Origin of the sequence: Halobacterium hubeiense (assembly GCF_001488575.1) — an archaeon.
In the GTDB taxonomy this organism is placed as follows: Archaea; Halobacteriota; Halobacteria; order Halobacteriales; family Halobacteriaceae; genus Halobacterium; species Halobacterium hubeiense.
In genome coordinates this window covers 227,120-284,790 of sequence record NZ_LN831303.1, presented here as the reverse complement: position 1 = coordinate 284,790, position 57,671 = coordinate 227,120, and the positions used below count along the sequence as shown (strand labels likewise).

Here is a 57,671-nt window from a genome sequence, read left to right as displayed (position 1 = left end):
CGCCGAACCACTCAAAATCCAGGGGCATGACAAGGAGACCATCGACCGTCGGGTCCGCCAAACCGTCTCCGATGTCGGCCTCAACCCACCCGAAAAATACCTCGACCAAGTCCCGGCCCAGCTATCTGGCGGGGAGCGCCAGCGCGTCGCCATCGCGCAGGCGCTCGTGTTAGAACCGAAGCTGCTCATCTGTGACGAGCCCGCATCGATGCTGGACGTGTCGCTGAAAGCGAACATCCTCAACATCCTGCGGGACATGGCCGACGAGCGCGACATCGGCATCGTCTACATCTCGCATGACCTCGCCAGCCTCACCCAGATCGCCAACCGGCTGGCGGTGATGTACCTCGGCCGCGTCATCGAGATTGGCGACACCCGCGAAGTCGTCAAGAACCCGAAACACCCCTACGCTGCGTCGCTGCTGGCCGCGTCACCGAAAACGGACCCCAGCACCAATCGCCAGCGGGTGTTGTTACCGGGTGAACCACCAAACCCGGTCAACCTTCCCGGGGGCTGTAATTTCGCGCCACGGTGTCCGAAAGCCAGCGCGGAGTGTCGCTCAACGAACCCCGAACGGGACGCGTTCAAAGACGGCGACCACGAGGCAGCCTGCCACTTCCCGGTCGAGGACGTCGACAGCGAACTGCTGGCGCAGTACGCTCGCGAACGCGCCGGGACAGAGGCCCAGACTGCCGATGGAGAGCCGGTCACGGAGTCGGTCGAGGAGGCGTAATCGATGCACGACCCCGCGATGGACGCATCGTTGATGGAGGTGGCGCCGCTGGCGGTCCGCGTCAGTGGCGTCACCGTCCCCAATAGTGCCATCGCTATAGGTGGGGTCATCCTTATCGGCTCCCTGATCGCGCTCTCCGCGTTCTTCTCCTCGTCGGAGATCGCGATGTTCTCGCTGGCTGACCACCGGGTCGAGGTTCTGACCAACGACGGGGTGCCTGGCTCGCAGACACTGAAAGCGTTGAAGTCCGACCCCCACCGGCTGCTCGTGACGATCCTCGTGGGTAACAACCTCGTCAATATCGCGATGTCCTCACTCGCGACCGGCCTACTGGTGATGCTCGGATTCGGACAGGGGCAATCGGTGGCTTTCGCGACCTTCGGTATCACTGCCCTGGTCTTGCTGTTCGGGGAGAGCGCTCCGAAATCCTACGCGGTCGAGAACACGGAATCATGGGCACTCCGCATCGCCAGACCCCTCAAGTTCGCCGAGTACCTCTTGCTCCCACTGATCGTCGTCTTCGACTACCTGACGCGTGTGATAAACAGAGTCACTGGCGGGCGGTCGACTATCGAGACCTCCTACGTCACCCGCGAAGAGATCCAGCAGATGATCGAGACGGGCGAACGAGAGGGGGTTCTCGATAAGGAAGAACGCGAGATGTTCCAACGCATCTTCCGGTTCGACGACACCATCGCCAAGGAGGTGATGACGCCGCGACTCGACGTCACAGCGGTCGATCGAGACGACGATATCGACGAAGCAATCGCCACGTGCATCCGGAGTGGGCACCAGCGCCTGCCAGTCTACGAGGGCAGTCTGGACAACGTCATCGGCGTTGTGACGCTCTCGGACTTGGTGCGGGAGTGGCGGTACGGGGAAAGCGACCTCGAATCTCTCGACCACTTCGTCGAAGAGCCACTCCAAGTGCCGGAAAGCAAGAACGTGGCTGACCTGTTCGAGGAGATGCGCCGTGAGCCGGTCGAGATGGCTATCGTTATCGACGAGTTCGGCACGACCGAGGGAATCATCACGACCGAAGACCTCGTCGAGGAAATCGTCGGCGAGCTCCTCGGTGCCGAAGAGGAAGAGAAGATCACGGTCATCGACGAGACCAGTGTTAGCGCGCGTGGCGATGTGAACATCGAAGCGGTCAACAACGCGCTCGATATCGACCTCCCGGAGGGCGAGGAGTTTGAGACGATTGCCGGCTTCATCTTCAACCGGGCCGGCCGGTTAGTCGAGGAAGGCGAGTCGTTCGACCACGGCGCCGTCGAGTTCAGTGTCGAACGGGTCGATGACAGCCGTATCAAGCGAGTTCGAATAACTGAACAGCACGATCAATTAGCAGCGGGCCGGTCGGCGGAGTCAGTAAGTTGACGCTGCCGATTGTCCCACAGCAACCCATCCACGGAGAACACACATGACGATACTCACAGCGGTCGGCCAAGAACTGGAATCGAACGAAATCCTCGAACTCGGGTACGAGCTCGCGACAGCGTACGACGAGCAGCTGCGTGTCCTCCACGTCATCCCAAAAGAGGATTTCAACGAACACAAAGCAGCACTCGAGGGAACGCCGGCGTCCGAGAGCTTCACCATCAGCCGTGAAGAGCAAAGCGCGGCCGAAATCGCCCGGCAGGCCGTCCACGAATCCCTCGACGAGTACGACTCCGACCGGGTCGAAACGCAGGGACGCATCGGCGACCCGACAGACAAAATCCTCGCAGAAGTCGACCGAACCGACCCTCGGTATCTCGTAATCGGCGGGAAAGGAAAATCACCCGTCGGGAAAGTCATCTTCGGGAGCACAGCACAGAGCGTATTGCTGAACGCCTCGTGCCCCGTTGTTCTAGCAAGCAGGTAATCAGAACACCCTTACAGAGAATCGAGGAGAAAGTCCCACCCTTCGGGGCGAGGGAAGTTCTCACGCGACCCGATTTCGGAGGGGATTGCCTGATTGGTACTGGTCGAATATTTCTTCCACCAACTCAGCAAGGTCGTGGTGGTAGCGGTTCGTCGTCGACCCCTCGTGAGGAGAGATGATGACTTCCTCAAAGTCCCACAGTGGGGACGACTCCGGGAGCGGCTCAGTTTCGAATACGTCCAATCCAGCGCCAGCGATAACGTCATCCTCCAAGGCGTCGACGAGAGCGTGCTGGTCGACGACTGGCCCTCGCGCGACGTTGATTAAATAGGCGTCGTCGCGCATTTGCTCGAACTCCGCTGTCGAGAACATTCCTTCCGTCTCCGGTGTTTTTGGAACCGCCGCGACGACGAATCGAGCCTCGTCGATGGCCTCGTCCAAGTCCGCCGGCGAATAAATTGTTGAGACATGGCGTACATCCTCATCCGAACGGCGAACACCGATCACGTCCATCCCCATGCCGTCGGCATACTCTGCGACTCCCCGGCCAATAGTTCCGAGCCCAACGACACACACTGTTTCACCAGCGACAGTGAACGGCTGCTCGTACGGTGGGTCATACCACTGTCGTTGGTTCTGCTGGTCGCGATACACGTGCATTCGACGCGCGAACATGAGCATGTAGCTGGCCACGAGTTCGCCGACCGTCGTCCCATGAATGCCCGTACTATTCGTCAACGGCGTTCCAGTACTCTCGTACGCGTCTGTATCGAATTCATCGTACCCAGCCCGGAGACAGTGAACCCAACCAGCATCGGGAAACCACTCCCGAGGACGGTAAGAAGCGACAGCATCCGTCTCGTCGAGCTCTGGATCGTCATCGCCAATCACTTCCACAGGAACCGGGAGGTCGTTTAGCGCATCGATAAACGAGTCGATAGGGACCTTCTCGTCGATACTCTCATGGACACAGAGTCGTTCCAACGGCTCGGTCTCGGACATAGTGGCCGCACACCATGTCGGGTATTCAATCTTGCCACGCGACCGATGCGAAACCACCACAGCTTGCACCTGCTCATCGACCGCACGTCTACACATCTATCCTCCATCAATCCCAAAACCCCTCTCCTTGCTGTCGTCAAGGCGTATCGGTCCCGGGAAGGGCTCCGGTGGAGACAGTTCATAGTGGTACAGCGCGGAAACCCACCCCTTTAGGGGTGGGAGGAAGCGCGTACGCTCCGTGTATCCAACCACCGACTACGGCAGGGCCGACTCCCCAATACTTTTTAATCACCAAGATTACATATGATGTATGGAGAAGCGGCGTACTGTCCCCATTGCACTCAACGTGGACAGCCACAGCGCCGCACTCCTCGAAGACACCGTCGACGAATTTCTGTGGGCCGCCAACTACGTGACACGCCACGCGTTCGACGGTGAATACGTCACCACGAGCAAGACCACGCTCCATGACGACACCTACGAGGACGTGCGCGACGAGACAGCGTTACACAGCAACCACGTCCAAGCCGCCCGCAACAAGGCCGCCGAAGCCTGCAAGAGCGTGGTCGAGAAGTGGAAACAGGGCAAGAAGGGATCGATGCCTCACTTCACTAGCCCTCACCTCGTCTACGACCACCGCACCGCCACCTTCCACGACGAGTACGTGTCGCTAGCAACAGTTGACGGTCGCATCGAAGCCGATTACGTCCTTCCAGACGAGGAGCGAGACACGCCCCACGCCGAGTATTTCTTTTCCGACGAGTACGAAACCACAGGGGCAGAACTGCACTACAGTAACGGCAACTGGATGCTCCACATCCACTGCAAGACGGATGTGGAGTCTGATACGCCGGAACAAGCTACCGAGAACGGAACGGTTCTTGGGGTCGACCTCGGCGTGACGAATCTTGCAGTTACCTCAACTGGCTCGTTCTGGACTGGTGACGAGTTCGACCACTGGCGGCGCGAATACGAGACCCGTCGTGGGTCGCTCCAACAGTGCGGGACACGGTGGGCGCACGAGAACATCCAATCGGTCGGACGCAAAGAGGAAGGTCGGTTCACGATCACGCTCCACCGTATCTCGAACGATTTGGTGGCTGAAGCCCGCACCCACGGCTGTTCGGTGATTGCGTTCGAGAACTTGACCGATATTCGTGAGCGAACCGGCGCATCGTGGGGGCACAAATGGGCGTTCAACCGCCTGTACGAGTACGTCGAATACAAAGCCGCAGAGTACGGTATCAACGTAGCACAGGTTGACCCGGAGAACACGTCACGGCGATGTTCGACATGTGGGTTCACACACCCGGACAACCGCGACAGAGAGGACTTCGAGTGCCTGAAGTGCAGCTACGAGAACCACGCCGACTACAACGCCGCCAAGAACATCGGCTTGCGGTATCTCCGCCGGAACCAAACTGGCTCCGGTGGAGGCGCACCCGTAGGCGTGCGCTTGAACAGCGGGACGCTGAACGCGAACGGAGCGTATGACCCTCCTGCCGAAGATTCGGCCAGAGCGGGAGTCCACGCTGAAAGCCCACCCCTTTAGGGGTGGGTTAGCTTACGCTTGAGTGGTAACTGGTAAGTATTCTACCTCGTTAAGTCCGATAATAAGCAGATGGCATCGGATGGGATAAACTCACGTTGGGACTCTCAAGACGCCCACGATGGACGGTATCCTCCGGACTGGGATGCACGTCGACAAGCGGTCTACGAACGCGACAATTGGACGTGCCAGAACTGTGACGCTGAGAGTGGCCCCCACGCTGGCGATGATGGCGTCCCCCTCCACGCTCATCATATCGTCCCGCGATCACGTGGTGGCACAAACCAACTCTCGAATCTCACAACCCTCTGCGAAGCCTGCCATAACAACGCTCACGCCCACGATATTACAGGTGATGCAGCGAGTCAAAGCACACCATCGATTGGTTCCACGCAATCCACAGCTGGGCGCACAGCAGCGACCGCTTCCTCACAGTCGACATCGTCTGCTTCCAGTACCCGGTCATCATCCGACGGGGATGTACCTGAAGGCGAAGACAAGATTGGACCTGGGTTTCAAGCTACTTGGTACTGGGTTGGAAATCTGGTCGTGTCGATTGTCCTCGTCATCGGTGTTGATCTTGTGGGGGTGCTTGAGGGAGTTAACGGGACGATCGTATGGAGTGGTATCTATGTGGCGTTAACCGCGTTTAGCGTGTATAGTAGTCCATATGATGGTGTGTGGGAGCGTGATCGGGATGAGGATACGTCGCGGTCGGGCTGGACGACTGTAGCGACAGTTATCGGCAGTAGTGTCGTTGCGTGTGCGATCTCGTGGGTGGCGATTCAAGAAGGCGCACCAAGCGGCGGCTTTGGGTTTATTGTTGGTGTCCTTGCCTCCTTTACAGGGATACTAATCGCGTCCTGTCTTCTCTGTGGGGTTCTCGGGGCTGTCGTCGCCGGTGGACCCGGCGGTAAAATCGGGCTTGTCGGTGGTGTTCTCGTCGGAATCTACTGGGCGCTCACGAATGCCAGCACTTGGAATGATGTTCCCGACCCAGCCTGGGTGAGTTCGACTGTCAACTATAGCTTAGTATTGAACATCGCCATCGGCTGTGTGTTGTTGGTGGCTGTGCTCGCTGGGTGGCTTACCGCTCTTGACTGGCTCTTCTACCAGCCCGTCCGTGACCGCATCAACCACGGCTACCGCACGCTCCCCGCACTCTGGCCACCCGCGTTCATCCTCTTCGCATACGCTGCTGGCGAGTTAATTCTCCAAACACAGCTCACCCCACTTCTCGCGTTCTCCATCCCCACAATCGCAGTCCTCAGCTACGAAGCCCGGATTGCTTTGTCGAGGAAGTTCTCCTCGCAAGACCCCCGGAAAGCCGGCCTCGACGCCTCCCAAGTCACACTCAAAGAATACGAAGACACATAGCGTCTCATGCTGTCGCAGAACTCGCGTAGTCCGGCGAGTACCGCACGGACGTATTCCGATAACAGTTGTTGGCCGGGCGCCTCATCTGTTAACCAACACTCGTAGTTCATGGCGACATTCTGTTGGTTAACACAACCACCAAATCCTCCCCCTACGCGCAGAACACGATTCGTGTGGCCAAAGCTACCAATCCAAAATACTACCCATAGTTCCGCACAGCGCAGCCGAGATAGAATATTTACATTTGGAATATATTACTGAATTGTATGGAAGATTCTAACCCGAGGTACAAGGTTCCCAGTCAGTGCCCGGAATGTGGCACGGATATTAAACAGGTTTACGATAGTTCTGATTCGAGAACATTATATTGCGGCCAGTGTGACGAAGTCATCGGCGTTGTGAGTGGTGATGAGCCCTTTGAACTACCTTCTGGTGTGGAGCTTGTTGGCGAGGTATTTACCGGGGGTAAAGAAGATATCTGTGGCGGGTTTTCCCCCGAAAATCACGAACCAGACTATGAATTTCAACCAGGGGATACAGCTCCTGGAGTCCTACTTCCGTTCCAGAGTGGAGCAGAGGTCCTATTCCGGAACCAAACTCTGCTTTGGAAGCATAGTGACACAAAGTGGAAGCACTACCACATCTGGTCTCCGAATGATAGCACAAAAGCAGTCTTAGGTGGGACCGCTACACAAGACGACCCGTTAATTAGATGGGCACATCCAGTACTCCTTCACGGATTTGACGCCGTACACGATTTAGAAGACTGAATACCTAGGTAAACCCGCTCGTGTGTATGAGCGCGACAAACCCATGTCGGTGGCGTCTCGTTACTCAAGTATAGTATTGAAATAGATGGTTATAGGAGTTGATTCTATAAGTTTTCAGTTGATGCATCACGATATGGGCGAATCGGATGAGGAGGACGGGACTCGTCCCGACTCTTCGACGAATTTAGACGGCGAGAGTCTCGAGTTGCTAAAAGAGAAGTACATGGTTCTCCGTGAAGAGACCCATTTACGTATTGAGCTACAGCAAAAGCGGCTAACCGGGGGCGTAACTGTTATTGGTGCAATTATTGGATACGGGCTTCTATCGGGAAATCACGCGGTGATTGCAGTCACACCATTTATTCTGGGTTTGCTCTATATCGAATCTGCCCGAACATATCGCCAAATCGGAGCGCTCGCACGGCATCTCTATGCAATCGAGGAAGACCTCAAAACAGTAAATAGCAAATTTAACTGGGAACACGAATACGGCGGGTTCTTCGGTGTCGGAAATGGCTTGATAGATCGATCTTTGTACCGCGTCCCAACCTATGCCTTGATAACTGTAGCAGCCGCCGCGTACATCGCTCTCGCCATAATCTCTCTCCGATTCTGGCCTCCGGAATTCGGAACTTGGCCAGGGAGGATCACATTGATTACCGGTATAGCTCTGTGGACCGCGGTTATCCTAGTGGCGTGGTATTCTGCCCACAAATACATTGGACAACTACCAGAGACTACCTCTGAATGAAGGCGTAGGACGCCACACCACCACAATAATTCGCTCGCCTTCGTGCGGGGTCCTGATTATACGAGTGTGAAGTATGCACCCCTCGCCTACATACTGGGGATGCGCGCCTGCGTTCACATTGGATGTCGTACCCTTTGGCGTCGGTCGCCGATTAGGAGGAGTTCAAGCCTGAAGGGTTTTTCACATGGGTATCGTCGGCGCGGTACTGCGTGTCAACGTCACTGCTCTCGCTGGCAGGCGTCCTTTAACCGCACCAGCGTTCTGCTGTAACTACTACTCACTGGCTGGTGTGGCTAAATCCACCAATACAAAACACGCCGCACACCTCAGCCCGACTTAGCCGAAGTTGTCCCTTATACAAATAGCTACACACCGCCTCTGATTAGGATAGTGCCCCAAAGACGACTAATTAAGAAGAAATTCCCTCAACCAACTTAAACCGATTCGCATACACTTTAGTGCTTGACGAGATATAACCTGACAACGCGTAATCGAAGTCCTCCAAATAGTATGACACAACCAGATAGCTCAGGCGGCAACACGTACGATTTGGGAGCCTCTGAGTATCTAGTATACCGTGTTTTGATGGAACGGCGGGAACAGGACAATCAGGAGACTGGTCGAACGAAGTTTTTCAAACTATCCTGTCTCACGGACCGCCGGCTGATAGAGAAAGAAGGCGTCAATATTGGATTTCCTCGCCACTGGTACAAATATGGCGAGGTAGTTGAAGAACACTCGATAAACCCCGCAGTTATCTTCGCGCCTAGTGCTAATCACCAAGAAGGGCAGGCGTACTATCCAGCTAATCAGGTTAGTGAGGCTGACTTCTCTCTTGAGGAAGACCTGAAAAACGCCATATTCAGAACTGCAAATTCTGTTGTTCAGGAGCATGGCACGAAAAACCGGAAGCAGCTAGAGCAACTCCAGTATCGTGAATACGCTCACGATGAGTTCATCAGAACATATAGCGACCTTAGATGGCATCTCTCTGCTGAATCGCAGGCTCATGAGGAAGGACTGAAATCGTTAGACCACTTCTCCTCCGAACTCTCACAAACCGAAGAACTGCTAAATGAGATGTTCCGTACGTATCCTGAGGAGGAGTATGAGGAAGTCTATCACTACTTCTTGACGTGGGAAGATACGATGCGGATGCTCGTTGAAGAGAATGCGCACCCTGGGAGACAATTAGCATTCTTGGAGTTTTTCATCGAGAAGCTAAGTCAGATCACTCTTCGGTTCCTCTATCGACAGAATATCCCAGAAAGACGCTTAGAGTCTTGGCTAGAGGAGAAGCCAAAACACATCGAAGAGTTAGATACAAGGCTAGAATCTGTTCGTGAAGGATTGATCGAAGAGCGCCCGACAAGCGAGATATTTTACGAACTCTCAGACAGTTACGACCAAGTTATCTTGACTGAATCCCACCAATAACAATGTCGGATAATGCTTTTCTTGATAAGGGAATTGTTCTAGGTTTTTGTTTTCCTGTTGACCTCCATCATCAGAAATGCAGAACCTATCTCAATGGAGGGAAGGATTTCTACCTTACTGAACATATTGACTCAATATACGAGGCAAAACGGAAAGAGAAAATCAAACAACACCGGAGTGCCGTCCTGAAACACGCTAGATATATCGACCAGAACTACGATTCAGAGATAGGCCCCATGGAATTGAGGGATGTTCGTCGCCACCTTGATAGAAAGGATAGTGGAGCCGCAGAGTATCTAAAGGCGTACTACGAGGGGAAGCAATTTGCTAACGCACGTGACGTAGTCGAGGAACTTCGAGACTTCGCTCGTGGGATGGAGTCCCATGTGAGCGACCGTAAAAAGGAATTTGATAGATTGGTTGTCCAGTGGAACCGAGAAGAGGATTATCCAGACTTACACGATGCTCTCAAAGATATTCGAGAGGATAAAGAAGAGGACTACTGGGTTTGTGTTGATGCCCACGATTTAGCGAAGAGAACATCTGGGAGCACCGAGCTTGCGACGACGGATATTGACGATTTAGCAAATGATGGACGTGAGTCGTTAATAGTGAATGAGACAGAGATTGATTCGGTAAGTGGAGTGGCTATCACTGGTAGTTGAAGGTGTAGGGTATTGAACTCGCTCCTCAGGCTTGACGCCGAGAGAACTGATTTTCGAGATATACACACGAGATCGAGAATCCCGTGTGAACGGGTATTCGGAAAGATTCTGGGGCTTACGTGGTTTGGCGCGGATTCTCTGAGGAGTTGGGTTGCGAGCGTCCTAGTGTTCACACGGTCCGGCAGTTGCGGGTAGCTTAGGTTGGCTCAGTCAATATCGTCTTAACCAACTGCGAATAGGGTTGTTGACTCAAGGAAATCGTTGAGGGACAAACTGGAAGAATCACTGGAAGATGGGCCACCTGACGACGACTGGCTAAGAGAGGCTTCTACTGATTTGACGCTCACCGACTACCTACAATTACCACCAGAAACAGAGGACAGTAAGTAACCAGACAGAGCGAATCTAATCGCTGTCGTATTCAACTTGTAGCCCTATTAAGCGGCTATTGCACCGGACACACTGGTGAAGAGAAAGCGCACCAGAAAATAACCTTCCGCGCACTATATCTTCGGTATTTCTCCAATAAGCGCCGGTGATACGGGTGGTATCGTTTTCTGTGAGTCTACTAGTAGTTACGGTATATGGAACGCCGCTCCTTGAAAAATCCCTCTGTGAGTTTGGCTACTCCACATCAAACTTCTACTAGCAGCTCCTCACTGCACCGAAACTCTGTATTTTCAGTAAATGAGCTAGACTAGCTACCATCGAAGCTAGCCAGTAGCTTCACGATGTATGCCAAAACACGAGCAGAAACGTATCCACGCGAACACTCGGTTCGATACCTACCAAATACAGCGAAGAGCGCCCGTCGACGGTTTCTTAGAGTTTCCCTGACTGCCGGAGGTCCGACATCTGAGATTCAGTGAGAATTGTCGTCCCACAGTCCGGACACGTCACGTCCCGAACGTTGTGCGGGGACAAGTCGGTGTCTCGGCTTCGGAACTCGCAGTCCGGGCACTCGACGCCGGTCGCTTTCCCACCGAAGAAGACGACACGCTCACGAAGCACGTCATCTAGAGGCACCTTGGACAGTACGTACGCCCTCGGAAAATGAATTGTGTTCCCGGAACGGGTACGGGATTCTAGTACGTGTCTCCCGGAGTTCTGCCCGTTAGTCGTCTTTGATGTCTTTGAGCTGGTTGACGAGGTCGTCCGTCGAAGCGTCCGTCTCGAAGTGAACGTCGCCCTCGTGGTCGTTCTCGTGGACGTTGACTCCCTTGTCCTCGTCCGCCTCGACGTTCTGGTCTTGTTGTTCGGACTCGTCGTAGCTACCGAAACCCATACGACTACGTTCGTCGGACTGAGGCAAAAGGTGTACGATGTGTTCTTCTATCCCGGTGAGTTCGATATTATCAAATTCCAGCTAGCTGGTGGCCGCCGTCACCTCGAGGATGAACGAAACAGACGCTCACTCGATGGTGAACGAGTCGGCTCCTTCCTTCCACTCAACTTCCACCTCGATGCTGGTTTCCGTTTGGCCGCCAGACGACGGAATTTCCTGCTCGACTTCGACCTCGAATCGGGGTTCGTCCGGCACGGTCACCGTCGTTGACTCGTCATCAGTTGACAACGTAACGTCTTCACCCGTTTCAAGTTTCTCCGCAAGCGTGCGGAGTGAGTCGGCGATATCGTCCTGCGTGCGTCGCGATGAGACGCGGAAAATCGTTTCTTCGGGCATTCCGTGCGGAAAGACGACACGAACTAAGGAAAAACAACTGGCCGCTATGTCGAGGGCTGTGCAGGGGACTCGTTCCCGAGGTATTTACGTGGCGGGCACCTACAGTGAGGTAACCGAAACACGCGTCGTCCCCGAGTCGGGTGTCTACGCTGGCTGAATACGGTCATCGGCCGTCACACGCCGTTGTCCGCTGTTGTTGCTAGCGTTTGTTTCCCTACTCTCCTCTTCCGGGCGTCCTCCTGACGGAGTACTGGGACTACTCTGATCGGACCTACTATGGAAATCGAAATTGCGACAATCGGCGGCTACGAGGAAGTCGGTCGGCAGATGACTGCGGTCCGTGCCGGGGACGACATCGTCGTCTTCGACATGGGGCTGAACCTCTCGAAGGTACTGATTCACGACAACATCGAGACCGAGGGCATGCACTCGCTGGACCTCATCGATATGGGCGCTATCCCCGACGACCGCATCATGAACGACCTCGAGGGCGACGTGCAGGCAATCGTGCCGACGCACGGCCACCTCGACCACATCGGCGCAATCAGCAAGCTCGCGCACCGCTACGACGCGCCCATCGTCGCCTCGCCGTTCACGCTCGAACTCGTGAAAGGCCAAATCGAGGGCGAGCAGAAGTTCGGCGTCGACAACGACCTCGTGGAGATGGAGGCCGGCGAGACGATGGATATCGGCGACGACGTCGAACTCGAATTCGTCAACGTCACCCACTCCGTCATCGGCGCTATCAACCCCGTTCTCCATACGCCGGAGGGCGCGGTCGTCTACGGCCTCGACAAACGCATGGACCACGACCCGGTCATCGGCGACCCCATCGACATGGAGCGCTTCCGCGAAATCGGCCGCGAAGGCGAGGGCGTCCTCTGCTACGTCGAGGACTGCACCAACGCCAACCGAAAAGGCCGTACGCCCAGCGAGTCCGTCGCGCGCAGCGAACTCAAGGATGTCATGCAGAGCATGGAGGACTACGACGGCGGCATCGTCGCCACGACGTTCGCGAGCCACATCGCGCGCGTGAAGAGCCTCGTCGAGTTCGCTCGAGACATCGGCCGGGAGCCGATTCTGCTCGGCCGCTCGATGGAACAGTACTCCGGCGCGGCTGAACGCATCGGCGCTGTCTCGTTCACGAACGACCTTGGGATGTTCGGGCACCGCAAGAGCGTCGACCGCGCGTTCGAGCGCATCATGAACGAGGGCAAGGAGAACTTCCTGCCTATCGTCACCGGCCATCAAGGCGAGCCGCGCGCGATGCTCACCCGCATGGGTCGTGGCGAAACTGCATACGACCTCGAAGAGGGCGACAAGGTCATATTCTCGGCGGGTATCATCCCGGAGCCGACCAACGAGGGCCAGCGCTACCAGAGCGAGCAACTGCTGCGGATGCAGGGCGCGCGTATCTACGATGATGTCCACGTCTCCGGCCACCTCCGGCAAGAGGGACACTACCAGATGCTGGACACCCTCCAGCCCGATCACCTCATCCCCGCCCACCAGAACATGGAAGGATTCTCTGGGTACGTCAGCCTCGCGGAGAGTCAGGGCTACGAGGTCGGCCACGACCTCCACGTCACCTCAAACGGCAATACCATCCAAATCGTCGAATAACACCGCCGAGAGTGCAGAAGTCGTATCCACGCTCTCGGGTGTTCTCGCGTCGCGTACTACAAGAGCCGGCCGATGGTTCGACGGAGCGACTGGAGAACAGACTCTTCTCTGAACGACTTGATCGTCCGTTGGACTGCGTCGATGCTCGGGTCGGACGCGGAGAGTTTGTCTCTCCGGATTTGCCGCGTGAGGTGCGGGATGAACGACTCGGCTGCCGACGTGACTGTCTGACACGAGTCGTACCGGTCCACGAGATAGTCGTGGCGGACGTTCGTCGGTGTTTCCGTCGAGAGTCGGAGACTATAGCCGTCGCCGTCGGGGACATCCGGGACGATTGTGACGATGAACGTGGTGCCGGTCGATGTCCGATAGTAGCACTTCGTGGGCGAGCGTAGCTGGTCGGCGGGCTGCTGGACGCGCCATTCTGCGGGAACGTCGATGTCGGAGTGTGTCATAGCTGGTGGGTCGTCGGTTCGTACTCGAAGGCGGGTTGGTCGGCAGCTCGCTCTCGAACCCAGAGGACACCGTCAACGTGTTCAGAGAGCGCAGCGAGCGTCGCTTCGTCGTAGTTCGTGTAGTCGAAGCCGAACAGACAGAGTCCAGAGGACGACCGGTATGCGCGGATTCGTTCGAGGACGGTCGTGATGCGCTTGACGGGATTGGCTTCGAGTAGCAGCGAGAGCGAGCGAACGACGAGATGGCGGCGAGCTGGCGACCGAACCGAGGATTCTGTGAGGTCGGCGAGCGCGACGAGGAGGCGTTCAAGGTCGTCCGGGCCAGTCGTGGAGAGAATCGGAATTTCGTCGTATGGTGCGCCGTACGCAGGACGGGTTCCTGTTGCATCGACCAGTTTGAGAGCTGGGCGTTCGCTGACGCCGGTCCGTGCAGCGAATGCTTCGATGGTTTCCGTCGCGGGCGTCGCCGTCGTAACGACGATAGCCGTATCCAACCCGGTTCCGAAGGTTGCGAGCGCTTCAAGGTCGATGTCGTAGTCAGCTGGTGACCCGGCTGTGGCGACGAGAACTGTCGCGCCAGTCTCGAAGATAGCAGGGAACTGACTGCCGTACCCGTCGTCAGTGTGTGCGCAGCTGCTGTCCATTCGGCTTACCGGTCTCCGTGGCGTGCTGGGTCGGCCGGTGTTCCTGCGAGGGTGGTGAGTGTCTGCTCTGGATAGTAGCGGGCCTCACAGGACGGGCAGATGGCGACCTGAATTGGTTGTTCCGTCTCTACTGGGAGTGGGAGGTCCGTCGCGGGAATCGTTCGTTCGGTGAGGGCGCTCCCACAGTCCGAACAGGGGAGGTCTGTTTCGTTCATGAGTGAATGCGGCCGGGTTACGTCCCGTCGGGGGCACCCACAGACGAGCCGGAACGAGGATGACGCAGTTGGGAGGCGGCGAGTATGACTCCCATGGTACGGCGGACCGATTGGGGGCGAAGAAAGGACGGGACGAACCCGAGTTAGTTCAAGAATGTCGTACTGGCACTAAATAGGTTTCGTTGAATCTGCACGAGTATTGATAAACAACTGGGAGAGTTACAAAACCACAACAGATAACAGTAAGGGGACTCTCAGATTGAATCGAGAGACACCACCCAGTTACGCGATTGGGTAGTTGGAGCGTCCGATGACGCCATCGGTGGCTGAGGACATTGCCATGTGTAACCCGACGAACGTAGCCGTCCACGGACGCCATACGTGGACTTGCCTTTCTGTTGGTCCCGGTCGGGCGTCTGCTCCCCGACGTGGACCTTCAATCGCGTGGTCCGGTGACCGTTTGAACGACCGTCTGCAACCACCAAACACAGTTCTTGCCTAATTCAAATAACTCAGTACAGCCAGCACGAGCAGTTGCCTGAAATCCACGACGGATTAGAAATTAACACATATATTCGACAACCGTGTACCCCCACGATATATGAACTTCTGTGATAGGTGTAGTTCGATGATGCGCACGGAGGGCGACACGTGGGTGTGTCGCTCCTGTGGGAACGAGGAGCCGCGTGACTCGCAAGCCGAAGCCGCGATGACGACCCAGGATGGACAGCGCGACGACGGGGCACCCGCCGTCGCCGACGCGACCCAGGACGCCACCGAGACGATGCAGGAGCCCTGTCCGGCCGACGACTGCGACAGCGACCGGGCCAACTACGAGATGATACCGAAGCCCGGCGGCTCCTACGAGGTCCGGCTGTTCACTTGTGTCGAGTGTGGCCACAAGTGGCGCGACTCTTGACGGTGCATCTCTACGTATCGGATATTCTACTCGGTACCTCGGTGTGTAGAAAGCAAATCCAGAGCTGGTGAATCACACACAAAATTTCCAGTATATAGCCCTGAAACCGCGAAAACTCGGCATATCTTGCCTGCTACAAATCTACTAGTAGTTACTGTATTTGGAACGCCCGCTCCCTGAACGTCCCTCAGAGGATGCGGCCGACCCACACCGCGTTTATACTGGTATGACGCTATTTCCCTAGAACCGGTCTATCGCTAAGTACACCCTCTGTACTTAGCTATTCATAGGATACCCCGAAAGCGGATTTCCGCGTGAACCTACGGGGTTACGCGTTAAGAGAACTGGTTTCCGAGATGTACACACGAGATCGGGAATCCCGTATGAACGGGGATTTGGGAGAATTCGGGGACTTACCTAATTTGGCACGGATTCTCTGAGAGACTGGGTCGTGAGCGTGTTAATGTTCACACGGTCCGGCAGTTGCGAGTAGCTTAGTCTCCTCAATCAATACCGTCTTAACCAACATTCCAGAGTATTCGCAGTTACTGTTGGTTAAGACTGAATGCGAGAGTACCACCGTTCTGACGAGGGAATCTGCGGACCCATCGCTACGCGGTGGTTCAACGTGAGAAGTCGCTGTCCCGTCATTGCGAGCAGTCCGAACAGCCACCTAACGAACGTAGTGTGCATATAGCGCCGACAAGCAACACCCAATTAGTTCCGATGATGACTGCCCGATCTGGCTAACCAACACTCGCTGGCAGAAAGGCCGGTTGTTGGTTAGCAAAAGCACTCGAACAGAACGCGGAGCGTGTGGCTAAGGCCACCAATCCAAAACACTCCCCACCGTTCTGCAGCCGCACTCGCAACCGGCTCCACAGAGGTATGCAAAATCATTCTTTGCCCACTTTTTTGTTTCACTGCACCTCACTAATCATATGGCTGACCGCTATCAGGACTCAGATGACAGTACCCGTCTCAGAATGCGGGTTTCTCATCTGGAAGAAGATTGGGAATCGATACTTGATGAATGGGATGACTGGGGAAATATTGGAAGTGTAAAAGATGAATTATTCCAGCTAATAATCCAAACACACGCAGTAATAGAGGATCTTTCAACGCATCTGATTCTGGTGTTTGTAATAAAGGAAGAGTTCCAGAATGGCGCATTTGATTACTTGTATTCGGGTATGAGTCAGGGCCACAGAGAACAGCTTCTTGTTAACTGTGGTATTTTATCTAAGCAGACTCAAGGAAGGTTAGCGAATTTTAGGGGACTACGTAACGAAGTCGCCCACGGGACGCACTTTCATTTGGACTGGTGGAGAGATGATGTGCCTGAACGGATGAATATCGCGTTCGAGATATTGGATAGAATGACAGATGCATTTACCGACCGTGAACTCATTGACGACATCTATGCAGGAGAGGACGCTATCTAAAGCCGGGAATTCTACTGCTTCAGCACCTCTTCCAGATAATGAGTCAAGGATAAAGCACTCACAGAGGTCGATTGACCTGAGCAAGTTGTAAGAGGGTTCAACTAATCGCTTCCGATAATGGACAAGCAGGAGCAGAATATTGAGGTCAATATAGATGGAGAGTCACCCCGACTTAGACGCCTAAGGCGACAACACGAGGATATTCGGCATACTCTTGACCACCACTTAGGTGACTTCGAGGAACAGGCTGAACGAGCAAACAGAATCGCCCGATTCGATGGAATTATACTTACAATATTTGTCGGTCTTCTCTCCTCTACAGGCGTCGACATTCCCCTCAATCTGTTTGTGATTATGTCTTCTGGAGCAGTATTGCTACTGGCTGCAGTTATTCTTGGTCTATGGGAACAACGTGGAAGGGAGGTCGATGGTGGTCCCAAAGAATCAACAATAGATGTGGCAAACGCCCACGATATGGGGGAGGAAAAGTATTTAGAATGGATTCTCACTACTGGATACTCTGATTGGGTCAAAAATGCCAGAGGTAAAGCAGGTGAACGGGCCAAGGATGTTGAGACAATTGCTCGTCTATCGATAATAGGCCTAACACTCCTACTTGGGGGAACTCTTTTAGTTCCAGTCGTGTAAGACAATAACATGAGCGATGACGAGGAGATCCCGGAGGCTGAAGGAAGTACGATGCAAAAAGGTTCGACCGACGCCCTGAGTGCAAATCAGGGCAGCGAACCCGAGGATGATGATGAATAGCTGGTAGCATTCCAATAGGTCACTGGATTTCCGTCCTTTCTCCCGACCTAGCCGGACACCCACGGGGTTACGCGTTAAGAGAACTGGTTTCCGAGAGATACACACGAGATCGGGAATTCCGTGTGAACGGATATTTGGCGGCTTGCGTGGTTTGGCGTGGGTTCTCTGAGAGGCTGGGTTGAGAGTGGGTTAATGTTCACTTGGTCCGGCAGTTGCGGGTAGCTTAGGTTGGCTCAGTCAATATCGTCTTAACCAACAGACCAGAGTATTCGTAGCTATTGTTGGTTAAGACTGAATGCAAGAGTACTACCGTTTTGACTCGGACCTGTGAACCCATTGGCGGCGTTTTGCTACACTTCTACCATCGTCAACGGAAGAGCAAAATTAACAGCTACGAATTTTCGAGGTCGGTAGCAAAGTCGGCGTCTGTGTCTTCGAGGAATCGCTGTCCAGCATCAGTGAGCCACCATGCTTTGGCATTTCCAATCTTACGTGAGTCGAGAACCTTCTCTTGTTCAAGAGTGGTGAGTCTGCTCAGGGTCCCTTGAAGACTGTATGAGAGCTGATCAGCTATATCCGAGGTTGAAAGAACAGGATCGTCAGCGTCTCGAAAGAGAACCAAGATTTCTCGGTCAGTTGTGTCAGGAGGTCGGCCACCCATACTGGCTTTCTCTGTGGCCCGGCCATAAATTATCAGGTGTCTGTTATTTGCTTCAGTGGTTGAGCTAGTTTCAGCAAAACAAATAAGTGGATTACTACAAATAACTGAATTAACGAGGCAATCTGCGGACTCGTCGCTACGCGGTGGGTCCACGTGAGAAGTCGCGGACCCCGCTGCTCGGACAGCGGGCCCGCATGGAGCCTCGTAACCCGGTACGAAGCTCATGTACGATTCGATTGCACGCGCACAAGAGCGTTCCGACGCACAACTCTACAACTGCCCCCGCTGCAACACCCCACTCAACTCCATCTCACGCCGGCCGTCGGGCGAAACGAGTGCAGAGCCGTGTGGGTGCGCACTCGAAGATATCCCACTGAAGGCGTTCGCGGAACCCCAACCCGTGACGGATGGTGGCCAGCCAACCACCCAGCAGGATGGTGAAGCGACGAACTACACGGAGTTGAGCGGGTTCCAGCGGGACGCGCTCGCCGCTGCCTACGAACTCAACGGCCGGCCGGATGAGACAGCGTACGGGCTGGCAATCCGGGAGCGACTCGAAGCGACCGGCTACAACCAAATCACTCGTGGCCGCCTGTACAAGAACCTTGATCAACTCGTCGAAGCCGGCGCTCTCGAAAAAACCACCGACGAAAGGGACGGCCGCAGTAACCACTACACGCCGACGAAACGCGGGCTCGAATTCCTCGAAGCGTACGTAAGAACCCTCACCACGCAACTGGATATCCACGCCGAAATCACCCTCACCCAGAGCAACACAACTCACCCAGAACACCGAGACGACCGGGGGGTGCGTCGGTAATGCCAGCCACACACCCGACCTCCCCCGACCAGCGGGTTCTGCGTGGGCCGCGAGCCCTCACGCGGTCGGAGGTTGCGTTGGGGATGGAGACGAGTGCGTCGCCGCGGTTGTTTGCAGTGCGGCGAGCCGACAGCGTGGGCGAGCAGCCACGCATTCACGTCCAATACGTCTCCCGTGACGGAGAAAGCCAAACGATGCGAACATACCAGGGGCGGGCGGTCCGGGATGGCGTTGATTGGCACGCCTACAAGGGTGGGTTTCACGCGACGATCCCCGCCCAACCATCAACCCCAAGCCCAGAGACCGCAATCCCAAGACTCCGCGAGTTAGTGGCGCGCCTCCATGGGGGTGGCGTGTAAGATGCCAGTGACGCATTTGGAGTGCGGGCACTGTCATCGCCGCGACTTCGCGAACCCAGAGGACCTCCGCACGCATGTCCGGGAGGACTGCCCGCAAAACCCCCATACCCTCAAGAGTGAGCCTCAGGAGACGCGGACGTGCCGGGACTGTGGCGAAGTCCGGCTCCGGAAGAACCTCACACCCACGCCCGAGGGGTATCTCGTCTGCCCGAGCTGTCGCGCAGTCGTCGAGGCCTACACCGGGATTGACCTCACCGATCCTAGCGCGTACGTACTGCGGTTGCGGACGAATCGAAGCAACCACCACACCGTCCACTTACCCAGCGATGACAGTCCAGTCCACCCACGCTGTACTCCACCCCAGATTGACGCGCCAACGTACCAGCCGATAGCTCGCAAACACGTCCCCGACCACTACCACGTCTGCCGGAACTGCCAACCCAACACCACCACAACCAACTCCAAGACGACTCCCGACTCCAAGCCGACTCCCGAGTCCGAGCGTGAGACTGGGGCAGCATCGACGCGCGTGTGGTTTGGACAGGACGGCGATGCCTACCACGCCGATCTCGGTGGAATTCCCGCCTGCCCGGAAGTGCTGCCGTTCGTCGACGAACACACGCTCGCAGACGCACGCGACCACGACAAACGACCATGCGGGTCCTGTGAGCCACCACAGTACCCACCACGGCAAGCGGAACCCACGGCCAACAGGGGTGATCATGCGTGAGTACGAGTGACCAGCCAGATGCAATTACGGACGCCCGCGAGCAGTTCCAGAACGGGAATCCCGAAGCCGCCTTCGAGACCCTCACCGGGGAAGTCCAACGCCTCCACGACCGCGTCCGCGACCTCAATCGCGACTACGAGCACGCGGTTGCGAAGACGGAACAACTACAAGACGACGTTACCGACCTCGAAGCGAACCTGGAGGCGAAAGACGAGACCATCGAAGCCCTCCAAACGGAGACCGAGCAGCGCAAAGCCGCGAACGAACGCCTCCAGGACCGCATAACTGAGCTAGAAGCTGACAACGACGCCCTGCACGCGGAAAATGACCGCCTCCAGGACCGAGTAAGTCGTCTTGAAGACGAACTTGACCGGCGGCCCCATATTGAGTGGGCTGGCCCCGACCCAACGGAATTAGCTATTACGTCCTCGGAGGCAGGCAACACGGTCAAACCGTACCAAGCGATTCGCGACCGCGTCGAGGCCGATACGCACGAGCTGCTTGAAGAACGCGTCCAACGCCTCGAAGACGGCGAAGCCAACGTCGTCGTTCGCGGTGAGTTCGACGGCGACGAACTTCCTATCGAGCGCAAGATTGCCATGCGGAAAGCCGGCGGAGACCTCTCCGCGAACAAAGCCCGCGCTACGCTCGTCTTCCCGAAGTTTGGCGGCCACGCAGACACGAGAGGAGGCTCGCAGCTCGTCCTCTCCTCCAGTGACGTGCGAGCGATCCTCCGGGAGACGACCGATCGGAGTGAGTGGCCGAATGAGACGATTAAGCGGACGATGCAGTGGACGGCGAAGCTCACCTCCCATCGCGACGAGAAACACGACTGGGGCGCGCGTGACGACGAGAACCTGCTAACGCTCCGGCGTGGCCGGGATGGTGAGTTGGAGTTAGTTGCGGACATCGACGAGTATCGTGAATACTATGCGGAGTTGGAGGAGGCCCAGAAACACGAGTAGGCGTAGGAACGACCGGGCCGGCGTCACTGTGTTGTGACGCCGGCTCAGCGGCCGGGTGTGATGACGACGATCGACTCGAACTGAGCCGATCCGAATCACACCACACGACCCACTGTATTCCGCATCTGGCTACCGGTAGGTGTACTCACAGCCCGTACTCACAGCCCTTGTTTTGGCGGGATTTCGCGGCGATTCGTTTCGTCGCTGGTGTCACACCCATCCCGGCCTCCGGCGTCACAACACTGTGACGCCGGCAGTCCCCCAGACGCCAGCCCACATTACCCAACAAACTCGAATCCCACCACCGAATGTTGGTTAAGGAGAGTCAACACCTGGAATGGCGTCCGCCGCAATCTGTCCAGCCGAAACGGCCGTCTACTGATTCACAGGCTGCACGTCAGTCGATACCAGATTGTCACAGGCACTCTCGACATCTCCGTTTGGGAGGGTTCCCCTCTCGATGGAATTCGTTGAAGGAGCGCTCAACAGCGAATATCGGAGCTTTGCAGGATTGCCGGGCCGCTTTCGGTGTTGTACCGGAAGACCATGCGAGGGCAGATCTCAGTCCGGTCCGTTCCATCAATATCGAGTATTTCTCCCCGTGTCGTCTGGTCGTCGACAATCCCGTGGATGACCACGGAATCGTACTTAGCGTCTGGCTCTCTCTCGACAACCTCGCGCGTTTCTGGCGGGATCTCACGTGAGGCCCACTGTCCGAGCCCATCGCCCGTTTCAACGGCAACATGGAATACGTGGGCGTCCTCCGTGGCATTCTCGATCGCTATTTCGAGTGTCGGAACCATGGGCGTATCAGCGTTCCAGCCAGCACAGCCAGCCAGTAGCGCAAGTCCCCCGAGACTGCTCGTCTGCACCAGAAAGCGGCGTCGTGTGGAGGGCACGTCGCACAGATACCAGGAACACCCGTATGAATATTGTCGTTCCTACCACGAGGGCGGCTTTAGCTGAAATTATAACCCTCCCGTCCCTGAATTCGAGCTCTCACCCGAATAATCCGTTATTTGGGCTTTGTTTAGCGGGTGCTGCTGGAGTTATTTTGCGTCTCGGTCCAGTGTTGGATTGCCGTCGTCCAGAGCTGTGCTGTGGCTGGGGTTGTCGCGGAGAAACTGGTCGAAGTCATCGTAGCGACCCTGCTCATCCTTCCAGACCTCTTCAATTACTGAGCTATCTTCTACCACCGCATACTGAGGGTTCTCCGTGCCGCCATAGATTACGTGGTTGTTTTCTTCATCTCTGAAGAGCTTGTCCAGTATCTTGGACTGGTTGTATAGTTCCTGGAAGTCCGCATCGTTCTGATTATATGTACGCAATTTTTCAGTAAAGTCCTGGAGGTATTCTGTAGTCATTCCTAAGGAATTCTGGTCTCTGGCTGCTATACCCGCAGCGTCCTCGGGATGGAGCGAGGATGCGATGTTTCTTACGGTGACTGATGCTTTTCTTTTCTCTTCTTCAAAGTTCCATCTTTGGCTGTTGCTGTAGCCGTCCCATCCGAATCTGAGTGGGTGCCAGTATTTGTTGAATTCTTCATGATCCGGGTTGAGGTAGTTCGAATCCTCGACTAAGGGATGTCTTTGTTCGTGTATGGTTTGTGGAGTACTTGTTACTGGATTGGCGACGGTTTCCATTACTCGGAGTTCGTCACTGCCATCGGGGTTCTTCCCGTAGATTAGGCCGTTTCCGTGTGAGTCGAGGTCGAAGTCCCACCCGTGTGCTTCTAAATTGTTGTTATTTTTCTGTTCGATCGCTTGTTCGAGTGTCGGTGCATAGATGAAGTCCTCATCACTCCTTGGACCGATATCGGTTTTGATGGCCTGCCAGTTGAATAGGTAGGTGTGTAGTCCATCAAGCGCCTCACCTACTGTTTCTGCGTTCGCGAACGTTTCGTAGTCAAAACTACCACCATCTCTGGTTTGAGAGTTCCACTCCCCGTTTGGATAAGTGGTTACACCTTTTTCTCCGTTCTTTATCGCCTGTATCTCCGGGTCGCCTGTATCTGTGCCTATGCTTTGGATAAATTGTGTTGTTTCTATATTAGGGTCTGTTTTTGGGTCTGGAGAAAGTTCTTCGTAGTCGTTGTCGTGTCGCCATTCGAGTGCGACGAGATCGACGCCGAGTTTGTCGAACCCTACGTGTTCGTGGCTGCTGTAAGAGCTGAAGACTGGGTCGTCTTCGGTGAATCCGCCGCGGTCGTCGAGATAATTTGCTTCGTCGCTGTTGGTCTGGATTGTCTGTCGGAGTGCTTCGTTTCGTTCCGGAACTACATCGAGTTTGTAGTTGCCCGGCACCGGTTTCCTTGCGGTCGCCGTATCCGCTACTGTAGTCTCGTTTTTTCGAGCGTTCGCCGTGAACTCTTGTTCGCCGGCAGCCATCTGGCCGGGCTGAACGGTCACAGAATCACTATCCCACTGCCCAGACTCTCTGTTGATCTCGACGCTGCCGGTACTAACTGTGACCTGTGACGGGGCGCCGCTCGTCTCGACAGTGAACGCGGCCTGAAAGTCCTCGATGCGATGGTCGTCCCAGAGTGGAGGGAGCTGTGCTGGCTGGGACTCAGTCAAGATACTGACCGTGATATCTGCGTCGCCACTACTGGTTCCCGTCTGCGCCGACCTATCCGGCGAGGAGCCAGTGTCTGTGAGGCGATTGCAGCCGGCGAGCCCGGCGGTCAGACCAACCCCAAGCACAGAGAGGACATCCCGGCGGGTTGGAGGCGTCTTGTCCATACCGAGTGCTTTTGCTGGAACTACATAAACGTCGAGTAGCCAATACAACGCCAAGAGAAGGGGGCCGACAAGCGGTGCCGTGACAGTTGTTGGCAATATGATCTACTTTATCAGTAGTTGAAAACACGGGATTGGTTATTCAGTGGTTACCTAGTAATTATGCGTGGAGCGGCATACGACGCCGTCCACGCGAATAAAGCAATCGTATTTGCAACAACTGTTAATGAGATCGGGCATGGTAGCCCCCTCTGTGAAGCATGAAGCACCCTGACTTCAACGCCAGCCGCCACGACATCAGTGCCGCCGTTATCGCCGGCGCGCTGGCCGCCCTCCTGTCCATCCTCCTCACAGTAAGTCGGACAGCTGCGACAAACCGCACGCTCGGACCACTCCCGGACCTCCTGCCAGGCCTCCTAATTAACTGGGTCGGGACAATCCTTGTGTTCGCGCCGTTACTGCTGGCTGTCCGCATCTTCGTCCGACAGCCGACACGCTGGTCGGTCGCTGCTGGCGCGGCCCTCGTATACGTTGTCGACCTCCTCGTAACGCTCGGGACGGCCATGCTAGGTGGCGCTATCTTGTCATCCCCCCTCTCTATCCTCGTGGCGCCCCTCGAGAGCGTTGTAACCGTTCTCGCGATTGCGACTGCAGTCTGGCTCGCCTACCACGACGGGTACGACTGGCTTGTCACGAACCTCGAAAACGTGGTAGTCGCGGAGTCATCGTCCGACCCACAACCTGTGCTGGTCGCTGACACACACATCGCCCCACGCCTCACGGTGCGGCGCGGCGTCGTCGCAGCCAGTGTTGCTGCACTCGTCGCGGTCATCGGCCTCGTCACCGCGAGCTGGATCACCGCCCTCCTCACCGCACTTGTTCGGAGGGTAACCGCCGACCCAACCGCCATGACCGTCTCAACCTGGGCTCTCAACGCTGGAATTCCACTCGGAAACACACCAGTTCGGTGGCTATTCGAGGCGTCGTTCCTCCTTGCGGTACTGTTCGTCACCGGGCCACGTCTTGGCAGGCGAGCCATCGCGAAAGCCATCATCGTTGTCTTCGCTGTCCAGTCAGCACTCGAACTTGCACCGATGGTTCGGCCACCGTTTGAGCCGGTCTACCTCCTCGCAACCCCGGGCCCAATCTTCACACCGCTGGGCGACGTCGTACTGCTATGCGGTATCGCCACCGCACTCTGGATACATCCACTCCCCTCTTGATGCAGTAGGATTCTAGCCGGAGCGGGCTGAATCATTCGAGGATTAAGCCCGCGGCAATGCACTAGATAAGTGACGTTCTCTCCGCCGTGAGCGGCGGGGGCATTCACTGCGAGAGAGATCTGCCTTTGGAGGTTTCAGGCCGAGTTAGCCGTTGAGGGTCTTACCAGCGCCACACAGTTCCACCTGCTATTTAAGAGTTTGTCCGACGAATACCGCGTATGAGCACGCTGGCGGACACGATCGAAATCCAGAACGTTGTTGCATCCAGTGATCTCGGCCAGGAACTCGCTCTTGACCAGCTCGGTATCGACCTCAATGGCGCGGAGTACAATCCAGAGGACTTCCCTGGGGTTGTCTACCGCCTTCAGGAGCCGAAGTCAGCCACGCTGATATTCGACTCGGGGAAAGTCGTCTGCACCGGCGCGCAAAGCGTCGATGGTGTTCACAAAGCCCTCGAAATCGTCTTCGATGACCTCCGTGCGTTAGGGATTGATGTTGCGAGCAATCCTTCTGTTACGGTGCAGAATATCGTCTCCAGTGCGAGTCTCGAACAATCGTTGAACTTGAACGCGATTGCGATCGGCCTGGGCTTAGAGCAAGTCGAATACGAACCCGAACAGTTCCCCGGGCTCGTCTATCGTCTCGACGACCCCGACGTTGTCGTCCTCCTCTTCGGCAGTGGGAAACTCGTCATTACTGGCGCAAATGAATCTGAGGATGCACAGTCCGCACTGAAACACGTCGAAGACCGCCTCACTGAACTCGGCCTGCTTGAGTGAGTCCACGGAGCTACCGAGCGCCTCCCACGCGAAGGAAGCCGTGTTGCTGGGGCGAGTGGCATCTACCTGTCCCTGATCGCTTGAAACAGCGATGTTACTCGGTGAGGTCGACGTACTGGGTTTCCCAGTCGCGACGAGCAGCAATTTCCCGTTCTCCACGCCTGGTTAGCGTATAGATGACTATAAACTAATTTGTACAGGACTAATAAAAGGAAACCACGATGGGTTCGTCGTCACGAGCGGTTTCACCGGTTATAGGGAATATTTTCCTGGTCGCTATCGTGGTGCTCCTTGCCGCGACAATTTCGGTGTTTGCACTTGGGTTTGCTGACCAAGTTAATCAGCCCGCGCCGATTGTCGGTCAATCAAGTGGCGAATTGGTCCCTCAAGCGGGGAATGATGATGGAATTATTCGGATAACTCACGTTGCGGGTGACACGATACAAGTGTCCAATATGGAAGTCGTTGTAGATGCATCGGGTGCCTGTGGGAAACAAGGTCGATTAGTTGACCTGCCAGTATCCTCCGGCGGTAATGATATCGACCAGTCAAATATTGAGGGGGATGATATTTTCGACCAGCGAGCATATGGCTGGGACGGCGTCCCTGGCCCGAACGCGATTCACAACTCGGAGTACGCACCGGGCGATGAAATCGCATTCCGTATTATTGGTGGCGCTTGCCCAATTACTCAGGGGGACGAGATTACTGTCCGTGTCGTCCACACACAGACGCGCTCAGTTATCATTGAGGAGACGCTGACTGCGACGTAGACGTTCTCAGATGTCAACGGCCCCGCGTACGGTGGGTCAGGGAATCCGCCTTGCTACCTAGTTTGAAGGATTCCAACTGAGCCGGATTTTTCTTTTTGGACTGAGTATTGATGATTATGGACTGGGTGACGCTTCTGGCGGGCGGCCTCTTTGTGGTTGCGTGGCTTATCGTGGTGTATCAATCACGCACGGAGAACTGGATGGTGGGACGAACCGTTGGCTGGCTTGTGTTTCTTGGTGGTGCAACCATTGGAGCGTTCTACGATGAGGTTGTCTCCGGTGAGTCAGCGCTTCTCCCGTGGATCGAACCAATTGCCGCCCTCATTATGTTCCTCGGAATCGGTATTGCAGTGATGCGTACGCGAAGTAGACAGTAATCGGCTCAAAGAAATCCCCATACCTAATATCGAAATTCTACAAGAAAAAGTGGATAAATCGGCCCTCATTCGTCGATATCAGTTGTTGTGAATACGATTTCTTTATTCACGGAACCGCGTGATGTTTAGTCGCCGATTCACCTGTCATCGTTCGGATTTCTCACTCCGCTATTTCGCCGTTCTTCTATGAGTTCTTACACTGATCTGACCGGGGTTCGACCGGCTTCACTTGGAACTCTCCGAAGCCGTACTTCGAGTGACTGCCGACCCGAAGGATGCCGCTCTTCGCGGTCTCGATGGGGCGGTCGCCCTCGTACTTCACGACCTGCCCGTGGTCGACGGTTTGGAGCTTGTAGACCTCCCGTTGCTCGAGGATCTTCTCCTCTCGCTCACGGAGATCGCGTCGGCTCTCCTTCCACCACCACGGGACGTCCTGGTCGGCGGCCTTGGGGTACTCCGACTCCAGCACGAACGGCGTCGTCACCTCCACGAGGAAGGCCTCGCCGTCTTCGAGCCGGGAGTAGTCCAGATCGTCGAGGTCGACAACCTGCGTGTCCTTCAGCCGCGTGATGCCGTAGCCGTAGTTCCGTTTGCCCCCGAACTGGAGGCCGTCAAGCACGTCCTCGCCCAGCGGGAGCGCATCGGGGTCATCGGCGTGCAGGTAGGCGTTGATGTACCACTTCGTCGTCTGCTGCTGCTTGCGAGCGTCCTCCGGCTTGCCCATGATCGTCTCGTGGGACAGCGCCGGGTGCCCGCTCTGCGGGCGGATGTCGTGGGTGTTCAGCGCGTCTCGCGGACGGCTGTCGAGAAGCCAGCGATGGGCCGGGTTCCGCATCAGGAACAGGTCATCGTAGCTCTCGACGTCCGGGAGCCCGCTCCCGAGGTACGGTCGGATGCCGCTCTGTGAGTGCTCTTCGGGGAACGTCCCGAACTGGCCGGGGACGAACACCCCGTGACTGGCGTGGAGGTGCTGGTGGACGTCGTGCGGGACGTGCTGGCCGAGTGCGTGGAGGATCGCGTTCCCCGAGACGTAGTACGGGTGGCCGATGTAGTCCATCTCCAGCTCCCACTGGACTTGCTGGATGCGCGTCACTGGTCGAACACCTCCCGGAAGTCCTCGATGTACTGGAGCGCGGTCGACCACGCGCCGATCCGGCGGAGATTCGCGTCCAGCACCATGTCGTACTTGTCGTGATCGGCATCCAGCGGGTGTGCCTCCAGGCGGTTCCACGCCGACGCCCACGACCGCCAGGGGCGACTTCCGAGGCGGGCCGACGGCTGGCCTCGGGCGTCGACGTCGATCCGCAGGGCGAACTCCTCGCCCGCGTAGACCGTCTGGTGAGGGACGATCTCGTCGGCGTCGTCGACGACCAGCCGGAGGTCGGCGAACTCGTGGCCGTCGCGGTAGTTGTCCAGCAGCGCCGCCACGAGGAGCGTGTGGTACTTCAGACTCGTGTACGGGTAGTAGACGCTCTCCGTGAACGCCGAGACGACGTTGCTGTCCAGCCACGCCCGATGCATTGTCTCTGGGTCGTCTTCGGTCAGGAGTTCTCTCACGGCGCTCTCCACGCCGTTGCGCGTGAACTCCTGCGGGTCGTACCGACTCTCGCCCTCGATGAGCGACAGCCGATAGTGTGTCTCGTGGTTCTCGACGGTCTGCTCAGGCTGGCCGCTGGGCCGGCTGAGCGCCGACGCATCACCGTCCGCGCCGTGGGAGACCGTCTGGTTCACGGGAACGCCTGCGAACGTCTCTGGGGCGTAGTCGTGAGGCTGGCCGTTCATCTTGTGCGCATCGTGGCGGTAGACCGCCACCATCGCGTCATCGCTCATGGTCCCTCCTCGATGCGCTCCTCGAGCGCGTCGACGAACGCCGGGCGGTACTCTTCGGCCCACTGGTCGTCCTTCTCGCCCATCGCGTTCGTGTTGCCTTTCCCGCGGTCGAAGACGCGCTTCAGTTCGCGCTCCTCGTAGAGCGGGTTGATGAGCTCGCAGTCGACGATCCCCGCACCGAAGTTGCGGGCACCGCCCAGCTGGTGCATGAAGTCCGTCTTGTGAGCATCGAGGAAGTCGATGCCTTCGGCCAGCAGGCCGATGAACTCCGGCTTCATCTCCCGGAAGGAGAGGTGCCAGCAGCCATCGAGGTTGGCGACGGCGTCAATCTCCGCGTTCCGCAGCGGTTCACGGTTGTCCTCCCGATTGCGGGAGACGACGTTCCGGTTGAGCCGGCGGTAGTGACCCTCAGCCTGGCCGCGCGTGTAGTCCACGCTGGAACGGACAGGGTTGAACTTGATCGGGCGGCGCATCACCTTGCCGGGGACGCCACCGAAGCCACCGAAGAGGTCGAACACCACACAGCCGTCGTCCTCCTTCGGGTCGTCGGTACACGCGCCCTTCTCGTGGTAGCCGGCGTCCAGGTCGCGGTCGTAGACGCCGTCCTTCATGAAGTTCGCGTTGGCTTCTCCGGGATGGCAGGCCGTTCCGCCGTACTCCTGAACGGTTTCCTCCATCCCGTGACGAAGCCACCCCGAGAGCGGGAAGGCGGGGATGATGCCGCCGATCTGGTTCTGCGGATCGTCGTCCTCGTAGTTGCCGTTTGAGGCGTGGTGCCGGTCAGTCATGATGCTGTCTCCGACCACCAGTAGGTCGGTCTGAATCCGTACGAACACGTCGCGGTCGATGTCTTCAATCATAATTTTGTGAGGGTTAGCGTGTTTCAAGCGCCGCTTCGACCGCCTCAGCCGAGGGATACGAAACGCCGCCGACGCGGTACTCCGTGTAGTTCTCGCCGTTCTCCGTGCGGACGATACGGGCTGTGATGCGGGGGCTATTCATCGGCTTCCTCCCTCGCGGCGTGCGCCTGTTCCAGCAGGTCGACGGCCAGCGCCTCGGCCTGTTCCGCGGAGAGATGCACGAGCGTCCCGACGGACTCATCGTCGTCGGTACTGACCTCGAAGCCGAGCGGGACGCCACCGCGACCGACGGAGTAGGTTTCGACGGTGCCGGTCGGTTCCTCACACAGGGCGTCGAGTTCAGCATTCACCAACCCCGAGCGGACGTGTGCGAGGTTGCGCGTCGTCTGGTAGGCCCACCGCTCGGCGTCGTCACGATCTGCCAGTTCCAGCAGACGGTTCTGCTGGTCGGCGATCTCGATGTCGGGGACATCGCCGGCAGCTGCTCCGGCGACCGCCGCGGCCGTTTCCAGGAACTCGCGGCGCTGCATCAGGCGTCACCTCCACCGAGGTTGCCTTCGGCAGCATCGGCGGCGACCACCAGCCGGGCGGCGAGGTCGCGGGCGTCGTCGGGTTCGAGGCCGGTGCCGACCTCGATGGGGCCGGACCTCCACCGGAGTCCGACGCCGCTCCAGCCGTTCTCTTCGTGAACGCCTTCGACCTCGAGCGGGCCGTCGTTCATGTCCGCTGTGACGTGGACGTTGTTCAGCCCGCCTGGAACGGAGCCACAGTCCGTGACCGAGTACGTCCCGTCGTCGGTGACGCTCCGGTCTTCGACGATCTCCTCGGCGCGACCCGTGTCAGCGGTCGCGGCCTGTGGGAGCGCAGCGAGGGCGGCGGTCGCGGCGAGGAATTGACGACGCTGCATCACAGACCCTCCTGAACCGTGTCGCGCGCCTCGATCAGACGTGCTGTCCACGCACCGGCTTCCGCAGCACTGATGCCTGGCACGTCGCTCCAGTCGATGTTTTCGTGCTGCTCGATCAGTTCCGCAAGATCGAGGTCAGCTTCCACGTTTTCGGTGGTCGATTCGTCCGTCGTGCCGGAATCCTGAAGTCCGGCGGATGTCTTCATTGACATGCTTCGTCTCCACGAAGCACGGTCGGACGGGCTGCAACCCGTCCCGGCCAACTTCTGACCGGCGTCCCGTGCTTCTTACCAGAGACATGTATCGCCGCGACAATAAAGGTTAGGTTATAAGCTAATGTGGTGCTATGAGCTAATCTTTATGGCGATATAACCTAATGTCTAAGTTGTATGCCACCAACGAATGGCGGTATGGGAGTTACGGCAATCATGACTAAGACAGATCGTGACCGTATCAGCGGAGAGGTAGACGTCGCCGACAGCAAGCGGTACGAGTCCGCTTCACGCGTGCGGCAACGAATCAGCGAGCTGGAAACCGATGCCGAGATTCTGAAGAAGAATCACCCAGATCTGTACGAGGAACTCCGAGAGGCGGTTTGTGACGAATGAGCGACGAATCCGACGAGAACCAAACGGAACTCTACCACTTCGCCCGCGGGGCGTTCGTCGATACCGACTGGTTTCCCGGCGACCTCGACGAGAACGACGACGTGGTCCGAGTCTCCGAAGCAGGCCAGTTCCCCGAGTCGTACTACCTCGAGGACGGCGACTGGGGTGCTGCCCCGCTGGTCCCCGGCGACGACCCGCCCTACGAGGGGGTGAACCTCCCGCAGGCGCTCTACGCCGCCATCCACTGGGCCGACGGCGATCTCGCCCGCGCGATTGGCCGGCTCCCGCTGCGGGATCTCTTCATCGGCGTCGAGGAACACGAGGACCTCTCGCGCAAACTCGACGCGCTGGAGTTTTTCCGCGTGTACCTCTACCTCCGGCTGACCGATGAATCGGAGACGGATGTGGCGAAGAACCTAGATGACGCTGAGTTCCGGGACCGGCTGAAAGTCACGGAGACGGTGAGCCAACCCACGCTGAACCGGCTCGGCGATCGGCTGACCGAACGGCAGATGCGGTATTTTGACCGCGTCGTCGCGCAGGTCCTCACTGCCATCAAGGACTCTCACTACGCCGACCAGTTCGCTGATCTGCCGTCGCCGGACACTGAGGAACGGAAGCCACCGTACATCAAGAGGCTCAGCCGTGAACTCCGAGCTGAAGTCTTCCGACACCTCAGCTTCGACCGCGACGACAGTATCAGCTTCAAGCGGGACTTCCTCCTGCGGGTATTCGTTAGCGCGGCGATCCACGACATCCACATGAACCAGGCGTGTGAGAACATGGAGTTGAAGCCGTGGATCGGCGCGGATAACTCGGTCGACCCGAGTAACGTCCGGCACCAGCTTCTGAAGTTCGACCCAGACACCGTCACGCGAATGTTCCGACAGGCCAACGGTGCCCTGTTCGACATCGCTTTCGAGCACGAGTACTTCGACGACACCAACGAGGTCGCCATCGACAGTACGGACTGGGGGTGGTACGGACAGGGTGACGCCAGCCGAGACATCCAGAAGACGAAGCCCCAGCGGAACTTCTACTACTCGTGGCAGTTCACCACGCTCGCTCTCGTCGGCACGAACACGCCGATGACGATGCGAGCCGTCCCGACGCGGGCAGACACCGACAAGGGAACGCTCGTGCGCCGGCTGCTCCGGTACGCCGCGCAGGTGACGTCGTTCAACCGGGCCTACCTGGACAGTGGATTCTATACCACTGACTCGGTGCGTGCGCTCGAGTCGACCGGGACGGGGTTCATCATCCAGGCCCCGGACACGGGTCAGAAGATCGAGGGGCTCCAGCGGCTCGCAGTTGCCAAGGAGAGTGAGGCTGAAGCGGTGCCTCACGGCCTCGGCGGGATCGACGACGAGAAGCACTGGTTGTTCACTGTGAAGTCCCAGAAGCGGTCACGACTTCGTCAGGGTGAACCCGATGATCCGACCGACAACTGGATCATCTTCTACACGAATATCCCGCTTGATGACGACGACGTCGACCCGTTGGAGCTGGCCACCGACTTTCGCAACCGCTGGGGGGTCGAGACGAGTTACCGGAAGCTCAAGAACGACTTCTTGGCGCAGTCGGGATCGCCCCGGCTAGCGACCCGGATGTTCTACTTCAAGTTCGCCGTCCTCATGTACAACATGTGGACGGTAGCGAACGTGCTGGGTGCCGAGGAACTGGATCATGATTTGAGTTCGGAGAACTTCGTCAAGGCGAACAGATTCACCCGCGCGTTCGAGGACGATGAAGTGACGTTAGATCTTGCTGATCCGCCAGAAACATTAGATTCTTCTTGGTTTTCACAAGGCACCAGTCATTAGCGGTGTCGTAGTTAGCGTGGAGGGTTTTATGACGATTGGACAGGTAATGATATGTCAATGACTGGTTTGGAAATAGCGCCGGTTCTCTTTTCTGTACTCGCTAACCGAACAGTTCCCACCAAATCGGATGTGCATGAGAAACTAGACGAGGTAACACGGAACACCCAAATAAACGACGAGTTCGGGCAGCTTGCGGCCGAGTTCAATCGCTCTTTGATTGACCGGATTAAGAGCCGAGCTAAAGACTTGGATCATCTTGAACTACAGTCTTTAGCATTCCATTGGGACATAGTCGCTGAGCAGATTGATTTTACAGAAATTGTGTTCGAATCTGAGGAAGAAGCCGTCACCTGGCTAATTGAAGAAATCAATAAAGTCGAAGATGTGAATTTAGACAAGGAAGCGAATGAGGAGCTCAAAAAACTATTGAGTGAGGAGTTTCGGAACGTCGTTGACGATTTTCGTGATCGAGTCATCCAAAATGAAGAACTGTCCCGGCAACTTCAGGCTGAATTTCAGGTTGATGCTCTTGACGAATTGGCTGCGATTCGGGAGGAATTCGATCAACTCGCGTACCGACGCCCGTACACCCTTTACTCATTCCCTGAAGACCGGGAAAGTGTGATAAGTACGCTCCTGCCAGAAAATGCTATAGAATTTGTTGACAGGCAGGAAGTTCCCAAGAACCCAGACCCCGGTAGATATGTAGTCGTCGGGCCATCTGGTGCGGGAAAAACACGTATCTTATCTGCTTTTATCAATCGTCTCCCTGAGGATTCGGTCGATCACATTTTGCTGCCTGATGAACGAATGCTTGATTCTGCTGATGTAAAAGGAATCACACGCGAAGAATTTACCGGAGATGTGCTACTCGTTTGGGAAGACATTCACCGAATAGACGAAGGAGGAGAGAGTCTAGTTCTTGAATCAACCATACATGAACTGTCACACACTCTCAATTCGAATGGGCATACTCTATACGCACTGTTGGAGGCACGATCAGGACAACTCCACAATGTACCCGGAAATCTTCCTGCTTCATTTGACGACGAACAAAGTGTCTGGTATGATTTTGAGGAACTAAGGGTCGAAAATGTAAGTCTTGATTTCATACACGATCTCGCAGTTCGGATGGCAGACAAATACGATGTGTCAGCAACCAATGAAGTGCTTGAAGCCTTAATTGACCAAACCGCTTCTCGCTCTGCACCGATTTATATTGATGCCGTACTCGGAACTACCGACGACGAACTCACTATTAGCGATGTAGAGGCTTTACCAGATAATGTTGAAGATCTCTGGCGTATACAGTATGAAGCACTTCAATCAGATTCAAGAGACGAATGGTATGTATTAGCATCGATGAAGTTATTGTATGATCTAAATTTACCGTATTATTCTAAGCTCGTCCGTACAATCTACCTTGAACTGCTAAGTGGTGACCGAGGACGATTTCGTAAGTCTGTTGAGAAACTTAAAGAAAAAAGACAATGGATAGATATTCGGGGAAAGGATCTCGTTTCTCGCCAAACACAGTATTATATCCACGACATACAACTTGAAGCAATTCAGGTCCGTGCTCGTGACGATGCTTCAGAATTGTCTGATGTGCTTCTATCAGAGGAGGAGTCGTTGCCTACATATACACAGCCGATAGCTCACCTGAATGCCGGGGCTGCGTTCTCGAAATGGGGCCGTATCTCATTAGCGATAGATCAATGGAAAGCGGCATTAGATCTGGATCCCACATTTCCCGAGGTTCACTTCAACTATGGACTATTGCTCGCAAAGCATCAGGGCAATCCAACAGAAGCTGAGATCCATTTACGTAAAGCAATTGAGTACGATCCAGAATTTCTGGAGGCATACTATAGCTATGCCCTATTACTTCAACAGTCATTAGGCCGTCCAGAAGCTGCTGCAGATTACTACCGACGAGCTTTAGAACTTGATTCTGAATTTGTGGAAGCACTTTACAATCTTGGATTAGTGTTACACAGGGACCTTGATAGGCCAGAAGAAGCTGAAGAATACTATAAGAAAACGCTGAAAGAGCATTCTAATCATGCACCGGCACACAATAATTACGGTGTTCTGCTGAAGGAAGATCTTAATCGGCCTACAGAAGCAAAGCAACACTTTGAGAGGTCATTATCAATTGACCCCAGCCATACGTTGGCACATTTGAATTATGCAAACCTTCTAAATGACGAATTTTCGGAGTCTCAGGAAGCCAAACAACACTTTGAATCGGCACTGCAATTGGAGCCGCAGAATGCCGATATTCACTATGAGTACGGCACCTTTCTTAAAGAAGAACTAAACCAAGCAGAAGAGGGAGAAAGGCATTTGTCAATTGCTCGGTCGATAAATCCCGAAGAGTACAAAGGTGCAAATATAGAAATCCCCAAATATCCTCAAAACCTCTCCGTTGAGACAAAGAAACAAAGTGTCTCATCACGTCCGGTTGCGATTAATCTGGGGGCAGATATCCCGAAGAATACAGCGTTAGAAGCAACAGTGAAACAAGACGTAACAGGGGATGGTAAGCCAGATCATGAGCAAGTGATCCATCTGATGGATGGTGAGAACAAGTATCGGTTAGATGGATTCGATCCAACCGGTGGTGAGGTGTGGACTGAAATAAAATTTAGAAGCAAAGACGGACAGAATACAGCTTCATTCGACCTTCCCTCATATGAACTGTATGTGGTAGATAACTCACTAGGCGAAAATAGCTCTTAGAACCGTCTGACAGGACTGAGTGCTTTTCCAAAATTATCCTCTATATCAACTTTGCTTTCGTGGCTCTGTTAAAATCCTTAGAAACTGATACAAATTGCGTGCGAGATACAGAGCGTGTATGCATCAAGGCGCTTTCTGGGATGTGAGATTACTTGGCCTCTGGGACAGATGTCAACAGGGGTAGGCAACTAGTCCGCTATGGAAAATCGCTTCTAAATAACCGCGTGACCTGCGGACGACCGACGCTCTCCGATTATCTGGAAACAAATTGTTATTATGGTCTCCTATAGAGGTATGCGTATGATCTTTCTCAACCCCTCTCGCAAACCTGCCTCCGAGTACACACCCATCCCCTCCCAACAGATGATTGTCCGCCGCTACCGCTCACTGAGCGAAAAACGGCAGCTTGAGACGTACTTCACCGAGGGGTTGTTCTGCAACCACCTCACGAACTTCGACGACAAGAATGAAGGAATCCTCCAGCATCCTGGCGGATACAATTCTCTCAAAGGCGCTCTTGCAGCAGACTCCATGCGAAAACGACAGCGCATGGACGAAGACATTGACGTAGCATCCGACGAAGAATTCCAGGAGGCGCTCGACCAGTACCATCGTGACTCCCGCCGCCAGCACTTCGCCAACTGCTGGCGACTCGGCACCGAAGAGAAAGACGACATATGGAAATGCTACACTCAGGACGACGAGATGAAATCCGGGTGTGCGGTCGAGACCACCGTCGGCCAGCTGGTTGCCGCCCTGCCGTCCCGGCCGGCGATTCAAGACGAAGTCGGTGGGTTCGATCCGGACAACATCACGGAGACCTCTGAATGGAACCTCTCGTTCACCACGGACACGTGCGACATCCGGTTTGGAACTTGCAGATATCAGCAGGAGGAAAACCCTACTCAGGACCAACCAGCGGGCTGGAACGCGGCTATCACCTTCTTCAAAGGCGAAGACTTCGATGACGAAATCGAGTTCCGAATCCTGGTTAATCCATTTACGAACAACGGGTTCATTGAGTCAGCGGCAGACGGAACCCCAGTCGCGTTCCGGCCTGACCTCGAGGAGGATCCATTTCGGAAGCTACCGGCAGCGACCGAATGGATGACCAACCGCCTCATACTGGCTCCGAATGCCACAGAAAAAGAGCGCGACAAGGTCGAATCGTGGCTTAACGAGTTTGGGGTGGCAGTCGGTAGTGGGCCCGATTCGGATTTAGAGGTGATCGAGTCGACGGACTCGGGAACCACACTCCAAGACAAGTACGAGTACACGGCGGAGCTGGCGGGCCTCGCGAACTATGATGGCTCGGTTGAGCATCTTGAACATGCGATGGGACAGTTTCTGACGAAACGTGACTGGGACGTTTGGCCAGTTGTCGATCTGGTTGAGATCAACTCGGACAATGCCGGTACGTTCCTCGAGGCGTACTGGCATCGGTCGGAAGACCCGGTATTCGAGATGAATGAGTACGGGCATCACGACATTCAGCGGGTGTGGGTCCGGCGCTTCACCGACCCAACCGAGGAGCCGGAAATGTGGAAAAACACGCTTGCAGAAGAAGCAGAAGAAGACTCCGGGGAGTAGTACTGAATAATAGGACCTGTTCTACGTCTCCTTCCAGCAATCATCTAGGGAGATGGAGTTTGATATATCCGTAGAGCCGGCACCAGCAGGATCAGGAGCTTCGGCAACCAGAAACGAGATCACGCTTTAGTCGAGACCTCTGATCAGGAGCGCGAAGAAGGCCCCAATCGCCAGTCGATACCGTTTGCTTTCGAGTTCTTGGTCGGCTACGTTGAGGGCCCCAGGTTCCCATCACCTTCGGCTAGTATGACGTATTTGCGGGACAAGTTTGGATCACTGTCCAGCTGGCGCTTCTGGTGTCGACATTGCTATTCAGCTGGTATTTTTCCGCCTGAATTTTGATGAATAAGAACAGTAGTTACAATATTCGCATACCTTCTCCGCAGATTATTCGGCCTGAGTCAGATTGCGAGATATGCGCGCTGTATTCAGCACGGCTCCAAGAACATATCACCGGTTGAGGATTTCAACAAAGCCGCTTGCGTGAAAATGGACGATACTGAATGGTATGAAATCTATATCAGGATATTGCAATAGTCATAATCTAGTTAATTCCCGAGCGAGATTAATTTGATGAACACTAGATATGTAATTTACCCTGCTGGTTTACCGACGTCACTGAATAAATAAACCGTATTCACAACAACTGATATAAGGGAGTTCAAATAGAGAACCGGCGGAAAAGACAGAAATTAACATATTATAATATACTCTCCACTCTCGCTGGTCGGATAACCAATCTACTCAAGTCACAGTCGGAACTAAATATGTCGGTTTTAGATTACTTTGGCTCGTATTCCGAAAATTCACTTATCTCAGAAATCGGCCTCACTCAACCCCCAGAGGGCTCTGCAGACTCTATTCTACAGCAAACCACCGAGGAGAAGCCGAACCTCCGCGTCGGCGAGGCGTCCGTCAAGCGCGAATCCCAGAACACCGTCGAGATACGACTGACCGCCCGCTACAAGCCCGACGACGAAGACGCCTACGAGACCGACCAATGGGGGTACACAGAAACGGACCCGCTTCCTGCGCTTCGCATCACGGACCTCACCAAGACCGAAGCCGACCTCATCGAGGCATTCGTCCCGGTCGCCGTCAACGAAGCCGACGGGTTCGCAGAGTTCCAGGACTACGCCACGAAGACTAACTCGCTGGTTGATCGCCTGCGGGGGCTCACGCTCCCCGCCGTCGACGACGTTCGCGAAGGCCTGGAGAGCTACATCGAGACGAAAGAACGCGCCGAAGAACTGGAGGAGGAAATCGAGCGAACGGACGACCTCATTGACGAAATCGTCTACGAACTCTACGGGCTCACTGAGGAGGAAATCGGAATCGTCGAGGAGACCGTCGCCGAGTGAGCGCGCGGCGCGAAAACTCAGGTAATACGCTGGACCACTGGATTCGCGTCGTTGGTCGCGGAGTGGAGTGTCGATACTTCCTCGAAGTTCAGGAAGTCAACGCGGTCGCGAATCGGCGCGAACCCGGTCTGGTCGAGGCGCTTCTCGAACTGGTCTTTCCGCGTCTCGTCCGCGACGATGACGAAGTTTGCGTAGTAGTCCTGCAGGTCGAGGAACTTGTGGAGAGAGTTCTGGAAGTCCGTCGAGAACTCGACTTCCAGGAGGCTGTGTGGCATCTGGCGGTCGTTGAACCAGACGACGTCGACGGTCCGAGCTCGGCGCACCATTCGCTCGTAGCTGAACTCGGGTATCTCGTCGAACGTGCGGACGTCGCCGAGCGTCCGGTCGAGGAACTTCTGGTTCTTGTCTTGGGCGGGAATCCACGTGTCGGCCACGCGCATATTCCCGACCTCCGCGAGCAATCCTTGGAAGTACGAGTGATTATACTCGGCTTGCTGATCGTCGTCAACGTCCTCCGTGGTCAAGTGGTCGGGTAGGTCCTCACGGTGGGCTTCGAGTGCCCAGAGACCGGGCTTGAGTTTGAAGAATTCGTCCCGGCGCTGGACGATGCGGCGGATGCTCGCGTTCGGCGTCTTCGTTCCCCACTCGCTCCCCTCGACGTGCGGCGCGTGCTCGTAGAGGTGTTTGAGCGTCGCGTACCCGCCGTTGTCCTCCATCACCTTCGCGACCGCCTCATACTGATACATGTGGATTTACCGATGTAACCCCTATGTGGCAAGCCAGAGATCAAAGTGATTTCGCTACAGCGAGACAGACATTCCTCCTCAACTAGTCTAGTAAATCCGAACAATTATCACGGTGAGATTATACACTATAGATATGGCTACGGTAGACACCAGCTCGCTCCCGGAATCCATTGAGGACGCGAGTGACCTTGAGCTGCCGGAAGATCGAGAGTACGATGATGAGGAAAATGCGGAGTTAGATGCTGCTCTCGAATCCGCAATTCAGGCAGCCGAGAAGGCCGGTAATCTCACGCTGGCACGAAGGTTGAAGTGCGAGCTGGGGTCTCATTACTACGAGCAGAAGTTCGACCTGTAGTCCGTTTTCTGTTCTATTTACTTTCGCTTCCGGACCTAGATTTATAGGATAATCGTCAGTACACCTCTATATGTCGTCTGATCCCGCGAGGGAGGAAATTAAACAACTCATCTTAGAAGCCAAGGGACCAAGCAACGCAATTTCATCCCGAGAAATCAACGAGCAGGTAGACGTTGATTCGGTTGGTTCGTTCCCGCAAACTCGGGAGATTGTCCGCGAACTCCTAATGGAGGGAATCCCGATTGCCTCCAACACCAACGGCTATTATGTGATTGAGTCAGAGGAACAGCTGGCTGACTACGTAGATACCCTCGATAGTCGGATGACTGGAATTGCGGAGCGGCGTTACGGAATTCTTCGTGCCGCCGACCAGTGGGACGGCGACATCGAAGCCTCCGATGACCACGACGTACTGTAGTCCATCAACCTTGCTCCAAGGGCGAGGAACGAAATTGAATAGCGGGTCTTCTATATCCAATTCCGAACGCTCCGCGCGATAACGTCCGTTTCGGCTTTCGCTGCTTTCCAAGAGCTGAATCGCGACTGAATCGTAGCCGCGGATGGAAGGATATCGAGCCGCTGGTACGAGTGCTGGGTGGGCTCTTCGCCGAGTTCTTCCTCACCTTCCTGCAGCGCTTCGATGCAATCTTGTTTCGTGTAGCAGTTGCGAGGCCCAGCATCAACGCCGATCTTGTCAAGCGCTCAACCAACTGCCGCAGTGGAACCACTATATTATGTATCCAATTCTCGCTGATCGCGCTCGGATTTTAAGCCACTCAGAAAACTCTTCTGAGGGATTTTGGAGAACTTGTTGATGAGTGCCCGTCTTTCGAATCACGGTAGGGTCCTGAAGTCGAACAAACGAGAAATAATCTTCAATCGGTATATCCCCGTTCAGTAGTTTCCCGATGGTCTTGTCGTGGTCCTTCTTCTGGACAAAATTCCGCCCATTAAACGAATACCCATCCATCACCGAATTCGAAGTTTGGGCTCTAATATATTGAAGGTAGATTGCGACTGCAACCCACTGATGATGGTATCCTGGAAATGGGCACTTTTCAGTACGCGATAAGATGCTACCCAGCCCCGCCGAAATAGAATTCCAATTTATAATGGTATCCTGGACATTCACTTCTACTCGGAGTGCTTCTCCGGCAACCTCGGTGAACGATACATAATAGTCTCGCAACGCTTTCACGGACGAATATTTATTCGGAGAATTTCGTGGCTGTGGTGATGACCAAGATATGCCATTCAGACTTGTTGCATTAGTGTTGTCCTGGGTAGCTTGGATTCGAGAAGACAATCCCAAAAGATAGTTTGTCGCAGCAGCGTCGACCTGTTTGATATTCCGGTATTTTTCTATCGAGGAAGCGATGCGCCAACTGGTTAGAAGAGATCCCTCCCCAGCAGACTTGTGAAGCCCCTCTTCAGCAGCGACTTCTACAATCTCCCGGCTATTCCTCTCGCAGTTGGATCTTACTTGATACCCTGTATCATCTGCTCTAATATCTGATATAGGGCTCGTGGTTCCATGAATACCAGACAGAGTCGGAGCACCAAGTGATGTGTGAGCTGCCTCAATACTGATTAGCCGGATAGATTTTAATGATTTCTTCGCTACAGTCGGTTGATCTTCATCTGTCGACATGACTGTGAGATGCGGCAGACGTTGTTCCAAGAGGGTGGAAATAGTCCTACTAATCGGCGTACCTTCGTCAAGATCCGAGGGTGGTGTAGATTGGATGAGTTTTGTAGTTTGGTCGGTTATGACGTTAAATCCGAGTTCAATAGCAGGCTCATCCCGCTCTGAGATCAGCGAACGCAAAACGGAGACCGGCGTTGTATACGGGTCCGGATTCGAAGGGTTATTGTCTGCCTCTCGGGCTGCGATTGTAACGGATTCAGGTTCTAAACTACGACTAAGCCTGTCCCAAACACCCTCTGGTGTCGTCTGTCTCAATATATAATCAGTGTGTAAAATCAGGCCGTATACGGATAATCCAGCTAAGATACCAGCGAAGTACATGAGCGCTCGGGACGCAAAGTCACCAAAGCCACCAATCGAGTAAATCATGAAAACGTCAGTGCCAATAGAGCCGATAAAGAGCCCGGATGTTTTCAAGAAGGCTCCGTCTGACCGGATGAGATATGCCATACGGGGTGCGTACTGTCCTGTCGACAGCTGCGCAGCAAGGATTATGACCGAGAATACAATCGCGAAGATGGTTGCTTGAGCAGTGGCAAGGGTTTGTGCGAGTGCGGTGGCTTCATCGCCGGGAGAATATTTGAAAATGCAGGCAAGCGAGACCGCGATAACAAATGCCAGGAGTAACAGAGAGAAATCGAATGCTAATCTCTCTCGCGTTAGTTTATCGTATTCCATAGTTAAGCATATCACTGACCCTATTTATTACCTGACAAGTATCCGCGTCATCTTCCCCTTGTTACGAGGTATGGGAAGTAGCACTCTCCATATCCGTTCGTTTTTCCGTTGTCTCCTCTATCCTCCTATTTCGACCGCTTATATGCCTGAGAATGGGAATTCATCGTTCAAAGAGTTTCCGCTCCTCGCGGCTCTCTACTTATCCCTAACCAGGCCCTGCCGTTATCCGTGAACGGTAGCAACTGAACCAGCGATGGAGGACTTCGGCGGAACTCCCCGCTCGGTAGTCAGTCATCAACCGTTCCTGATTCCCCATCTATTTTAGAGGAGTCTGCGGCCCATTCTTGATGGTCCAGACGGGATTGAGGTAAATCGTCAAGCACGTGGTCAACGTAGTATTCGGTCTCGCGATGAATCGCCTGAATAGTTGCCGACGTCCGCCGCCACTCCCTACCTTGAGTTCCTGCGATTCTCTCTATATACTGGTCGAGGCCTGCATCACGCAGTTCAAGGTGGATGATCTTCGTTCGTTCCCAGAGTGCCTCCTGTTTCTGGTCACCCAGTTTGTCCCAATACGGATGCGCGCGGTCGAGAATATCTTCAATTGAGTATTCGCCTTGTTTCATTGCAAGCGAGACCACCGCGCTGAATACACCGGCGACCATGGCCACCTTATCCCCTTCGTAGATGTCGAACGGATAGTGCCCAGTAGGAAGAGGTTCGCTCGGCTGGGCGTTAATCGGGAAGAGATTCTCGACGGCAGAATTATCGAATTCGTGCCCGTCCAGATTCCAGATTGCCATCCCGCTCGTCGGGTCCACATCGAAATGAACCAACGCGATTTCGCTCGGGATGTCCTCGCTCGTCAAATCAGAAAATGAGGAGAGTGCTGTCTCCGCTGAAATTGCCGGATCAACACCACTTACGAGACCCTGAATAACGAGTTGGTCCTCATTGCCATCCATTCGGAGATAGCGCCGAATCTGGTCCTGACTTACTTCCTCAGACTTGCAGTCCACGATGAGCGAGTGTTCGTCTTCTTCTGAAGTCAGAACAACATCCGGATGGATTACGTCCTCTCCCTCCTCGTTGTGGAGGTATAGGTGGTCCTCGATGACGTCGCACTCGTACCCGAGCTGTTCAAGACTGGCTGAGAAGGTGGGCTGGAATTTGGTTAACGCAATCCAGAGATTGATTTGATGTGTGTGCCACGAGACCTCATACATCGTCAATAACCAATTCAGCCGCAGGGTCGTAATAGTGTTGGATATTAGTAAATAGACGGAGGGCGGTATTGCCGCACGCGTCCCCGTATAGGTATAGACGAAGCCACTCGGGAGACATCTCGATGGCTATCTTATCTCCGTTGTGAGCGTCGACGCCATCGACTTTGTATCCCTCTTCGCTGGTCTGTCTCACGTGGCCCCACAGCCGGAACGGGTCTTGAGCATTCACGACGTGAGAAAGGAATTCCTCGATATCCGGGACTGGTTTACTGAACCGAATAACGACTGGCGAGCCGCGTGCACGCCCTCCGTTCTCTTGGTCGTCAGCTCCGATGAGGTGATTTTGCTCGACGGCACCGAGAAGGCGTTCATATTGGTCCTTAATCCGCCCGACCGTAGAGAGATGGAGACGAATATCGGTCCCTCCTCTCGTCGTGAACGCCCCCTCGTTCGTAATTCGCTCGCGTACGAATTCGTCTTCTTCCTCTCGTCTGATTTTGATGCTGGACAGGGAGATGAAGTCCTGAATCTCGTCTGTGGATTTCAGAATCTTGTAGAGATGGTTCGAGTTCGGGCCGGACCCATCAATCGAGAGATCCGTGAACTCGAAGTTCTCCTCGACGAATGTTTGCGGGAACACTTCGTCGGCTGCAAAGCCGATTTTGATGCCCTCGAAGTCACCCATGTCGCCGATTTGTTCGACCTCGTTGGTTGGGAGCCAGAGGCGGTCTAATCCTCCGCCTTCACTCTTCAATAGAGAGTCAATCGCGCTATTGAAAATCGTAGATTCTGCGAGCGAGTACACACTCCAGAGCCGCTCGTGGTAGCAGTCGAGAAACAGCCAGCCCTCGCCCTCGGTGGTCTCAGTCTTAGTCATCCAGAGGTCTTCCTCGACCTCGTGAACCTCGTCGATAATCTCACTCTGCAGGGCTTGATTCGGAGAGATATTACTTTCGATGATGGCCGTCTTGAGCATGTTCCGGCCGAATTCTAGACGAGTGTCTTCCAACAAGTCGGACTGCGTGTTCTGGAGACGAGCATCGAAGATAGAGAGCATATCTCGCCTACTGTTGATTGGTTGACTGACGGCCATGGTTCGGTTGTTAATAGTTCAGTGAGGCACCCAGTTAGTGTTTATCCACACTGGTGACAAAACCGAAAGTACCCGCCTAAATCCTGTCTGAGGATTAAAAGACGTCGTCGGGAAAGGAGGCGACGAAGCTGGAAGAATGACTTCCGCTCGTTTTCCGAGATCGCCTTTTTGTCCCTTTCACCTGCCTGAAAAAGCCGAAATAGCTCGTTCAGAATTTTCCGTTCACCTCCGCTCTCTCCTTATCCCTAACCAGGACCTGCCGTTGTCTGTGAACGAAAGCGACCAAATAGAGGCGAGGACCTCACGAGCGAGTCATAGCTCGGTAGTCAGTCGTCTTCGAGGTATTCAGTCGGCAGCTCGCCTTCGAGTCACGCGCGACCGCGGTCGGAAAGTTGGTAGAGCGACTTTTCTTCGTCTACCAGCTTCATACCTCCGAGACCATCATCAGGCAAAACCAGCCGATTGACGTACGCAGCGAAGCGTTACTCGCTGTCTGGAGACGGCTCAGGAGGAACATCGTCCTCACTAAGGTTGCTATCCAAGAGTTTGCGTCCGAGGTCCGTCAATCGGTATTTCGGACCGTCCAGTCGGTAGAGAAACCCGGCCTTTGCGAGTTTCTTCGTGCGCTCGGAGATGTACCGGCTGTGGTAGTCCAGATTTGCAGAGATCGTCGACGGGGTGACGCGGAAACCCTCCTCGACGTCGTCGTGGCGGCTGAGCCATTCGAGGATATCGTAGTCGACTGGTCGCAGCCATGGGACTCGCTCAGCCATTTCTTCACGGAAGTCATCGGGCATACGCACCAATTATGTGTCGGTGCGAAAATGATTTTTCAAGGAATCATCGAGTATGACATTCGAATTTCTGCAAAGACATTAAGTCCTAGGAGGGTTATGGGCTATCTAAGCCAGAAGCTGGGCGGACTGATGCGTCTCCCCGGAGTGAAAATCCGGCTGGACGCCTGCCACCAGCAGACGCCCAGCTTTTGGCACCGACGCATGCAAATACACCCTCTCATCCGGGTTAAATCACCCGGCGTGAACGACGCACAGGATACTAGCTCAACGATGAAAGCGCCCGCACCGCGCAACCTTCCACAATCCCACGGTGCGAGCGCCCACACCAATCACACCCACAGCGCGGAATCCCGGCGACAATCCGCCTCTCAGCGTGTCCCATCATGTCTGAAGGTGGGACTGCAAGTCGCCGGCCACCTGCAATCCAGGACTGCAGGCCTCCATTCACAGGCGGGCCGTGTAAGCTCACCAGTCAACGGCGAAGACCCCCTGCCATCCCACGGCAACGGGGGTGATTGGCGTGTCTAATTCTTTCACCGGGGTTCATAACAATATCGGGCTATCCCGCCGTAGTCTCCGCGAACGCCCTGAACAAGCAGTCAACAACACTAGCCGGGGTGAGTCACCGTGACCGACGCCGTTACGCGGACGTGCGAAGACTGCAGGCTGACGAGCCGTCGCCGGGACCTCACACCAACTGTCGACGGATATCTCGTCTGTCCGGGGTGTGGCCGCGTCATCGAAACCTACACCGGCATCGATCTCACCGACCCCAGCGCGTACGTCCTCCGGCTTGGCACGAACCGGAGTAACACGCATATCTACCACTATCCCGACCAAGAGAACCCCGTCGCACCGCGCTGCCAGAGCGCCTACCGCGACACTGCGGTCTACCGGCCAACCACACAGGAGCGGCTCTCCGAGAAATACACGCGGTGCAAGCGATGCACCACAACTACCCCAGCCACGAAAGAGCGCCCTCAGCACGCCGCCTCCTCCACGACTGTCTGGTACAGTCAAACGGGTGATGTCTACCACGCTGATGCTGGCGGCATCCCCGCCTGTCCCGAAGTCATGCCCATTGTCGACGAACACTCTCTCGACGAAGCTCACCGCCACGGCAAACGCCCTTGCAAGGACTGCCAACCACCCCAATTCCCAGAGGACACAGAAACAGACCCGTCAGCAGACTCGACGACGCTGGGTGATTTCGCATGAGCACCACCGACAATACGACGATAGAGACGGCGGTTGATGCGGCCGTCACACAACTGGATAACAGTGCTGTGACCGACGCGGTTGAACTACTCACCGAAGAAGTCCAGCGTCTCCGCGCGGAAACGCAAACCCTCCAGGACCGCGTCGACGACCTCGAAGCTGAACGCGACGATCAGGCCGCCACAATCAACGCACTCGAAACAGAAAACCACCACCTCCGCGAACGCGTCACCGACCTCGAACAGGAGTTGGAGGACCGCCCGGATATTGAGTGGGCTGGCCCGGACCCCAAAGACCTCGCAATCACGTCCACAGAGGCGGGGAATACGGTCAAGCCCTATCGTGCAATCCGGGATCGCGTCGAGACTGACACACACGAGCTGCTCGAAGAGCGCGTGCAGCGCCTTGAGGATGGTGAGGCCGACGTTGTGGTCCGCGGTGAGTTCAACGGCAACGAGCTCCCCATCGAGCGCAAGATTGCCGAGCGAAAGGCCGGTGGTGACCTCTCCGCGAACAAAGCCCGTGCGACACTCATCTTCCCGAAGTTTGGCGGCCACGCCGAAACCCGGGGCGGATCACAGCTGGTGTTATCCTCCGGAGACGTCCGCGCAATCCTTCGAGAGACGACGGATCGGAGTGAGTGGCCCAACGAGACGATTAAGCGAGCGATGACGTGGACAGCGAAGCTTACCTCTTGTCGCGATGAGAAACGTGAGTGGGACGCGCGTGACGACGAGAACCTGCTGACACTACGGCAGGGGCGGAGTGGAGAGTTAGAGTTAGTTGCGGACATCGACGAGTATCGCGAGTATTACGCGGAGTTAGAGGAGGGCCAAGAGTAGATGATGGGGCGAGAATGTGTGAAGCCGCCGCCGGCGTCACAGTGTTGTGACGGCGGATAACAGGCCGGGTGTGATGACGACCAGCCGCCGGGAATCGGCGGCTGCGAGTTCCACCGAGTGACGTGCTGTAAATTGCGTTCCAGTAGCCGTCGGTGTCTCAACAGCCCGGTCAAACAGCCCTAGTTTTGGCTTCGTTCTCGCCTGGAATCTTCTCGTCGAGCGTCACACCCACACACTTCCCTGGCGTCACAACACTGTGACGCCGGCAGTCCCGCAGACTCCAGCCTGAGTTAACCAACAACTCGAATCTCGCTACCGAATTTGGTTAAGGAGAATCAACCGGGATGGCGTCCGCAACTCGCGAAGTTGAACCGAGAGTTGTACAGGATGCCGTGTGTCGTATCTCTACAGGCGTAGCAGGACGAGTGCCTCGGGGCTCGACCCCGAGGCGATTTACAGCAACGGTTATACTGACTCAAGTCGTAGTTTGGGGTGGTATGTCACAGCAAGAAGTGAAGCAAGAGCTGTACGTCGATCAGTACACGCTCGGGCTCGTCGGGCCGGATCAAGAGTGGGCCGGAACCGTCGCTGACGGGGGCACGATCACCACCTACACGCCACCGGGCTGCTGGGGGCCGATGATCACGCCCTCGTTCCGCGGGGGCCACGAGGTTACGCGACCGATTCGCGTCGACGGCGCCGAAGTCGGCGACGCCGTTGCAATTCATATCCGCGACGTGGAGGTGACGAGCATGGCCACGAGTACGGGGTCGATGGCCGAACGCGAGGGCGCGTTCAGTGACGACCCGTTCGTCGATCATCGCTGCCCAGAGTGTGGCACTACCTGGCCCGACTCAATCGTCGAGGGAACCGGTGAGGACGCCATTCGCTGTGCGGAATGTGGCGCCAATGCGTCTTCGTTCGGCTTCGAGTACGGCTATACCGTCGCGTTCGACCATGAGAACGCGGTCGGGATCACCCTCGACAAGGACGGCGCTCACGAACTCGCGATGAATGCCGAGGAGGTGATGGATATTCCGGAGAATGCTCGCCAGCACCCGATCCTGCTCTACGAACCAGACGGAATGCCCGGAACTCTTGGGCGACTCCGGCCATTCATCGGAAATATCGGGACGACGCCGTCGGTCACTATGCCTGACTCCCACAATGCCGGGGACTTCGGACAAAACCTAATTGGCGCCGACCACGACTACGGTGTCGAAACCGAGGAAGACTTGGAGAAACGCACCGACGGCCACATGGACATCCCCGAAGTTCGAGCGGGCGCGACACTGATCTGTCCGGTCGACGTCGACGGCGCAGGAATCTATGTTGGCGACCTCCACGCAAATCAAGGCGACGGCGAACTCTCCTTGCACACGACCGACGTGAGCGGAACCGTCACAATGGACGTTGAAGTCATCAAGGATCTCGAACTCGACGGCCCGGTCCTGCTGCCCAACGAGGAGGATCTCCCGTTCATTAGTCAGCCCTACAGCGACGATGAACGCGACGCCGGGCAGGAACTCGGCGCGGAACACGACGTCGACGTGAACACAGACATGGGGCCGATTCAGGTAGTTGGGTCGGGCGCGACCGTCAACGATGCCACACAGAACGCGTTTGATCGGGCATCAGAACTGCTCAACATGAGCGAGGGAGAGATCCGTGGCCGATGCACGTTCACTGGCGGCGTCCAAATCGGGCGGCTTCCAGGCGTCGTCCAACTTGATATGCTCGTTCCGATGGATCTTCTTGAGGAGCGTGGGCTCGACAACTTCGTCAGCGAACAGTACGGAATCTGATGCAATATCGAGTTCAGCAGTAATTGAAAACACGGGATTTCCTATTCAGGAATTACCGAGTAAGTAGGCGTAGAACGGGATGTGACGCTGTCCACGTGGAATACAGAAATCGTATTTGCGGAGACTGTCAGCGGGGGAGATACAATTCTGCCGGCCCGAATAGCCCCTGACATCCTACCATCCCTGAAGGGATAGGCTTCCGTCCACAGTGGTAACAGCGCGGAATCCTACGGCTTTAGCCGTGGGAGGAAGCGCGTAAGTGTGGTGTCACGACACGGCTGCCTCAGAACGCAGCCTGTTCTAGTGTACGAACGAGACGTGTCTCGCCAATGTAGTCCCTTGCTTCCACGTTGTGCTACTGATTCGAGGATTAGGTGTCGCCGGGGAGAGCGATAGCTGACAGGCTCGATAAGCCTTCAACCAAACGCACGTGTGTATGCCAAGTGACTCCGACGACAATCCAACGTGTATTTGCGTTTATTGTAGTCTTTATGGATGAACACCCTAAAAGACGGCCAACAAATAGTTCACTTACAATAAGAAGAGCTCTCTTCCTCAGGGGCCGGTGGTGAGTGATTCGGTTGTCCTGTGTGTTGCAAGTTTTTGAAAACCCACAATACGCCTATATATGGCGACTAGTAATATTTTAGCCAACCACCGATCCACTCGGGCATATGCTTCAACCCATCACGCTAACCACTGGAACACTGGAATCACGCTACCGTATTACCCTCCTCCAAGCCGCACATCAAGCAGTTGTCGAGGAACGCGAGGTGCTCCAAACGGAGGCGGACGCCTTCAGCGACTTCTGCGCGCGTCTCGACCAGATCTCTTGCGAGCGTAACCCTAGTGAGTCAGCAAGTCCAACAGCGACCACTCACGAGACAATCGCCGGCCAGACCACCTCAGTCAACCAGCACGGCGATACGCCCATTCGTGATGCGTACGTTGAGACGGTGATGAACACGCCACACTACGACGACGAATACGGGGATTCCTTTTGGGAGAGTCTCGCCGCAGAGTTCGGGAACGAATTCGCGACACTCCTAAAGCAAGCCACAGTCATCACTCCCGAGTTAAAACAGCAAGTGTTGACCGCAGCGCAACAGGCGAAAACACAACGAAAACGCCTCATCTCGGCACTCAACCAGGAAGCATCCAATCTTCAGGACGCGAACGCGGAGCTGCAGGCAATCGCTGAAGAGGTCAATGTCATCCAATCACGGCCATTCTACGACTGTCCAATCAACGAGCTACAGCAATTGCAGACTGACCTCGACGAGCTTTCGACACGCTGCCAGGACCTCGCGGACCGCCGCCAGAATGGTGAGTTGGAACCGCAATCAGCGAGCAGCCTCAAAACTAATCTTCGGGTGCCCGACTACTGCTATGACTCGCTTTCTGTCACCTACCCGGTCCTTGACGTAGTCGCTACTCTCAGCTCCCGTATTGCAACAACCAATCAACGTCTCACCACCATCCTCAATGAACGCCCCAGTAGCCGCTAGGTTCCACTCGATTTAACCCAGCTCAGGGAATCCGACTTCGGTATTCAGTGTGGACGGCGGTACGATGCCGGCCCGTATCCCTCGTGATTGGGATTTCTGTTCGGGGTGCAGGCTACTCGTCTTGCAGGGTGTTTGCAAGCTTCGAATAGTCTTTGCGAATCCATCGAACTCGCGTTTCTGACCGGCTTCGGCGGTGTCGAAGATCCTCTAAGAACCAGTCCGCGTCATCCCCGAGTGAGACGTATGAGAACTGTGCCGGGTCTAAGTCGTATTCGTCCCGATAGCAATCCGCGATTGTATAGTATGCGTGAGCGCGAACGACTGCAGTTTTCGCGGCTTCTAAATCCTCGGTGGTCTCTGATACCAACTCTTTGAGGTCTGCAAACAGCGATTGGATAGATTCTTGCTCCTCAGACTCCGGTTCTAGACGGCCCTGTTGAAGGCGACTCTTGGTGTCTTCGAGGAGGCTTTTCGTCTCTTGGCGGCTTTGCTCTATTCGCGAGAACGTCTCGCTTGCAGTCATGTAGGCATTAAACGCGTTGAGGTACGTATGTTCTGCGTGGAGACGGATAGCAGTCTTGAACGAACTCCATTCTAAATCGAGGTCGCTCCCGCGTCCGTTGAGATCGGCGAACCAGTACTCCGTATGCTGTTTTTCGATGAACTGCTGAAATGCGGTTAACTCTGCGTCGTCGGCAAGTTCACTCCCCGGCACGACAGTGTCATCGGACGAGATTTTGGAAACGACGGATTCCGTATGGTCACTGCATGCTTCGTGGAGCTGTGGCGACGTTTCTCTGAATTCGCTGGCGCAGGCTTCAATTGAAGTTTCAATGCCTTTGTACGGTCCTGATAGTGTAATCACGTTCTCCGACATTCCCGATTCGGCCGTGATAACCTATTACTCTAGGTACAGTAAAACAGCATCGGGTTCGCCGTCAAAAGGACCGGTTTCCGAGATGAGCACACGAGATTGGCGATTCCGTGTAAACAAGACGTTGGAAAGATTCAGTTCCTTAATTTCTGGGATGGTAGTTTATGGAAAGTCAAGGAGAAAGCCCCGCCCTTCAGGGCGGGGAGGATGTCAAGGCGGTATTGTGGCGTGAGTATGTGCGTGTTCACATTATTTTTGGCTGTGAGTAGTTCATCGATCATCGTCTTAACCAACACGTACGGAGGCCACCACCAATTGTTGGTTAAGATCTGCGCCTGGTTCCATCTTCTCTCTGCCAGAAGCTACGCCGGAACTAATACACCAAAGGAGTGCAACCCTATTCGATATGTCAGACCGCCGGTACCGCCGAACTGTCCTCGCATCCCTCGGCACCGCCGCTGCAACCGCCCTCTCCGGCTGCAGCTCCGCTTCCAGTGACAATACAAACTCCGGTAGGTCAGCGACATCAGCCTCAGGGTCCACTCCGGCGCAAACGAACAGCGGAAGTAGTGGTGTCATCGAGACAGCCGAGACGGTTACCACGCAGACGACCACAACTCTCGGACAAGAGCAGACGATCACCGCCCTTCGAGTATCCGTTACGGACGCCTCAGTTGACGCGATTGCGCTCCGCAACAGCGACGGCAAAGAAGTAGTGCGAAACCGTCTCGGCACATCCACAACCACCGATTTCCCACTCACAGAGCGCGCTGCCGGCACCTACGACATCCTCGCTATCCAAGACGGCTCTATCGTCGACGAACGCTCGAAAACCTTCGAGCGGACGTACACCGTCGACGACGTCGCCTTCGTCACGGAGGAAGGAACAGACTCGGACAAAATGGGGTACACGGAGGTGAAGACGACAATCACGAACACGGGGAACCTCCCGGTGACAATCCCCTATTACAACGTGCATGGTGACGGGCCAAAGCCAGCAAGGGCGGGGAGTCGCGCACCAATCGGAGATTCAGAGGATGACACGAAACCGATGGTGCCGCCCGGAGAATCACAGACCCTCACCAGCCAAACGAGCCCGCTAGCTGCGGTAGATTATTATTATAGTTGCGGAGGAGAGCAGAAAACTGGCAAGATTACGTTCGAGACGAAATCCGGCCAGAAGACGACGATTAACCTTGAGTACAGTCTGTCTGGTGAGAAAATCAAGGTTGGGGTGCTGAACAGTTGTACCGAGTCAGAAATCCACTCATGGAACGTGGCTGAGAGCGAGTAAGAGGCCTGCTTATGCCGGGAATTAAAGCAGCCGTCAAAAATGCAATCATCGGGCTGATTAAGGATCTCGTCGGGGGGTTAGCGGGGATTATCGACTTCCTGTTCCAAATCGCCAAAAACTACCTCACAAGCACGCCCTACCCAGATAATCTCTCCTCGTTCAACCCGCCAACGAAAGGCCTCTGGCCTAAACTGTACCACAATCTCTACGACGAATTGGTGATTGTGCTGTTGCCGTCGCTGTTCGCGTTAGCACTCGGGCTTGCGATGTTCTTCAATATCTTCTCCGAGAAACAAAAGCGAGTGAGTATTCGACGTGCGGTTTTCGCGTACCCGCTTGCTCTCTCGTGGTGGTGGTTCGGTGGGTGGTTCCTCAAATTCATCAACGATCTCGCTGGCTTAATCGTCGCTGATGCGGCCGTCAAAGGCAGTTTAGGTACTAACCTTGGGTCGTCTCTCGGTGCTGTCGCGGTCAGCGTCCTCATCTATATTTTCGGCGCGACAATCATCCTCGTCATCATCGGCATCTACCTCCTCCGCCAGCTCGCTATCTACGCGTACATGGCCGCAATGCCGATTCTCCTGATGTTCTGGATTGTTCCTATTCAGCCCGTGCAGGGGTGGGCGAAGTCCATGATGGGGAAGTTCGTGCCGCTAGTGTTGATGACGCTCCCCACAGCGTTCCTCCTACGGATTGGCTCACTATTCCTGACCGGCGGCCAGAATCCAGCCGCAGCGGCAACAAGCAGCGGCGACCTCAGCACAGATCTAGTGTCGACGATTTTCGGGCTCGCGACGATTGCGGGGGCGGGCTTAGTTCCGAAGTACGTGTTTTCGTTTTCCTCGCAGGTGTCGCGGGCGGTGCGGAAGGGGACGCCGGTTGCTCGCCGTGCTGCTGGGGGAGCGTACGCGGGTGCAGATACTGCGCTTGCTGGGAATCCCCGGGAGCGCCAGTCGGCTCGCCCAGCTCGTGGGTCGCGGCGTGGGTCGTCGTCGACGGCGGAGACGAGCGACGAGCATCGACACGAGCCGGATTTAGATTTCTCCTCGCAGCGCCAGCGGCGGTCGCGGCGCCGTCGTCGCCGGGAGCGCGCGGAGAAAGCCGGCGAGAAAATGGGGTCGAAGGCCGTGAATGCGCCGGCGCGCGTCTCACAGAGTGCAATCCGTAACTACCGGGGCGACAGCTTCACTCCCGTTGGGATGGCGGGTGACGCTGGGAAAGCAACCGCGAGTAAGGTGGATAGCTACCGCCAGCGGATTAACGAGCGGATGGCGATTCGGAGTGAGGAGGTTCGAGAGAAGTTCACGCCGGGCGGCGATGGGCCACCGTCCCGGGGGCAGTCGTCGCTGGATGACTACGCGGGCTCGCAGACCGATGCCGAGACAGATACGGAAACGGACGTAGATACAGATGCAGATGCAGGTTTGGGGGAAGAGTCGTCGGAGTCTGTGAGTAGTGGGGAGACAGCGAGCGGCAGTCGTGGTGAAGATAGCGATCTGTCGACGGACGAACGAGCTATGGACAACCAGCCCGACGACGCCCGGATGGACAGCAGCGACCTCACGGAGTCCGCCGAGGAGTGGAGTCGGTCAAACGCCGATACCGCCGAGTTCAACACTCGGACGGAGGACCACTCAAGTCCGGACGCAGACGAGACCAGCGACGGCTAGAAGCCCGACGGTGGGTGAAATCGGTGAGCGTAGTGTTTTCCACGGTGGTGGTGCTTCTTTGAGGGTGTCGACGCGGTTCTAGCTTGCCAGTTTTCAGTCTATTGGTTTGTGGACCAATAGAGTTATTAGATTGGTCTGTGTACCAATAGTTGAGGATGGCCTCACTGACCGGCGACGACTTGGACGGCGTGAACAAGGCGCGGAAGTACCCAGACGAGACCGTGGTCCGTGTGTTCTGCATGCAGACCGACCGCGACGCATACCCGTCCGGGTAGGCCTACAAACTCCACTACGGCGCGACAGAGCCGGACCCGGCCCGCACGCTTGACGATGGAACGATTCGCCGGTACGACAACTCGCACGAAGACACGAAAGGACACGAACTACACGTTGCACCAGACCCTAACCCAGACATCATCGAGTTCCCTGGAATGGTCGAGCTCTGGGAACAATTCTGGAGCGAGATTCCGAAATCCGAGTTCGAGGTCAAATGAGGCCATCAGACAACGGTGATACCAATGAATGATTCCACGCCGCCGCTGCACCCGATGGAGCGCGAACAGCTCCTTGCCGAATCAACCCTTGTTGTGACCGTGACACCGTCCAGCGAGTTCCACGACGATGTTACCGACAACATCACGGCTCTCGAACAGGGGGACACGGTGGACTCTACGCCGACGCTCTCGTTCACCAGCTACGACGACTTGATGGAGACCCTGACGCCGCGTGTCCTCGATCTCATCGAAGCAATCCGGCAGGAACAACCAGACAGCATCAACGAAGCCGCTCGGGTCGTTGACCGGGACGTGAAGAACGTCCACGAGGAACTTAGCCGCCTCGCCCAACTGGGCATCATCTTCTTCGAGGAAGACGGCCAGCGGAAGCGCCCAGTCGTCTGGTTCGACGAACTCGTCATCAATCTCCCGTTCGATCCAGAGACTGGCGACACGGCCACTGCTGCACCCTAACTCCGATTCTAGATACTCGCTCGTCCAGCCTCAACCATATCCTACCTTTACCAGTAATTGAAAACACGCCTATTCTATTCAGTAGTGCTTCCAAGCTCTGGTCGGTATTAGAAGAGGGTTCAGAGCAAGAGGAATCCCGTCGCCCGCACACATAAGAATTTCAATCAATTAGGCCTTCAGACTCATATATTAGGCTCCGTTGAAACCCTGTGAAACTGATATAGCCGGTGTGCGAGATACAGAGTATTTGTCTCGTATGAGACAAATCCTACAGTATTCATGGTTCCTATGTGCGAAGGCACTCTATTTGATGACGACTTGGTTGATGATCTCGAGAACACGGCCGATGATGCTTGGAGCACCGCAAACGACATCGCCGATCAGCTCGCAGATGGAGTCGGAAGCCTCGCTGAAGAGGGGTGGGATATCGTATTCTAATATAATAGAATAAGAAAGGCAACCAAGGCACAATTTTATAAATATCCCGACACAATTTCCATACATGACTTCAAGAATATACCTTGGGTCCGCAATACTCGCATTTATTGCTGCAGCGATGGGCTTTCTAAGAATAGGCCCTTACGTTCGCGGTTTTGGAGCAGTCATATTCACGATACTAGGCGTGGTTGGTCTAATTGCTTGGCAGTTATCAACTTGATGGGGGCTACAATTCTAATGGGACTGTCTAGTTCTGAGGTTCTCAACCGGCGTTTTTCCATCGAGAGCTTGATGAGGTCTGTGGCGGTTGTAGTAATGCATAAACTGTTCAAGCCACTCTCGAACGCTGGACCGACTGTCCACCCACGAGTTATGGAAGCGGTCGACCCGCATTTTGAGCGTGTGAAACCACTTTTCGATGAGGCTTCGGTCGGTATAGTTGACCCGACCGCTCAATCCTAATCGGGCAAGGGCAGTTTGATAGCCGAATTGATCGACGAGAAACTCCGCCTCTGAGAGATCGTGTTTCTCACGGAGTCCAGCGAGGAACGCAGCCGCCGGATCAGTGCCATGTCGTCCGAACAACGCGACATCGAGAATTAGCTTCGTGTCGATGTCTATTGCAGCATACAACCAAGACCACTCACCGTTAATCTTGACAGCAGTCTCGTCGACGGCGACCCGCTTCGGCTGCGCCTCAGGCGGGTCGCGTCCGCTGTCAGATAGCCGATGTACCCAGTTTAAACCGCGCCATGAGAGCGTTGAACGCCTAATTCCGCTAAGATCGTTGTTGTTTCTCTGAGTGAACAACCGGTTTGGTGGAGACGGACGGCGAACGTCCTGACGGGCGTCGCCGTCCGCTCGTTCTCCCAAGTTTCTTCTAAATCCGGTTCATAGCTCTCGCTGAGCAGGTCTGCGAGCATCTTGGTCGATTAACTCAACGATCTGCTCACTTCTCAAACTAACTCAACTAGACAGTGCCATATTTATGGTATTAATTACATAAGTGATTTATTTAATTCAAGAGTTTATATTTTCATATTCGATTCTTCTACAGTTTGGATCGGCTTCTCGCCGCAATCGAGGATTCCTCAAGCAGCAATTATATCTTCCAGTACCTCAGCTAAAAATGGGCTGAACAAACAATCTCAGAAATCCATACCGGTTAACTCGAAAAAATATTATCCCCTATTCATTCGAAAGGCGGCAAAGTATACAATTATGGAAACTAAGGATAGCAGCAGGAAACCAGTTAAATCAAGTTCAAAAAGCCTGGCTAGGATATAACAGCCAGCAACAATGATTGGAGCTCCGATTATCTGCTTTCGATAACTCTGGTTACTAAGGAATGTCATCTCAATGACTCACTAAGGGAAAACAATATTTATACCTTACTGACTT

53 protein-coding genes and 5 pseudogenes (1 of these 58 cut by a window edge) are annotated in these 57,671 nt (G+C 55.4%); 35 read left to right on the top strand and 23 right to left on the bottom strand.

The features are described from left to right. The 3 genes in view from HHUB_RS14400 to HHUB_RS14390 are tightly spaced (at most 43 nt apart) and all read left to right on the top strand, a layout consistent with a single transcriptional unit that may run on beyond the window. Window positions 1-733: the final stretch of a dipeptide ABC transporter ATP-binding protein gene (locus HHUB_RS14400; RefSeq protein WP_059058730.1), read on the top strand. Its footprint begins 1,391 nt before the window's first position; 733 of the gene's 2,124 nt are visible here — the last part of the coding sequence; the start codon falls outside the window, past its left edge; it ends in the stop codon at window positions 731-733. A gap of 3 nt (window positions 734-736) precedes the next feature. Beyond that, window positions 737-2,113 carry a hemolysin family protein gene (locus HHUB_RS14395; protein WP_059058728.1) on the top strand — a complete coding sequence of 459 codons (1,377 nt, stop codon included), beginning with the start codon at window positions 737-739 and terminating at the stop codon, window positions 2,111-2,113. A 43-nt stretch (window positions 2,114-2,156) separates the two neighbouring features. Then, a complete protein-coding gene (locus HHUB_RS14390; RefSeq protein ID WP_059058726.1) occupies window positions 2,157-2,600 on the top strand; it encodes a universal stress protein in 444 nt (147 codons plus the stop codon). 60 nt (window positions 2,601-2,660) lie between these two features. Here HHUB_RS14390 and ddh read toward each other — a convergent pair whose 3' ends face one another. After that, entirely contained in the window at window positions 2,661-3,602 is a 942-nt protein-coding gene (ddh, locus tag HHUB_RS14385) for a D-2-hydroxyacid dehydrogenase (protein ID WP_059058725.1), read from the bottom strand. Between the two features lie 310 nt (window positions 3,603-3,912). On the opposite strand from ddh, the gene HHUB_RS14380 reads away from it, so the two are divergent. The 7 genes and pseudogenes from HHUB_RS14380 to HHUB_RS16815 all read left to right on the top strand — a co-directional run bounded on the left by HHUB_RS14380 (window position 3,913) and on the right by HHUB_RS16815 (window position 10,151). Further along, on the top strand, window positions 3,913-5,154 hold the full coding sequence (locus tag HHUB_RS14380) for an RNA-guided endonuclease InsQ/TnpB family protein (protein WP_059058593.1): 1,242 nt from the start codon (window positions 3,913-3,915) through the stop codon (window positions 5,152-5,154). Between the two features lie 69 nt (window positions 5,155-5,223). Then, window positions 5,224-5,478 (top strand): annotated as a pseudogene (locus tag HHUB_RS17405) (HNH endonuclease); the annotation flags it as partial. Between the two features lie 222 nt (window positions 5,479-5,700). Next, window positions 5,701-6,528, top strand: a complete 828-nt coding sequence (locus tag HHUB_RS17400; RefSeq protein WP_238324107.1) for a hypothetical protein — start codon at window positions 5,701-5,703, stop codon at window positions 6,526-6,528. A gap of 266 nt (window positions 6,529-6,794) precedes the next feature. Then, complete coding sequence (locus tag HHUB_RS16830; RefSeq protein WP_157534025.1) at window positions 6,795-7,298, top strand: hypothetical protein; 504 nt, start codon at window positions 6,795-6,797, stop codon at window positions 7,296-7,298. Between the two features lie 121 nt (window positions 7,299-7,419). Then, window positions 7,420-8,049, top strand: coding sequence for a hypothetical protein (locus HHUB_RS16825; RefSeq protein ID WP_157534024.1), 630 nt, complete (start codon window positions 7,420-7,422; stop codon window positions 8,047-8,049). A gap of 585 nt (window positions 8,050-8,634) precedes the next feature. Then, complete coding sequence (locus tag HHUB_RS16820) at window positions 8,635-9,486, top strand: hypothetical protein (protein WP_143416452.1); 852 nt, start codon at window positions 8,635-8,637, stop codon at window positions 9,484-9,486. Between the two features lie 2 nt (window positions 9,487-9,488). Then, entirely contained in the window at window positions 9,489-10,151 is a 663-nt protein-coding gene (locus HHUB_RS16815; protein WP_143416451.1) for a hypothetical protein, read from the top strand. 1,114 nt (window positions 10,152-11,265) lie between these two features. Here HHUB_RS16815 and HHUB_RS14360 read toward each other — a convergent pair. Next, on the bottom strand, window positions 11,266-11,436 hold the full coding sequence (locus HHUB_RS14360) for a DUF5786 family protein (protein ID WP_059058716.1): 171 nt from the start codon (window positions 11,434-11,436) through the stop codon (window positions 11,266-11,268). 126 nt (window positions 11,437-11,562) lie between these two features. After that, window positions 11,563-11,832 carry an amphi-Trp domain-containing protein gene (locus tag HHUB_RS14355; protein ID WP_059058714.1) on the bottom strand — a complete coding sequence of 90 codons (270 nt, stop codon included), beginning with the start codon at window positions 11,830-11,832 and terminating at the stop codon, window positions 11,563-11,565. A 276-nt stretch (window positions 11,833-12,108) separates the two neighbouring features. Here HHUB_RS14355 and HHUB_RS14350 point away from each other — a divergent pair, with 276 nt between their 5' ends. Next, window positions 12,109-13,455, top strand: coding sequence for a ribonuclease J (locus HHUB_RS14350; RefSeq protein ID WP_059058712.1), 1,347 nt, complete (start codon window positions 12,109-12,111; stop codon window positions 13,453-13,455). A 56-nt stretch (window positions 13,456-13,511) separates the two neighbouring features. Here the strand turns inward: HHUB_RS14350 and HHUB_RS14345 are convergent, their stop codons facing one another. Together HHUB_RS14345 and HHUB_RS14340 are read right to left on the bottom strand one after the other, a co-directional pair. Further along, entirely contained in the window at window positions 13,512-13,910 is a 399-nt protein-coding gene (locus HHUB_RS14345; RefSeq protein ID WP_059058711.1) for a hypothetical protein, read from the bottom strand. Further along, window positions 13,907-14,554, bottom strand: coding sequence for a DUF7504 family protein (locus HHUB_RS14340; protein ID WP_059058710.1), 648 nt, complete (start codon window positions 14,552-14,554; stop codon window positions 13,907-13,909). Before HHUB_RS14340 ends, HHUB_RS14345 begins: the two co-directional genes overlap by 4 nt. An 816-nt stretch (window positions 14,555-15,370) precedes the next feature. On the opposite strand from HHUB_RS14340, the gene HHUB_RS14335 reads away from it, so the two are divergent. From HHUB_RS14335 to HHUB_RS16805, 3 genes are all read left to right on the top strand, one after another. After that, entirely contained in the window at window positions 15,371-15,688 is a 318-nt protein-coding gene (locus HHUB_RS14335; protein ID WP_059058708.1) for an RPA12/RPB9/RPC11 RNA polymerase family protein, read from the top strand. Between the two features lie 941 nt (window positions 15,689-16,629). Further along, window positions 16,630-17,133: a hypothetical protein gene (locus HHUB_RS16810; protein ID WP_157534023.1), complete on the top strand. Its 504-nt coding sequence runs from the start codon at window positions 16,630-16,632 to the stop codon at window positions 17,131-17,133. Window positions 17,134-17,250: 117 nt separating this feature from the next. Further along, window positions 17,251-17,781, top strand: a complete 531-nt coding sequence (locus HHUB_RS16805; protein WP_157534022.1) for a hypothetical protein — start codon at window positions 17,251-17,253, stop codon at window positions 17,779-17,781. Between the two features lie 511 nt (window positions 17,782-18,292). On the opposite strand, the gene HHUB_RS16210 is transcribed toward HHUB_RS16805, so the two are convergent. Then, entirely contained in the window at window positions 18,293-18,562 is a 270-nt protein-coding gene (locus HHUB_RS16210; protein WP_157534021.1) for a winged helix-turn-helix transcriptional regulator, read from the bottom strand. Window positions 18,563-18,962: 400 nt separating this feature from the next. On the opposite strand from HHUB_RS16210, the gene HHUB_RS14330 reads away from it, so the two are divergent. Next, window positions 18,963-19,382, top strand: a complete 420-nt coding sequence (locus tag HHUB_RS14330) for a helix-turn-helix transcriptional regulator (RefSeq protein ID WP_059058706.1) — start codon at window positions 18,963-18,965, stop codon at window positions 19,380-19,382. Window positions 19,383-20,467: 1,085 nt separating this feature from the next. After that, window positions 20,468-21,436, top strand: coding sequence for a hypothetical protein (locus HHUB_RS14325; RefSeq protein ID WP_059058704.1), 969 nt, complete (start codon window positions 20,468-20,470; stop codon window positions 21,434-21,436). A gap of 482 nt (window positions 21,437-21,918) precedes the next feature. Here HHUB_RS14325 and HHUB_RS14320 read toward each other — a convergent pair whose 3' ends face one another. Next, the gene (locus HHUB_RS14320; RefSeq protein WP_059058702.1) at window positions 21,919-22,239 is read right to left on the bottom strand and encodes a hypothetical protein; all 321 of its coding nucleotides are present in this window, start codon (window positions 22,237-22,239) and stop codon (window positions 21,919-21,921) included. A gap of 246 nt (window positions 22,240-22,485) precedes the next feature. Next, the gene (locus HHUB_RS17395; protein WP_238324084.1) at window positions 22,486-24,177 is read right to left on the bottom strand and encodes a FecR family protein; all 1,692 of its coding nucleotides are present in this window, start codon (window positions 24,175-24,177) and stop codon (window positions 22,486-22,488) included. A 257-nt stretch (window positions 24,178-24,434) separates the two neighbouring features. Here HHUB_RS17395 and HHUB_RS14305 point away from each other — a divergent pair, with 257 nt between their 5' ends. Further along, complete coding sequence (locus tag HHUB_RS14305; protein WP_059058698.1) at window positions 24,435-25,397, top strand: hypothetical protein; 963 nt, start codon at window positions 24,435-24,437, stop codon at window positions 25,395-25,397. 218 nt (window positions 25,398-25,615) lie between these two features. Continuing rightward, complete coding sequence (locus tag HHUB_RS14300; protein ID WP_059058696.1) at window positions 25,616-26,176, top strand: TATA-box-binding protein; 561 nt, start codon at window positions 25,616-25,618, stop codon at window positions 26,174-26,176. 94 nt (window positions 26,177-26,270) lie between these two features. On the opposite strand, the pseudogene HHUB_RS16800 reads toward HHUB_RS14300, so the two are convergent. Then, window positions 26,271-26,351 (bottom strand): annotated as a pseudogene (locus HHUB_RS16800) (PadR family transcriptional regulator); the annotation flags it as partial. Between the two features lie 46 nt (window positions 26,352-26,397). On the opposite strand from HHUB_RS16800, the gene HHUB_RS16205 reads away from it, so the two are divergent. Then, on the top strand, window positions 26,398-26,949 hold the full coding sequence (locus HHUB_RS16205) for a type IV pilin (protein ID WP_082687281.1): 552 nt from the start codon (window positions 26,398-26,400) through the stop codon (window positions 26,947-26,949). Between the two features lie 116 nt (window positions 26,950-27,065). Next, the gene (locus tag HHUB_RS14295) at window positions 27,066-27,326 is read left to right on the top strand and encodes a hypothetical protein (protein WP_059058825.1); all 261 of its coding nucleotides are present in this window, start codon (window positions 27,066-27,068) and stop codon (window positions 27,324-27,326) included. Window positions 27,327-27,510: 184 nt separating this feature from the next. Here the strand turns inward: HHUB_RS14295 and HHUB_RS14290 are convergent, their stop codons facing one another. From HHUB_RS14290 to HHUB_RS14265, 6 genes are all read right to left on the bottom strand, one after another. Continuing rightward, a complete protein-coding gene (locus HHUB_RS14290; RefSeq protein ID WP_059058693.1) occupies window positions 27,511-28,419 on the bottom strand; it encodes a hypothetical protein in 909 nt (302 codons plus the stop codon). Next, window positions 28,416-29,156: a hypothetical protein gene (locus tag HHUB_RS14285; protein ID WP_059058691.1), complete on the bottom strand. Its 741-nt coding sequence runs from the start codon at window positions 29,154-29,156 to the stop codon at window positions 28,416-28,418. The genes HHUB_RS14290 and HHUB_RS14285 overlap by 4 nt, the downstream gene beginning before the upstream one ends. After that, window positions 29,153-30,016, bottom strand: coding sequence for a hypothetical protein (locus HHUB_RS14280; protein ID WP_059058689.1), 864 nt, complete (start codon window positions 30,014-30,016; stop codon window positions 29,153-29,155). The genes HHUB_RS14285 and HHUB_RS14280 overlap by 4 nt, the downstream gene beginning before the upstream one ends. 134 nt (window positions 30,017-30,150) lie before the next feature. Continuing rightward, the gene (locus tag HHUB_RS14275; RefSeq protein WP_059058687.1) at window positions 30,151-30,546 is read right to left on the bottom strand and encodes a hypothetical protein; all 396 of its coding nucleotides are present in this window, start codon (window positions 30,544-30,546) and stop codon (window positions 30,151-30,153) included. Beyond that, a complete protein-coding gene (locus HHUB_RS14270; protein WP_059058685.1) occupies window positions 30,546-30,923 on the bottom strand; it encodes a hypothetical protein in 378 nt (125 codons plus the stop codon). The genes HHUB_RS14275 and HHUB_RS14270 overlap by 1 nt, the downstream gene beginning before the upstream one ends. Beyond that, window positions 30,923-31,135, bottom strand: a complete 213-nt coding sequence (locus tag HHUB_RS14265) for a hypothetical protein (RefSeq protein ID WP_197570665.1) — start codon at window positions 31,133-31,135, stop codon at window positions 30,923-30,925. Before HHUB_RS14265 ends, HHUB_RS14270 begins: the two co-directional genes overlap by 1 nt. 198 nt (window positions 31,136-31,333) lie before the next feature. On the opposite strand from HHUB_RS14265, the gene HHUB_RS14260 reads away from it, so the two are divergent. The 5 genes and pseudogenes from HHUB_RS14260 to HHUB_RS14245 all read left to right on the top strand — a co-directional run. Continuing rightward, window positions 31,334-31,531 carry a hypothetical protein gene (locus HHUB_RS14260; RefSeq protein WP_059058682.1) on the top strand — a complete coding sequence of 66 codons (198 nt, stop codon included), beginning with the start codon at window positions 31,334-31,336 and terminating at the stop codon, window positions 31,529-31,531. After that, window positions 31,528-33,354, top strand: coding sequence for a transposase (locus HHUB_RS14255; protein WP_059058680.1), 1,827 nt, complete (start codon window positions 31,528-31,530; stop codon window positions 33,352-33,354). Before HHUB_RS14260 ends, HHUB_RS14255 begins: the two co-directional genes overlap by 4 nt. A 51-nt stretch (window positions 33,355-33,405) precedes the next feature. Then, a complete protein-coding gene (locus tag HHUB_RS16200; RefSeq protein ID WP_157534020.1) occupies window positions 33,406-36,099 on the top strand; it encodes a tetratricopeptide repeat protein in 2,694 nt (897 codons plus the stop codon). A gap of 300 nt (window positions 36,100-36,399) precedes the next feature. After that, window positions 36,400-37,689: a hypothetical protein gene (locus HHUB_RS14250; RefSeq protein ID WP_059058678.1), complete on the top strand. Its 1,290-nt coding sequence runs from the start codon at window positions 36,400-36,402 to the stop codon at window positions 37,687-37,689. Window positions 37,690-38,441: 752 nt separating this feature from the next. Then, window positions 38,442-39,050: pseudogene (locus tag HHUB_RS14245) on the top strand (hypothetical protein); the annotation flags it as partial. 17 nt (window positions 39,051-39,067) lie between these two features. Here the strand turns inward: HHUB_RS14245 and HHUB_RS14240 are convergent. Then, the gene (locus HHUB_RS14240; protein WP_059058673.1) at window positions 39,068-39,796 is read right to left on the bottom strand and encodes a hypothetical protein; all 729 of its coding nucleotides are present in this window, start codon (window positions 39,794-39,796) and stop codon (window positions 39,068-39,070) included. Window positions 39,797-39,929: 133 nt separating this feature from the next. Here HHUB_RS14240 and HHUB_RS14235 point away from each other — a divergent pair, with 133 nt between their 5' ends. Then, window positions 39,930-40,151: a hypothetical protein gene (locus tag HHUB_RS14235; RefSeq protein WP_059058671.1), complete on the top strand. Its 222-nt coding sequence runs from the start codon at window positions 39,930-39,932 to the stop codon at window positions 40,149-40,151. Between the two features lie 70 nt (window positions 40,152-40,221). Beyond that, the gene (locus tag HHUB_RS14230) at window positions 40,222-40,569 is read left to right on the top strand and encodes a hypothetical protein (protein ID WP_059058669.1); all 348 of its coding nucleotides are present in this window, start codon (window positions 40,222-40,224) and stop codon (window positions 40,567-40,569) included. 50 nt (window positions 40,570-40,619) lie between these two features. Here HHUB_RS14230 and HHUB_RS17650 read toward each other — a convergent pair whose 3' ends face one another. The 5 genes from HHUB_RS17650 to HHUB_RS14210 all read right to left on the bottom strand — a co-directional run bounded on the left by HHUB_RS17650 (window position 40,620) and on the right by HHUB_RS14210 (window position 45,653). After that, entirely contained in the window at window positions 40,620-40,841 is a 222-nt protein-coding gene (locus HHUB_RS17650; protein WP_394329537.1) for a homing endonuclease associated repeat-containing protein, read from the bottom strand. Between the two features lie 37 nt (window positions 40,842-40,878). Further along, window positions 40,879-42,537 (bottom strand): DUF2254 family protein, encoded by a 1,659-nt coding sequence (locus HHUB_RS16195; protein ID WP_082687280.1) that lies wholly within the window; start codon window positions 42,535-42,537, stop codon window positions 40,879-40,881. 287 nt (window positions 42,538-42,824) lie between these two features. After that, complete coding sequence (locus HHUB_RS14220) at window positions 42,825-43,763, bottom strand: hypothetical protein (RefSeq protein ID WP_059058665.1); 939 nt, start codon at window positions 43,761-43,763, stop codon at window positions 42,825-42,827. Next, on the bottom strand, window positions 43,756-44,820 hold the full coding sequence (locus tag HHUB_RS14215) for a hypothetical protein (protein ID WP_059058662.1): 1,065 nt from the start codon (window positions 44,818-44,820) through the stop codon (window positions 43,756-43,758). The genes HHUB_RS14220 and HHUB_RS14215 overlap by 8 nt, the downstream gene beginning before the upstream one ends. A gap of 518 nt (window positions 44,821-45,338) precedes the next feature. After that, window positions 45,339-45,653, bottom strand: a complete 315-nt coding sequence (locus HHUB_RS14210) for a helix-turn-helix domain-containing protein (protein ID WP_059058660.1) — start codon at window positions 45,651-45,653, stop codon at window positions 45,339-45,341. Between the two features lie 627 nt (window positions 45,654-46,280). Between HHUB_RS14210 and HHUB_RS16795 the strand changes: the two genes are divergently transcribed. The 4 genes from HHUB_RS16795 to HHUB_RS14195 all read left to right on the top strand — a co-directional run bounded on the left by HHUB_RS16795 (window position 46,281) and on the right by HHUB_RS14195 (window position 51,026). Beyond that, window positions 46,281-46,871, top strand: coding sequence for a hypothetical protein (locus tag HHUB_RS16795; RefSeq protein WP_157534019.1), 591 nt, complete (start codon window positions 46,281-46,283; stop codon window positions 46,869-46,871). Beyond that, the gene (locus tag HHUB_RS14205) at window positions 46,868-47,713 is read left to right on the top strand and encodes a hypothetical protein (protein ID WP_059058658.1); all 846 of its coding nucleotides are present in this window, start codon (window positions 46,868-46,870) and stop codon (window positions 47,711-47,713) included. Before HHUB_RS16795 ends, HHUB_RS14205 begins: the two co-directional genes overlap by 4 nt. 497 nt (window positions 47,714-48,210) lie before the next feature. Continuing rightward, on the top strand, window positions 48,211-49,518 hold the full coding sequence (locus HHUB_RS14200) for an acetamidase/formamidase family protein (RefSeq protein ID WP_059058655.1): 1,308 nt from the start codon (window positions 48,211-48,213) through the stop codon (window positions 49,516-49,518). A gap of 674 nt (window positions 49,519-50,192) precedes the next feature. Beyond that, on the top strand, window positions 50,193-51,026 hold the full coding sequence (locus tag HHUB_RS14195; protein ID WP_059058653.1) for a DUF7260 family protein: 834 nt from the start codon (window positions 50,193-50,195) through the stop codon (window positions 51,024-51,026). Window positions 51,027-51,138: 112 nt separating this feature from the next. Here HHUB_RS14195 and HHUB_RS14190 read toward each other — a convergent pair whose 3' ends face one another. Beyond that, entirely contained in the window at window positions 51,139-51,903 is a 765-nt protein-coding gene (locus HHUB_RS14190; protein WP_157534018.1) for a hypothetical protein, read from the bottom strand. Between the two features lie 403 nt (window positions 51,904-52,306). On the opposite strand from HHUB_RS14190, the gene HHUB_RS14185 reads away from it, so the two are divergent. The 4 genes and pseudogenes from HHUB_RS14185 to HHUB_RS14170 all read left to right on the top strand — a co-directional run bounded on the left by HHUB_RS14185 (window position 52,307) and on the right by HHUB_RS14170 (window position 55,832). Beyond that, window positions 52,307-53,194, top strand: a complete 888-nt coding sequence (locus tag HHUB_RS14185; protein WP_157534017.1) for a hypothetical protein — start codon at window positions 52,307-52,309, stop codon at window positions 53,192-53,194. 11 nt (window positions 53,195-53,205) lie between these two features. Then, a complete protein-coding gene (locus tag HHUB_RS14180; RefSeq protein WP_059058647.1) occupies window positions 53,206-54,864 on the top strand; it encodes a hypothetical protein in 1,659 nt (552 codons plus the stop codon). Between the two features lie 155 nt (window positions 54,865-55,019). Further along, a pseudogene (locus HHUB_RS14175) lies at window positions 55,020-55,358 on the top strand (toxin-antitoxin system TumE family protein). 24 nt (window positions 55,359-55,382) lie between these two features. Then, window positions 55,383-55,832 (top strand): HVO_A0114 family putative DNA-binding protein, encoded by a 450-nt coding sequence (locus HHUB_RS14170; protein WP_082687279.1) that lies wholly within the window; start codon window positions 55,383-55,385, stop codon window positions 55,830-55,832. A 672-nt stretch (window positions 55,833-56,504) separates the two neighbouring features. On the opposite strand, the pseudogene HHUB_RS16190 reads toward HHUB_RS14170, so the two are convergent. Then, window positions 56,505-57,193: pseudogene (locus HHUB_RS16190) on the bottom strand (IS6 family transposase). Window positions 57,194-57,671 lie beyond the last annotated feature (478 nt).

Bases quoted from the DNA above. Each gene is read 5' to 3' on its own strand.
- HHUB_RS14360 (WP_059058716.1), bottom strand. From the start codon at position 11,436: ATGGGTTTCGGTAGCTACGACGAGTCCGAACAACAAGACCAGAACGTC.
- HHUB_RS14285 (WP_059058691.1), bottom strand. From the start codon at position 29,156: ATGAGCGATGACGCGATGGTGGCGGTCTACCGCCACGATGCGCACAAG.
- HHUB_RS16195 (WP_082687280.1), bottom strand. From the start codon at position 42,537: ATGGAATACGATAAACTAACGCGAGAGAGATTAGCATTCGATTTCTCT.
- HHUB_RS14350 (WP_059058712.1), top strand. From the start codon at position 12,109: ATGGAAATCGAAATTGCGACAATCGGCGGCTACGAGGAAGTCGGTCGG.
- HHUB_RS14255 (WP_059058680.1), top strand. From the start codon at position 31,528: ATGAGCGACGAATCCGACGAGAACCAAACGGAACTCTACCACTTCGCC.
- HHUB_RS14355 (WP_059058714.1), bottom strand. From the start codon at position 11,832: ATGCCCGAAGAAACGATTTTCCGCGTCTCATCGCGACGCACGCAGGAC.
- HHUB_RS14260 (WP_059058682.1), top strand. From the start codon at position 31,334: ATGGGAGTTACGGCAATCATGACTAAGACAGATCGTGACCGTATCAGC.
- HHUB_RS14320 (WP_059058702.1), bottom strand. From the start codon at position 22,239: ATGGTTCCGACACTCGAAATAGCGATCGAGAATGCCACGGAGGACGCC.
- HHUB_RS14240 (WP_059058673.1), bottom strand. From the start codon at position 39,796: ATGTATCAGTATGAGGCGGTCGCGAAGGTGATGGAGGACAACGGCGGG.
- HHUB_RS14295 (WP_059058825.1), top strand. From the start codon at position 27,066: ATGGACTGGGTGACGCTTCTGGCGGGCGGCCTCTTTGTGGTTGCGTGG.
- HHUB_RS16200 (WP_157534020.1), top strand. From the start codon at position 33,406: ATGTCAATGACTGGTTTGGAAATAGCGCCGGTTCTCTTTTCTGTACTC.
- HHUB_RS14200 (WP_059058655.1), top strand. From the start codon at position 48,211: ATGTCACAGCAAGAAGTGAAGCAAGAGCTGTACGTCGATCAGTACACG.
- HHUB_RS14185 (WP_157534017.1), top strand. From the start codon at position 52,307: ATGTCAGACCGCCGGTACCGCCGAACTGTCCTCGCATCCCTCGGCACC.
- HHUB_RS14195 (WP_059058653.1), top strand. From the start codon at position 50,193: ATGCTTCAACCCATCACGCTAACCACTGGAACACTGGAATCACGCTAC.
- HHUB_RS14205 (WP_059058658.1), top strand. From the start codon at position 46,868: ATGAGCACCACCGACAATACGACGATAGAGACGGCGGTTGATGCGGCC.
- HHUB_RS14305 (WP_059058698.1), top strand. From the start codon at position 24,435: ATGAAGCACCCTGACTTCAACGCCAGCCGCCACGACATCAGTGCCGCC.
- HHUB_RS16825 (WP_157534024.1), top strand. From the start codon at position 7,420: ATGCATCACGATATGGGCGAATCGGATGAGGAGGACGGGACTCGTCCC.
- HHUB_RS14180 (WP_059058647.1), top strand. From the start codon at position 53,206: ATGCCGGGAATTAAAGCAGCCGTCAAAAATGCAATCATCGGGCTGATT.
- HHUB_RS16805 (WP_157534022.1), top strand. From the start codon at position 17,251: ATGGACAAGCAGGAGCAGAATATTGAGGTCAATATAGATGGAGAGTCA.
- HHUB_RS14390 (WP_059058726.1), top strand. From the start codon at position 2,157: ATGACGATACTCACAGCGGTCGGCCAAGAACTGGAATCGAACGAAATC.
- HHUB_RS14335 (WP_059058708.1), top strand. From the start codon at position 15,371: ATGAACTTCTGTGATAGGTGTAGTTCGATGATGCGCACGGAGGGCGAC.
- HHUB_RS14270 (WP_059058685.1), bottom strand. From the start codon at position 30,923: ATGCAGCGTCGTCAATTCCTCGCCGCGACCGCCGCCCTCGCTGCGCTC.
- HHUB_RS16210 (WP_157534021.1), bottom strand. From the start codon at position 18,562: ATGGGTGGCCGACCTCCTGACACAACTGACCGAGAAATCTTGGTTCTC.
- HHUB_RS14340 (WP_059058710.1), bottom strand. From the start codon at position 14,554: ATGGACAGCAGCTGCGCACACACTGACGACGGGTACGGCAGTCAGTTC.
- HHUB_RS14280 (WP_059058689.1), bottom strand. From the start codon at position 30,016: ATGATTGAAGACATCGACCGCGACGTGTTCGTACGGATTCAGACCGAC.
- HHUB_RS14190 (WP_157534018.1), bottom strand. From the start codon at position 51,903: ATGTCGGAGAACGTGATTACACTATCAGGACCGTACAAAGGCATTGAA.
- HHUB_RS16205 (WP_082687281.1), top strand. From the start codon at position 26,398: ATGGGTTCGTCGTCACGAGCGGTTTCACCGGTTATAGGGAATATTTTC.
- HHUB_RS14210 (WP_059058660.1), bottom strand. From the start codon at position 45,653: ATGCCCGATGACTTCCGTGAAGAAATGGCTGAGCGAGTCCCATGGCTG.
- HHUB_RS16810 (WP_157534023.1), top strand. From the start codon at position 16,630: ATGGCTGACCGCTATCAGGACTCAGATGACAGTACCCGTCTCAGAATG.
- HHUB_RS14395 (WP_059058728.1), top strand. From the start codon at position 737: ATGCACGACCCCGCGATGGACGCATCGTTGATGGAGGTGGCGCCGCTG.
- HHUB_RS14220 (WP_059058665.1), bottom strand. From the start codon at position 43,763: ATGTATGAGGTCTCGTGGCACACACATCAAATCAATCTCTGGATTGCG.
- HHUB_RS14380 (WP_059058593.1), top strand. From the start codon at position 3,913: ATGGAGAAGCGGCGTACTGTCCCCATTGCACTCAACGTGGACAGCCAC.
- HHUB_RS14300 (WP_059058696.1), top strand. From the start codon at position 25,616: ATGAGCACGCTGGCGGACACGATCGAAATCCAGAACGTTGTTGCATCC.
- HHUB_RS14230 (WP_059058669.1), top strand. From the start codon at position 40,222: ATGTCGTCTGATCCCGCGAGGGAGGAAATTAAACAACTCATCTTAGAA.
- HHUB_RS17395 (WP_238324084.1), bottom strand. From the start codon at position 24,177: ATGGACAAGACGCCTCCAACCCGCCGGGATGTCCTCTCTGTGCTTGGG.
- HHUB_RS14275 (WP_059058687.1), bottom strand. From the start codon at position 30,546: ATGCAGCGCCGCGAGTTCCTGGAAACGGCCGCGGCGGTCGCCGGAGCA.
- HHUB_RS14170 (WP_082687279.1), top strand. From the start codon at position 55,383: ATGAATGATTCCACGCCGCCGCTGCACCCGATGGAGCGCGAACAGCTC.
- HHUB_RS14215 (WP_059058662.1), bottom strand. From the start codon at position 44,820: ATGCTCTCTATCTTCGATGCTCGTCTCCAGAACACGCAGTCCGACTTG.
- HHUB_RS14345 (WP_059058711.1), bottom strand. From the start codon at position 13,910: ATGACACACTCCGACATCGACGTTCCCGCAGAATGGCGCGTCCAGCAG.
- ddh (WP_059058725.1), bottom strand. From the start codon at position 3,602: ATGTCCGAGACCGAGCCGTTGGAACGACTCTGTGTCCATGAGAGTATC.
- HHUB_RS14235 (WP_059058671.1), top strand. From the start codon at position 39,930: ATGGCTACGGTAGACACCAGCTCGCTCCCGGAATCCATTGAGGACGCG.
- HHUB_RS16815 (WP_143416451.1), top strand. From the start codon at position 9,489: ATGTCGGATAATGCTTTTCTTGATAAGGGAATTGTTCTAGGTTTTTGT.
- HHUB_RS16830 (WP_157534025.1), top strand. From the start codon at position 6,795: ATGGAAGATTCTAACCCGAGGTACAAGGTTCCCAGTCAGTGCCCGGAA.
- HHUB_RS14250 (WP_059058678.1), top strand. From the start codon at position 36,400: ATGATCTTTCTCAACCCCTCTCGCAAACCTGCCTCCGAGTACACACCC.
- HHUB_RS14265 (WP_197570665.1), bottom strand. From the start codon at position 31,135: ATGTCAATGAAGACATCCGCCGGACTTCAGGATTCCGGCACGACGGAC.
- HHUB_RS16820 (WP_143416452.1), top strand. From the start codon at position 8,635: ATGGAACGGCGGGAACAGGACAATCAGGAGACTGGTCGAACGAAGTTT.